Here is a 52886-nt window from a genome sequence, read left to right as displayed (position 1 = left end):
CCCTACGTCGCCTTCCTCGACCTCGTCTACAACATCGGCGAAGGGGCCTTCTGCAAGTCGACCGTGGTCAAGCGCTGGAACGCTGGTGACCGCCGCGGTGCCTGCAATGCGCTCCTCGCCTTCAACAAGTCGGACGGCGTCAAGCGGGACGGCCTCGTCGCCCGGCGGAAACGCGAGCAGGCCCTCTGCCTCAAGGGGATCTGAGCCGTGCTCGACCTGCTCCTCGCACTGGTCTGGACGCCCCTCGGGATCGGCGCGCTGGTCGCCGTCGCGGCTGCCGCCGCGGCGGCGGTCTACCTGCCTCGCCTGGCGATCCCGCTGGCGTGCGTGGCCGTGATCCTCGCCGGGGCCGCCTACGTCTCGGCGCTGCAGGCCGACCTCGGGACCGCCCGCCGCGAGCGGGACGAGGCCAAGGCCGCGGCCGCGACGGCGGCGAAGGGCACGAAGGCGGTCGAGGGCGTCGCCGCAAAGGCGGCGGCCCGATCGGCCTCGACCCGGGCGACCCGCGACCGCATCCTGATGGCGCCCGCCTCCGACGACGCCCCCGTCGCCCCGGTGCTGCGCGACGTCCTGGAGGGCGGCCGATGATCCGCCTCCTCGCCGCGGCCGCGCTGGCCGCCTGCCTTGCCGGGTGCGAGACCGCCGGCCAGCCGACCGTCCCCGCCAGCTTGCTCACCTGCTCCGACGCCCCCACGTGGCGGAAGGGCGGGATGCAGCGCGACGTCGCCGGCTACGTCGTCGACCTGCGCGACGCGCACGCCGACTGCCGCGACAAGCTCGGCGCCGTCCGCTCGATCGTCGAGCCCGCCCCGTGACACCGGCCGCCGCCCTCGTCGCGCTCGCCTGCTACGCCCCGCCGGTCGCGCCGATCGGCGTCCCGGTCCCGGATGCTGTCCACCGGGCCCTGCTCGGCGAGCCGGTCGCGGACGCGCCGGCGCCGGCCGAGGTTGCCGCCGCGATCGCCGCGGTGGCGCCCCTACGCAGGCGGCACCGGTGACCCTGTTCCTCGTCGGCGCCGCGCTGGCGCTCTGCCTCGTCGACCCGCCCCGCCGGAGACCCTACCCGTGACCGTGACCCTCGCCGCCTGGTGGATCCCGCTTCTGATCACCCTCGCGCTGTTCGCATGGGCGGTCCTGACGCCATCGCACGGGACCTTCGACCTCGGCCCGATCCTGCGCCTCGCCGGGGCGGCGATCGGCTCGCTGATCGCCTGGCTGGTCTGGGCGCTCTGGCGGTGACGCCCGAGCTGCAGGCCGTCCTTGCCGCCGCGGCCGCCCTCGTCGAAGGGCGGCGCCGGTTCCTCGGCCTGCCCGCGGACAGGCCGCTCCCCGGGTCGTGGGAAGCCGCTCTCGAACAGGCGCTCGCCGCGCTGCGGGTTGGCTCGTGACCGTGCCGGCCGACATCACGCCCGACGGCGTCTACCTTGCGGTGACGGCCGCCCTGCTGCGGGACGGCACGGATGCGGCGGTCATCCCGTCCTACGACGCGCAGGCCTGGTCGAGGGCGTTCGCCCGGGTCGTGAGCGGGCTGACTTTTCAGCCGGCCCGGATCCCCACCGATTCGCGCCGGGCTTAGGCCTCTGGATCCCTGGCGAACCGCACGCCCGGCCCTTCGCCCGTCATCGCCGGCGTGAACAGCACGCCCGCCTCGATCAGGGCCATCATCACCGCGTTCTCGGTCGCGTTCAGCGTCGGCCGCCCTCTCTCAAGGGACACCACCGTCCGCTTCGAGACGTGGGCCTGAGCAGCGACCTCCTCCTGGGAGAGGCCGAGGAGCGCCCGGGCGGCGCGGAACTGTGCGGGCGTGATCATCAGAGGATGATGCCGCGCGAATCCTCAAGGATCAAGGTTGCACTGAAAACGAATCGTGTAGAATGCGTTAACCGCCCGCCGGGTGGCGCCCCGTCCGACGCTGGAACGTCGGAACGAGGGCTAACTCCCTGTCATCGAGGACACGATGCCGGAAGCTGTCGACACCCATACCATGAACACCCTCTTGGCGCGCCCCCTCGACCTCCTGGGGCTGCAGAGCCTCCCGCAGGTCCAGGCCATCGCCATCCACGCCGCCAGCGTTTTCGGCGAGGCCGCCTGGCTGGAGGGCTGTCTCCTGCTCGCCGAGGACGCTCCCGTCGAGACGCACGAGGCCCTCAGGCAGCGGCCGCCGACGCATTTCCCGGAGATCCATTCCGTGGCGATGGAGCGGGCCTACCGCGCCATGCCGCGCGACGAGGCCCGGGACCTGCTCTGCGAGATCGAGCAGGAGGCAGTCGATGCGACCCTCATGCGCGACCGCTGCGACCAGTTCCGGCGCGCGCCGCACCTGTTCGTCCCCGGGGCCCGGCCGGCCGCGGCCGTGACGTTCCTTCACCGGTCCCATGACCTCGACGGCTGGATCCAGCTGTCAGACGGGGAGGTCCTGCCCTGGCTCTACGCCCCGGGCGGCGTCGGGCATTCCGCCGTCGCCGACGCGGCCCGGTACGTCGCCGGCGCGCTCGGCGTCGAGCGCGCGGTGATCGTCGGCACGCACGTCCAGGCCGGCGTCGTCCTGCCCCCCGAGCTGATCTTCGTCTGCGTCGTCGCCCCCATCGCCACCCACAACTCCACCGGCCCGGAGGCCGCCTGATCATGAACGCTTCTGTTCCCGCCGTCCTCGTCGGCTCCCCCATCCCGACCGACACCTCCGCTGCGGCGCTCGATTTCCGCTTCGGCCTCCACGCGCTCCGCGTCATCGTCATCAACGGGGCGCCCTGGTTCGTGGCGAAGCAGGTCTGCCAGGCCCTGCAGATCGCCAACGCGCGCGATGCGGTCCTGAAGCTCGACGAGGACGAGAAGGGGGTCGCTTTAACCGACACCCCGGGTGGCCCGCAGGAAGTCACCGTCATCAGCGAGAGCGGCCTCTACACGCTCGTCCTGCGCTGCCGGGGGGCGACCACGGTCGGCACTCTGCCGCACCGCTTCCGCCGGTTCGTGACCGCGGAGGTGCTGCCCGAGATCCGGCTCCGGGGATCCTTCGACGTGGACGACAACCAGGTGCTGAGGCGCATGCTCGTCAGCAAGCTCGACGAGGTCGACGCCCTTAGGGCCAAGGCCAAGGCCGAGCGCATCGCCCGCGAGGCGGCCGAGGAGGAGGCCGCGATGGCCAACCAGGACTTCCTCCAGACGTCGCGGGCGCTGACGATCGTCACGCACCGAGCCGAGGCAACGGCGGCCGAGCTCGCTCAGAACCGCGAGCGGGTCGAGGCGCTTCAGCCCAAGGCCCTCGTCTACGACCGGATCACCCGCGCGCGGGAATCCAAGACCGTCAGCGTCTACGCTGCCGACAGCAAGGTCCAGGCGAAGCGCGTGTTCGAGCTCCTCGACAGCTGGGGCTGGATCACCCGCAGGCAGTCGAGGGAGCTCGGCGGGAAGAAGGGCCGCTGGATGGCGTCGAGCGAGGGGCGCCGGCGGGGCTTCGTCGAGCACGAGATGGGCGCGGCCGAGGCCAACGGCGTCGACATCGAGACGCGCCAGCTCGTGATCACGCCCAAGGGGCAGGGCGTCATCGACGCACAACTGGCGCAGGGCCGCCTCGATTTCCGCCGCCGTCGCCGGGCCTGATCCGTCCCGGGGGCGGGTCGATCCCGCCCCCCGATTTCCAGCGTACGGAAATGATACCGAGATGACTTTCAGTGCCAATGACCGGCCCGCCGACGTCGCCGCCAGGCGTGCCGCCGAGCGGGATCGCCGCATCGCCAAGGGCCGCGCCGAGGCCGAGGGCGCGCCCCTCGCGATCGCACTGGCCGACACCGGCGGCAACGGGGGGCCGCCGTCGCTGTCGCCCCTGCAGGAATTCTCAGCGATCGCCGAGCTCCTCTACGGCGATCGGTGGACGACCGACGTCGCGCGCGACCTTGGGCACGGGGACGGCCGGACCGTCCGCAGGTGGAAATCCGGGCAGGCGCAGGTCGCCCCGGGGGACTTGGCGCATCTGCGCCGGATCGCCCGGAAGAGGGCGGCGGCCATCACGCGCCTGGTCGGCGATCGCCTCGACGAGCCGGCCAAGCCGAAGCGGGATTCCGACGAGATCAGGGCGCGCTTCGAGGCGACGATCGCCGCGTCCCGCGCCGCGCAGGGCTAGCCCGCCGGGCACGGGGCCGGCCCGCCCCGGCGCAGGAATCGCACGCCATCGTGTGTCAGGGCGCCAGACGGCGAGACGACCAGGTCGGTGTCGTAATCGACCGCGGCCGAGCCGTTCCCGACGCACGACTTCGCCCAGACGCGGCCGCCCTCCAGGCGCACGCCCTCGCAGGCGAGGCCATCGATGACGATGCCGCGGTCCGCAAGGATGCGGATCGGCATGACGTTCGCGCCGATCGGGCAGAACAGGGCCGGCTCGGGCAGCAGCCACGTGTAGTCATCGGCGCCGGCCGGCGCGGCGAGGACGGCCAGCGCCGCGGCGAGGATGAGGGCACGCATGGTCATAGCTCCAGGATCACGTTCGGATCGAACAGCGGGTTCTCGCGACCATCGACCTCGGTGCCGTCCCGGCGGCGGTGCGAGGTGTCGTGCCCGCGGGGATTGCTGATCACCCGCGTGCCGCCGACGACGTAGTCCCTGCTCACGTGGACGTGCCCGTGGAGCCAGAGCGCCGGTGCGCCGGGGCCTTCCATGAGGGCGGAGAGGTCTGACGCGTAGGCCGCACAGGTCGGCTCGACCGGTCCTTCCCATGGGAGGGACCGCGGGTGCGGGGCATGATGCGTGACGACGATCGTCGGCCCGTCGTGCGGCTCGGCGAGGACGCGCTCGATCCGGGCCCTGTGCTCGACATGGAGTTCCAGCGCGGCCAGCGTCCGGAACGGCGCCGGGGATCCAGCCCGGTCCCGGGTCTGGATCCGGCGGTGATCGCGCATCCCGCGGGAGCGGTCGCCGCTCTCGGCCATTGCCCACGCCCTCGACCAGCGTGGCTCGCCCACGCGGTAATCGGTCCAGAGGCTCGCACCGACGATGCGCAGCCGATCGACATGCGTGACTTGGCCGGCGTCGAGCAGCGTGATCCCGGCCTCGGCTGCAGCGTCCCGGGCCAGGGCGATCTCGTCGGGGTAGCGGCACCCGTAGAGATCATGATTCCCGGGGACGTAGATCACCTGGCGCGCCCGGGGGGCGATGTGCTCCGCCACCCAGGGGATCGAACGCCTGCAGAGGCCGTCGGCGACGTCGCCGGCGACGATCGCCACGTCGACGCGCGGGCCCGGCGGCGGCACCCAAGGCGCCGCGTCATGATGGATGTCGGACAGGATCCACACGCTCGTCATCGTTACCTCCCGCCCTCGACCCACGCTGTTCCATCTGCCTCAAACCAGGCTGCCGCCGCGGCGACGACGACCGCCTCTTCCGCCCTGAAACCCGGCTCGGCCAGCCGGTACCGGAGCCGGACCGCACCCGCCGGCCGGGGCACCTCGGTGACGGTGCCCGCCGCCCACGCATGGACGTCCCGGGCGCCGGTCCGCAGGCACCGGAGCCGGCTCGCCTCCGAGGCCCGGAAGACCACGTCGGCCAGCGCGATCGCCTCGACGTGCGCGACGACCCGGCCGCCCTCGCGCACGCTCCAGAGCCGGCGGCCCCGGTGCCAGTAGATGTCAGCCACCGACGCGCTTCGTGCGCTTGCGGCCTCGCGCCTCGTCGCAGGGATCGCATGCGATCACGTGCCAGCCCCCGGAGCGGTGCCGCCCCGGGGCGCCGCATGTCTCGCAGACGACAGTGGAAAGATGCTCCGCAGCGCTGATGATGACGTTAATCTGATCCCGAAAATCCCTGGGCTTGCTGTCGAAATACCATCTTAGGCTCGCGAACTTTTGCTTGATCTGGGATGAGACCACGCCGTCCAGCAGATCCTCTCTGCGCATGACTTCCGCAACGGCGCGGACAAGCTCCAGCCATGGCACGCCGATCTCTAGGCTCGCGATCGGGAACAGCCTGGGAAAGTCCGAGTGCAGGTCGTACTCGGCGTCGCTCTGATCCATCGGCTCAAGCCCAGCCCCCGGGCTGTAGCGCTCCGATCGGATCGCGACGAGGCGGGTCGCGAGCTGCTCGACGAGCGCCACGTAGCTGGGGGCGTGCCGGTCGACCGAGCTGTCCGAATACGTCAGGCCGTCGTCCGGATCCGGTCTGACGGCGGTCGTGCCCGAGACCGTCAGCGTCACTCGGATCGCGCCCTCGCGCGGAACCTCCCGGATCGAAAGGGATCCCTGGGGCCCGTAGAGGCGCTCCAGGTAACCGTGGAGCTCGCGGTGCGCGCGGCGGCTGCGGATAGTCACGACGGGCTCCATGTGCGGGCGCGGGCGGCGGGCAGGCGGGGGACGGCGCGCAGGAACCCGACCGCTGCGCGCCCCTCGCCGACGGCGAGCTCGGGGTCCCGGTCGCCGTCTTCGGCGAGCCGCAGCAGGGCGGAGACGTAGGCGTAGACGCCGGTGGCGAGGGACGGCTCGACGCGCTGGTCGAGGACCGCAGCCTCAACGCCGTCCCGCAGGGAACGGAGGGCATTCACAGACATGGCGACCTCCTCAGTTGGCGAAGCGGGTGTGGGAGCGCAGGCCGACGATGTGCTCGATCGCCCGCTTGACGGGTCGGAGCGAGCCGCCTCGAAACGCGCGGCGGAGGACCTCGTATTCCGTGCCGTCGAGGTCCTGGATCCAGCGCGGATCGGTATGCTCGGCCCGCATCCCTTCGAGGACGGACTGGACGATCACCGGAAGGTCCTGTCGGCGCGGGGCCCCGACCTCGATCGTCACGAAACGGTCGAGAAGCGGGCCACGAAGTGGTTCCGTGGAGTTGGCCGTCGCAACCAGGCTGATGCCCGTCAGGTCGACCTTGACCTCAAGCCCGACGTCGAAGAACCCCTTCCGCTGGCTGGGCTCCGCGATGCCCAGGAGCGCCGAAAGGACGGATCCATTGTGACCGCCTGGGCCTGCAGCCTTGTCGAGTTCATCAAGGATCAGGAGCCCGTTCGCGCACTCGTTCTCGATGACGATCTGCGTCCACAGCGCAGGACGGGCCGATGCCCATTGCTTACTCGTGCCGCCTACGCTGCCATCATGCGCGCCTGCACATGGATAGACGATCGACGGCACGCCGAGCCCGACCGCGAGATCCCGCGCGAGCTCGGACTTGCCGGTGCCCGGGGGGCCGACGAGGACAATGTTCGGCAGGCTCGCATGGGACCGCCCAAGGAGAAGTCCGACGATCCTTGCGATCGCAGGGGCCGCCCATGGCCGCCGCGCGGTCAGTTCCCGGCCTAGGGCCTCCAGATCCGGGAGGGGGCGCAGCGGCAGCCGGCGGCCGACCAGCGTGCCGGCCTGCCCGGGGATCTTCTTGCCACCCGGCGGCGCCGGGATCACGACAAGGCCGGGCGCGACCGCGCCGGCCAGCGCCGCGACGTCCGCTGGCTCGTCGACCCGCCCCGCCGGCACGGCCCGACCGGTCCCCACCGGCAGTTCCTCCGGCGCCGCCGCGACGGATGCGATCGTTGCCAGCAGCACCCGGGCGTTGCCGCGCACGACAGTCCACGAGGCGGCCAGCCCCGGGTCGGCCTGGTATGACGGCATGTCCCGCCGGCACAGGCCGGCGAACGCCAGAAGCGACACCATGACCTCGCGCAGGGGCACTGGATCGCCATTGGCGACGTGGAGGTACGAGCCGATTGCATCGTGCGCGATCGCGACGGCCCGGCCGGCGGCGTCCTGGCAGCCGAGCAGGGCGCCGTACACCGCGCAGCGATCGGCAATGTCCCCGTAGAGGTCCTCGATCGTGATGTCGGGCTCGAACCGCCGGATCGCCCCGAGCGCGTGGATCTCGGCGTCCTCGCACGCATTGGGCGACACGTCCGAGAGCAGTCGATCGAGGGCTGCCCGCACGTCATCGGCGAGACGGCCGCCCTCCGGGGATCCGAGCAGCTGCCCGGCCCATCGCGTCGCGTCGGTTGCCACGCTGCCCCCTGCCAGGGCTGCCCCGCTCAGCAGCTGCTCAAGCGTGGGGATTTCTCCCGGCGGGAGCGTGATCGCCGCCCGGTGGCGCTCCTCGCTCTCCTTGTACGTGGCAATGCGGGCGAGGCGCCGGGCGCGGCGCTGGAGGTCGTCGGACATCGGGGGGGCTCACTCTAGAAACGGGGACGCGCAGGCGGGCGCCGAGCAGGGCTCAGGCGGTGCGGGCAATCCGTTTCAACAGGCGAGCGATGGTCACGGCGGAGATCTCCGGGGACGAGTCCGCATAAAAGCCTGGACGGGACCCGCCGTCTACTGGGGCGATCCAAGCTTGGTTACGCAATCCCTGGCCGGATCGTAGACCCGATGACTCGTATATGAGGCATCACGGCCCGCGGGGGGCCGACTGACTTCTATATGCGTCATTCCGATCTTGGAGCCCCCGGCCAGTCGCGAATCGTTGCCAGTGATATGCTGTGGACAACGGCGGCGGCGGGGTGCGGGCGATGGCGAACGTGATCGAGGTTCAGCGGGATGGGCGGGCGCTCCATGCGATCCCGCGACCGGCGCGGCACCAGTTCCGACGGCGCGTCGCCGAAGCCAGGTTCGGATGCGACGAGACCCGCGCCGCATTTGCGGCGGTGGGGGTCGACGACGTCCTCCGGCACACCCTCGACCTGTTCGACCTCGTCGCCGCCGGGCTCGCCTCCCTCGACGAGGAGGACCGCGCCGCGGCCGAGCTCACCCTGTTCGGGCAGCCTCTCCCGATCGGGCCCGCCGCCCTGATCCAAGAGGTCCTAGCCCGCGGGCGCGCCGACAACCTCGACGACCGCCAAATGGCCGGCGGCATCCAGGTCGTCTTGGAGAGCCACGGGTACCTGCCGAGGGCGGCCTGACCGTGGGCGAGCTCACCGTCATCACCTGCTCGCTCGTCTCTGTCGTGATGGTTGCGATGGTCCTCGTGGTGGCGATCGTCTCCACGCTGGACCGCCCGGATCCGAGCGAGTGCGCCCGGCTCCGGGACGCGCTCTCCCCCCGCAGGAAGGCCTGACCATGGTGTTCGTCTACGACCTCGGCGACGTCGTTGCCGTCATCCTCCTAGCGTTCGCGCTGGTCTCCTTCGGCTACCTCCAGGCGGTCGGCTTTCTGCGCAAGCTCCGCGCCGCTCGGAAGGAAGCCCGCTCGTGACCCGCCCCGCCCCCTCGGCCGCCCTGCTCGATCAGCTCGCCCGCCGGTTCCGGGACGCCCCGAGGGCGGATGCTGGCGGGGTCGTATCCCGCGACGATGCACTCAGCGTCCGGGTGTTCGTCGGCGATTGTCTGCAGACGTCTGGCGACGCTGTCGGGAATGCACTCGGGCGTGGCGGTGATGAGAGGGCGGTCGGGCATGGCCACGATTCTCGGGCCGTCCCGGCGCCGGCACAAGCCCTCCCGCGGGGCGGACACACCGAGCTCGCCCTGGAGCGCCTGGTCGAGCAGGACGCTCGGATCCGGGGCGGCGGCGGGTTGCCGGCGTGCGGGTCGTTTTTCAGCTGAGGGAGGGGACGATGGCCAAGGGCACACTGACACCGAACGGGGACGGCACGTTCGCCGTCTCAACCGGCCGCATGCACCTCTGGCGAGTGGCCGTACCATCGCTTCCCGTGACGCTCAGACGCCAGGTCCTGCAGGGGACGGTCACCGGATACGAGGATGCAGCCGATGGATCTTGGTCCGTGACGTTGGACGACCTGAAGCCGGTCGGCGAGGCCGCCCCTGCGCCGAACCGACCCGACGAGCACTGGTGGATCCGCACGGACGAGGGCATGCCCCTGGAGCCGGCGTGCGTCACCTTCGAGGGCGACACGCCGGCGAAGGTACAGCTCATCGGCGACGATTCCTGGGGCGGGAAACCGGTCGAGGATTTCCAGTGGTCCCATACCGACGAGGACGGGACGACCACGGTGCACAGCAGCCTGGAACTGGTCGAGCGGATCCCGCCGCCCGGGCACGCCGCTGACATCGAGACCCTCTGGCAGGAGCTCCGCTCGGCCACGGACACGATCGCCCGCCAGGGCGAGATCCTGACTGAGGTGGTCAACGCCCTGAAGGGCCCGCCACCCGAGGGGACGCAGTGGTCCCATGACGACGCTGGCGAGCTGGCCCGGAAGGCGAAGCGCAAGCTGGAGCGCACCCTCCGGGACGTCGAGATCTCCTACGCCATGGAACAGGGCGACGACGACACGGTGGACCGCCTCACCCGTCAGGCGATCGAGGCATTAGAGGCCTGATCTGAGGGGCGGGACCCCTGGTAACGCGCTTCCTGAAATATGCCCGTTGCTATACCTGACCTTCATCGCACTGTGAAATCACAGGAATTCGGGAAGTATAGCCTAAGCTAATTGGCGGGCGCACACGGGCGCACGTCAGGCGCACGTGCGCCCGCGAGCCACCTCGGCGTGCGCTGCGCTCACGCGGCGAAGGACAGCCGGCCGCGCCGCGATCATGCCCGCCGAGGCGGCCGTGAACAGGAACTCGACCCGGGTGCTGTGATCCCCGAACACGTTGAGGATCCGGCCCCAATCCCGTCCCGACGTCTCCATCAGCTCGGCAAGGTCGATGCAGGTGAGCATCAGGTCGGCCTTCGTGACCCGGCGCACGCGCTGCGTCAGGCCCCGTGGAGCAACGTCTTGCTGCATCATGATGCAGAGCCAGTCGTCGCCCTGGTCGTCCTCGTCCTCGTAGGACAGCCGGGCGGTACGGATCCCGTCGGTGAGCTCGGCCAGCTCGGCGTCCGTGAGCGCCGCATAAACGGCGGCGCCGATCTCGATGGGTGTCAGGGGCATGGGGCAGTTCCTCGTGCGTTGCGATGCGCCCGAGGTTCGCCGCCGGCGTCGGGGAGTCCATGCCGAAGGGGGTCCGTGGTTAATGCGGGGGGCGTGCCCTGGAACGCGTGACAGCGTTCGCGGCACGTTCCCCGGCCACAGGTCGGCCACAGATTGGGGGTCGTGGGCCACGGATTGCGGACGACGACGGACGATGGCGGACCGCCGCGACGGACGTTGCTCCGCAGGGGAAACCGGCCTAACAGAGCGCGCGGCACCCGTGCGTTCCCCCGTTCGGGACGTGGGGGTCGCAGGTTCAAATCCTGCCACTCCGACCAAGCTCCTCTCGGGGCTGACGGTCTTCCCGCTTTCTTCCTTCAGCACTTGGCGGCCTGGGCCGCAAGGCGTGGGTTCGGGTTACGCACCTCGCCATGGCGATTGCTTATCCGCCGTCGCCTTGCTGATCCCGTCCACCGCACGGACCGCTAATTCCCGCGACGGCTCGGTCCGAAGCGAGTATGCGCCCTGCCTATGGCCTTGGAAACACCAGCCGGTCCAAACCCCGTCGCCGCGGCGGCGTCCGTGTGGGTGGACTATGCGCGACAATTCCTCATCGGCGCAGCGCTGGTTGGGATCTTCGTGGTTGTCGGCATCGCGATCCTCGACCCCTACGGATTACGGGCGGCACCCGGCCATCCGCCGGGTCCGATCATGGATACGAACCAGCGGCTGTCTTATCCGCAGATCGCCCGCGGCGGTGCCTTCGACGCCGCCGTGTTCGGCACCTCGACAGCGCGGCTGCTGGACCCGGGCGCCCTAGATTCCGCCTTCGCGGCGCGCTTTGCCAACCTGGCGGTCAACGCCGCGACACCGGATGAGCAAATTCGGCTGGCCGAGCTGTTCGTGGCCCACCGGCCGGTGAGGGCGATCCTGTTCGGCCTCGACACGACCTGGTGCGCCGCCGATCCGCCGGCCCGCAGCGCCAACGCCTTTCCGGACTGGCTCTACGAGGCCGGCACACCCTGGGGCGTGCTCCGGCAGGTCAGCCTCCGCTCGCTCACGATCGCTGCGCAGACCGGACTGGCGCGCCTCGGCCTCGTGCAGACGCGGCTGAGGTCCGACGGCTATGCGGTCTTCACGCCGCCCGAGGTGCTGTACGATCCCGAGCGCGCCCGCACTCATATCCGTGCCGGCGCGCGCGATCCTGCGACGCCCGCCGATCCACCGGATGCGCCGATGCCGGCATTGGCGCGGCTCGATGCCCTGCTCGCTCGACTGCCCGGGACCGCGACGAAGCTCGTCGCCTTCATGCCGGTTCACGCGGTCGCGCAGGGGGTGCCCGGCACGCCGGCCGGCCGCCGGGAGGCGGCCTGCAAGGCGCGGGTCGCGGAGATCGGTGCCCGGCACGGCGCCGTGGTGGTGGATTTCCGCCGTCCCTCGCCGATCACCACGCGGGACGACAATTACTGGGATGCGCTGCACTACCGCCTGCCGGTGGCGGCGCGGATCGTGGCGGACCTGAAAGACGCCGTCCGCCTCGGGACCGACGATCCGGACGGCACCTATCGCGTGCTGGCGCATCCGTGACGCGGATCCTCAGCCGGCAGAAGCGCGTTCGGCCCGCGCCCAGCCCTCGCGGGTGGCGGCGCAATACTCCGTGAACCGCCCCGCGCCGATTGCCGCCCGGGCGCCTGCCATCAGGTCCTGGTAGTAGGCGAGGTTGTTCCAGGTGAGCAGCATCATCCCCAGGATCTCGTTCGACCGGACGAGGTGGTGGAGATAGGCCCGGGAATAGTCGCGCGCCGCCGGGCAGGTCGAGGTCTCGTCCAGCGGCGCCGTATCCTCGGCGTGGCGGGCGTTGCGCAGGTTGACCCGGCCGTTGCGGGTATAGGCCAGACCATGCCGGCCTGCGCGGGTCGGCATCACGCAGTCGAACATGTCGATGCCCCGGGCCACCGCCCCGAGGATGTCGTCCGGCGTGCCCACTCCCATCAGATAGCGCGGCTTGGCCTGCGGCAGGTGCGGCTCAACGGTCTCGATCATGGCGAACATCACCGCCTGCGGCTCGCCCACCGCGAGCCCGCCCACCGCGTAGCCCTTCAGGTCGAGGTCGGTGAGCGCGCGTGCGCTCTCGACGCGGAGCGCCGGGATGTCGCCGCCCTGCACGATGCCGAACATCGCCTTGCCGGGTTGTTCGCCGAACGCCACCCGGCAGCGCTCGGCCCAGCGCAGCGAGAGGTGCATGGCCTTCTCGATCGCCGCATGCTCGGCTGGAAGCCGCACGCATTCGTCGAGCTGCATCTGGATGTCGGAGCCGAGCAGACCCTGGATCTCGATGGAGCGTTCCGGGCTCATGTGGTGCGCGGTGCCGTCGATATGCGAGCGGAAGGTCACGCCCTGCTCGTCGATCTTCCGCAGGGCCGAGAGCGACATCACTTGGAAGCCGCCGGAATCGGTCAGGATCGGCCGGTCCCAGTTCATGAATTTGTGCAGGCCGCCGAGCCGCGCCATCCGCTCCGGGCCCGGACGGAGCATCAGGTGATAGGTGTTACCCAGGACCACGTCGGCGCCCAGTTCCCGCACCTGCCCCGGATACATCGCCTTCACGGTCGCGGCGGTCCCCACCGGCATGAAGGCCGGCGTGCGAATCTCTCCGCGCGGCGTCGCGATGGCGCCGGTGCGGGCGGTGCCGTCCTGCCCGTGCAGGGTGAAGCCGAAGGGCAGGGTCTCGGTCATGGGATATCCGCGCGCGGGCCCGGAAACAGCAGGCTGGCGTCGCCGTAAGAGTAGAAGCGGTAGCCGCTCCGGATCGCGTGCGCGTAGACCGCCCGCATCGTGTCGAGGCCCGAGAACGCCGAGACCAGCATGAACAGGGTCGAGCGCGGTAGGTGGAAGTTCGTCACCAGGGCGTCGACCGCGCGGAAGCGGTAGCCGGGCGTGATGAAGATGTCGGTCGGCCCCGAGAAAGCCGAGAGCGTGCCGTCGGGGCTCGCGGCGCTCTCGAGGAGGCGTAGCGCCGTCGTGCCCACCGCGACGATCCGGCCGCCCGCGGCCCGGACGGCATTGAGGGTGGCGGCCGTATCGGCATCGAGGATGCCGATCTCGGCATGCATCCGGTGGGCGTCGGTGTCGTCCGCCTTGACCGGCAGGAACGTCCCGGCGCCGACATGCAGGGTGACGTAGTGACGCCGCAGGCCGGCCGCGTCGAGGTCCGTGAGCAGCGCGTCCGAGAAATGCAGCCCAGCCGTCGGTGCCGCCACGGCACCGGGATGCCGTGCGTAGACAGTCTGATAATCGGTTGCGTCGCGGGCGTCGGTGGGGCGCTTGCCGGCGATGTAGGGCGGCAGGGGCAGCGCGCCTTCCTGGGTGATCGCCGCGTCGAGTTCGGCGCCGCCGCGGTCGAAATCCAGCACGATCTCGCCGCCCTCCGCCTTATCGGCGACGATGGCCTGGAGCGCACCGAACTGGATCGCGTCCCCGGGGGTCAATCGCTTGGCCGGGCGGCCGAAGGCGCGCCAGCGCGCGGGCGCCTCCCGCAGGTGCAGCATCACCTCCGTGCGCTGGCCCGGCGCCCCCGGGCGCGTGCGCACGCCAATGAGCCGCGCCGGGATCACCCGCGTGTCGTTGAAGACCAGGGCATCGCCGGAGCGCAGCGCTGCCGGCAGGTCGCGCACCGTGCGGTCCGCCAAATCCTCGCCGGGGCGTACGACCAGGAGCCGCCCACCGTCGCGCGGCTCGGCCGGGCGCAGGGCGATGCAGCTCTCCGGCAGGTCGAAATCGAACAGGTCCACGCGCATCGCCGGGTGCCTGCACCGAACCGGACGCGGTTTCAACCTCGGAACCGGTTCGCCGCGCCGCCTGTTCACGCCACACCGAGGACGGAGACGCCCGAACGATGCCCTGGTACGCCGTGCGCCCCCGTGATGCCGCAGACCCGCGCTGGCCGCTGCCTGGCACCGAACAGATCGTGCTTAAGGCCGACGATCCAGATCAGGCACGGTCGAAGTTCGCGGAGGCCTATCCCAGCGAGCCCTTCGGAAGCCCGGCCGTACCGGTGCCGAACTCCGGGCTCGGGAGTTTCAACGGTGACGCGGACGCGCTGATCGTGGCCGAGACCGGCGAGCCGCCAGCGCCACGGGACTGAACGTCATGGTCAGGATCAGCCGTCCCGCCCGCATGACCCTCGACGGCCAGCTCGTCGGGTACTGGGACCGTGAAGCCGCGCGGCTCGACACGATGGCCACCGCCGCGCGCTTCGCGTGGCAGCGGCGTCGTCTGATGCGCAAGGCGACCGAGGCGCGGGCCAAGGCCGAGCGGAGCCGCCAGCGCGAGGCGGCCCGCAGTCCGGCTCCCGGTCCGACCGAAGCATAGCCGAAGCTAAGACTCTTTCGGCAGCGTCGAAGCTTTGCCGTGGCCTGAGGCAAGCTGCATCCCGTATGGGCACGTCGACTCGTGATCGGCGCATCCCATGGACCGGACCCAGAAAGCAGCCCTCTTCAGCGCCGGCATCGGCTTGGTGGTCACCGGGCTGAAGTTCTACGCGGCCTGGCTCACCAGCAGCCTGGCGCTGTATTCCGACGCGCTCGAGAGCATCATCAACGTGGTGGCGGCGATCGGCGCCTTCGTGGCCCTGCGTGTCGCCGCGCGTCCGGCCGACGCCGAGCATCCCTACGGCCACCACAAGGCGGAGTTCTTCTCCGCGGTGATCGAGGGCGCCCTCATCGTGGTGGCCGCCGTCCTGATCCTGCGGGAGGCGTATTTCGGCCTGCTCGCCCCAAAACCCTTGGACACGCCAGCGGTGGGTCTGGCGATCAATCTCGGGGCGGGCGTCACCAACGCCGCCTGGGCCTGGGCGCTGATGCGCTGGGGCCGCGCGTGGCGCTCGCCGGCCCTGATCGCAGATGCGCGCCACGTCTTCGCCGACGTCGTGACCTCCTGCGGCGTACTCTTGGGCGTCGCCGCGGTCTGGGTAACCGGCTACCCGGCCCTCGACCCGGCGGTGGCCGGGCTCGTGGCACTCAACATCCTGTGGTCGGGCTTCCGAATGGTGCGCGAATCCGTCGATGGCCTGATGGATCGGGCCGCGTCCCCCGACGTGGTCTGCCAGATCCGCTCGCTGATCTCGCAGCACGGGGAGGGCGCGCTCGAAGCCCACGACGTCCGCACCCGTTCAGCCGGCCAAGCCACGTTCATCGATTTCCACCTCGTGGTTCCGGGCAGCATGACGGTCGAGGCCTCGCACGCCATCTGCGACCGGCTGGAGAGCGCCCTGGAAACCACGATCCCAGGTGCGGTCGTGACCATTCACGTGGAGCCGGGCGAGGAAGCCAAAGCCCGGGGCCTGCCGGTTCTCTAGGAGCACGCGAGCCCTACGCCGGCGCATCAAACCCAGCCAGAAACGTCGCCCGCGGTATGATCCGGGGACGACGCTCCATCCGTGCCAGCAGCCCGGCCGCCGGGACCTGCGTCAGCTCCAGGCGTGGAACGGCGGCGCGACACCGTTCAGGGCGTGATTGCCGACGATGGCGACCTTCCAGCGCACCGGATCATGCAGGGTATGGGTCCGGGCATTGCGCCAGTGGCGGTCGAGGTTCTCCGCAGCCAGCGTCGAGCGGGTGCCGGAGAGCTCGAACAGCTTGTTGGAGGCGGCCAACGCGACCTCGGTCGTCAGCACCTTCGCCTCCGCGACGGCGAGCTGGGCTGCCGCGACACGCTCCGCATCCGGCTGTGCGACCGCCGCGTCGAGGGCGAGCCCGGCCCGGTCGAGCAGGGCTTCCGCTGCGTGCTGCCGAATGGTGAGGTCGCCGACCGCCTGGATCGTGTAGGGGTCGTCGGAGGCCCGCTCCTGACCGCTGTCGATCCACGGGCGCGCCTTCTCGCGCACGAACGCGATCGTGTCGTCCAGGGCCTCGCGGCCGATGCCGGCATCGACCGCCGCCTGGATGACCTGGAAGATGGCGCCGTCCGACCGGGGCGCCTCGTAGCCCTTCCAGGCCGGCACCAAGTGTGTCTTCTCGACCCGGACATTCTCGATCAGCACCGTGCCGCTCGCCGTGCCGCGCTGGCCGAAGCTGGACCAGTCGTCGATCACGGTGAGTCCTGGCGCGTTCCGCTCGGCGATGGCGTACCAGGCCCGTCCCTCCGCATCGAGGGCGACGATCGGCACCAGGTGAGCGAGCAATGCCCCGGTGGCGTAGAACTTCTGGCCGCGCACGATCACGTGGTCGCCGTGATCGGTGAACCGGGTGTCGAAATCCGCGGCCCGCTTGGTGCCGCGCTCGGAGAACGCGTTGCCGAACCGTGTGCCGCGCAGAACCGCCCCGAACAGCAGACGCTGCTGCGCCTCGTCCGAGACCGTCCGGATCGACGCCACGATACCGAGGTGGTTCTGCGAGATCTGACCGATCGCCGGATCGGCCGCCGAGATGATCGCGACGACCTGTGCGAGGGTCTTGTAGGACACCTCCGGGCCGCCGAACGCCTTCGGCACGTTGATCGACCACAACCCGCTCTGGGAGAAGGCGTCGAGCTCCGCCAGGGGCCGCGCGTGGTTCCGGTCGCGTTCCGAGGCGCCGCGTCGAAACTCCGCGGCGAGGTTCCGGGCGACCGCCAGCGCCTCCGTGTCGTCACGGATCACATGGGCGGGGGAGGGCGGGCTGGCTGGCCCCGGCACACCTTGGCGCGGCAGGGGGTCGAGCGCGCGCGCGTCTACGGCGATGTTCATGATGGCTCACTCCGAACGGGGCGGAAATCTTTCGGGCTGGCAGCCATCAGGCCGCCTCGGCGCGCGTCTCGCGGGCGGCTTCGAGTGCGCGGACCCGGGGGATCACATGTGCCCCGAAATACGCGACCTCCTCCTGGAAATGGAGGAAGGCCAGAAGCGCGAGGTCGGCCCCCGCATCCTTCAGCGCGAGGATCCGCTCGGCGATCTGGTCCGGTGTGCCGATCAGGTTGGTCTTGAAGCCGTCATTGTACTGGACGAGGTCGTTGAAATCCGACTTGGCCCAGTTGCCTTCTCCCTCGGGCGAGGCTTTCCCGGCATTCTTCACCTCGTGGCCGAACGCCTTCACGGCGTCCGGATCGGCGTGGTCGATGATTTCTTGGAGGACGGCGCGGGCCTCCTCTTCGGTATCGCGGGCGATCACGAAGGCATTCACGCCGATGCGCGGGTTGTTGCCGATTGCGGCGGCCTTCGCGCGGACATCGTCGACCTGCGCGCGGATGTTCTCCGGCGTGTTGCCGTTGGTGAAGTACCAGTCCGAGACGCGCGCTGCCATGTCGCGCGCCGCCCGGGACGAGCCGCCCTGGAAGATCTCCGGCAGCGGGTCGGCCGGCTTCGGCTTCAGGGTATAGTCCGTGTAGCGATAGAAATCGCCCCGGAAGGTGAAGTTGTCCTGGGTCCAGATCCCCCGGAGGCTGCGGATGAACTCTTCCGAGCGCCGGTACCGCTCGTCGTGGTCGAGCCAGGGCTCGCCGATCGCGCGGAACTCGCCCGAGAACCAGCCCGACACGATGTTGACGGCGATCCGGCCGCCGCTCAGCTGCGAGATCGTTGCGATCTGCTTGGCCGCCAGTGTGGGATGCCAGGGGCCTGGCAGCAGCGCGGCAATCACCTTGATCTTGGAGGTGGCGGCCAGCAGCGCGTGGCTGAACGCCACCGATTCGTGCTGATATTCGGCGCCGTAGCCAGCCGTGAAGCGGATCTGGGTCAGGGCGTAGTCGAAGCCGGATTCCTCCGCGATCTGTGCCAGGCGCCGGTTGTAGTCGGCATCCCAGCTCGTGCGCTGCGGGATCTTGCTGATCACGAGGCCGCCCGAGACGTTGGGCACCCAGTAGGCAAAGCGGATCGGATCAGGCGGCGTGTCTTTGAAACGGTCGGTCATGGCGCGCTACCTCTGTCGCGCGGGGACGTTGCCCCGCGGCGTCTTCGAAGGATCGCGACAAACTGAATACAAGATGCAGGCTTGCGCGACCGCTAATGAACACGCAAAGTATTCCGCGTTGACGATGCCGGGTCAAAGGAACGCGATGCCGTTTTAGACGCCCGTCCTGTTGCATTCTTCTGCGCCGAACTCACTCAGCGGCGGGTTTATTCTCACACTGTGCCGACGCCATCCGAATCGTTCAGGCGTCGATAGGCGAACATGCCGAACACGCCGATCAGGCAAAGCGCCAGCGAGAACCACGTGAAGGCGTATTGCAGGTGGTTGTTCGGCAGATCGACCTTCAGCTGACCGCCCCGTGGCCACGTGGTCTGATCCGGCACCGCGTCGGCCTCGATCAGGTAGGGTGCTGCGTCGGCGACCCCGCGCGCCGCAGCGATGCTGGCGACGTCGCGGGTGAACCATTCGCCCCGTGCCGGATCCGCCTCCGGCACGAACATCCCCCGCGCCTCGCTGGCCCGGAGAATCCCGGTGACCGTGGTCGGGCCCTCGATGAGGCCATCCCGGCGGTCGGCCTGGGCCTTCAACTCCGTGGGCACGAAGCCGCGGTTGATCAGGACGACACCGCCATCCGCGCGCTGAAACGGCGTGATCACGTAATAGCCTTGGAGCGCCCGGCCCGGCGTCTCCCCGGCCGCAAGTCCGTGGACCAGCGCCTCGCGATCGTTGTCGAACCGGCCGGAGACCCGCACATGGCGGAACTCGTCCCGGCCGGGATCCCAGGTGCCGGGTTCAGGGGGCGCCACAGGCTCCGCCTTCGTCTGCCGGACGATGCGGGCGATCAGCTCTTCCTTCCAGGTCTTGCGCTCGATCTGCCACGTCCCGAGACCCAGCAGGATCGCCAGCGCGATCAGGGATGCGAGCCCGGGTGCGACGAGGTCACGCCAGGCGGCCGCACGCGGCGATGTGCGACTCACTGCTCGAAGCGTCCCTGCTCGGCCTTGTTGCTGTACTGGAGGGCGATCAGCATGCCCTTGAGCGGCCGGACCAGGATCAGGCTCAGACCGATCGAAAGACTGCCGGCCACCAGCGCGTGGACCCAGATCGGCGGCTCGTAGGTGATCTCCAGCCACAGGGCCAGACCCACCACCAGAAGGCCGACGATCGACATCACGAAGAAAGCCGGCCCGTCCGCCGAGTCGAAACCCGAATAGTCGAGCCCGCAGGATTCGCAGGACGGCCGCAGGGTCAGGTAGCCCTTGAACAGATGGCCTTCGCCGCAGCGGGGGCACCGGCCGCGGAGGCCGGTGGGGACGGGCGGCAGCTGCGGATAGGTTCGTTGGTCCACGTGAGCACTCCAGACTGGCCCAGGCGAGCGCATGCGCGCCGCCTCACAGCCATTCCCTCGATATGGGGATCACGCCGAGTCGCACACGAAAAAGGGCGGCCTGAGCCGCCCTTTCACACCCCCGCCATGCGGTGACGAGATAGCAGCGCTCAGTGCGCGGCGCCGTGGAAGACGCCCGAGCCCCAGACGTAGATCGCGGCGAACAGGAACAGCCACACGACGTCGACGAAGTGCCAGTACCAGGCGGCGAACTCGAATCCGAGGTGCTGGCGTGGGGTGAACTGGCCCGCGTAGGTCCGGTACAGGCATACGGCCAGGAAGATCGTGCCGATGATGACGTGGAAGCCGTGGAAGCCCGTCGCCATGTAGAAGGTCGACGAGTAGATGCTGCCCGCGAAGCCGAATTCGGCGTGGCTGTACTCGTAGGCCTGGCAGGCCGTGAACAGCACGCCCAGCACGATGGTCAGCCACAGGCCGTACTTGAGACCCTTGCGGTCCCCATGCAGCAAGGCATGGTGGGCCCAGGTGACGGTCGTGCCGGAGGTCAGCAGGATCAGGGTGTTCAGCAGCGGCAAGTGCCACGGATCGAACGCCTCGATGCCCTTGGGCGGCCAGACGCCGCCCGTGAACTCGACCCGGGAGGCCTGGATCGGGTCGGCGGTGTAGAGGGCCGCCTCGAAGTAGGCCCAGAACCAAGCGACGAAGAACATCACCTCGGAGGCGATGAACATCATCATGCCATACCGGTGATGGAGTTGGACCACGCGGGTGTGATCGCCGGAATTGGCCTCGTGCACCACGTCCTTCCACCAAGCGAACATGGTGTAGAGCACGCCGAAAACGCCAGCCCCGAAGATGTAGGGACCCGGGGTCAGGGTACCGATCTGGAGGCTCTTCATCCAGAACACGGCGCCGAACGCCATCAGGAAGCCCGAGAAGGCGCCCATCAGCGGCCACGGACTCGGGCTTAGAATATGAAAATCGTGATTCTTGGCGTGCGCCTCGGCCATCGTCCCGTCGCTCCTCACCCTGACGCCCCGCGCCGTTCCCGGCATCCGGCCTATCGCTCTTTGGCTGGGCGCCACATACGGGACCCCCAAGCTTGTCCGCACACTTAGTCGGTGCCGACCTGTGTTGTCACGCGTTCGCAATCAGAAATCGCGCTTCGTGCCCGAAGCCCCCGTGGTCGCGACCGCCGCCGTCACCGGCTGGCCGTTCTTGGAGGCGAAATACGTGTAGGACAGCGTCATTTCGGAAAGATGCGCGGTGTTCGAATCCTCCCGCACCGCCGGGTCGACGTAGAAGACCACCGGCACGTCCAGCGTCTCGCCGGGCTGCAACGTCTGCTCGTTGAAGCAGAAACAGGCGATCTTGACGAAGTAGCTGCCCATCAGGCCGGGCTGGACGTTGAAGGTCGCGACGCCGGTCGATGGCTTGGCGCCGGTGTTCTGCACCCGGAAGAACACCGTCTTGGTTTCGCCGAGCTTCGCCTCGACGGTGTTGGCTTCGGGGGCGAACTTCCAGCTCAGGCCCGGCGCGACGTTGGTATCGAAGTGCACCACCATGCTGTCGTCGGTGCGCGCCGCCGACGCGAGGGCCGGGCCCTGGCGCGGCGTGCCGTCGTAGCCCGTTGCCTTGCAGAACGCGTCGTAGAGCGGCACCGACGCGAAGGCGAGGCCGACCATGCCGACCGCCAGGCCGGCACACGCGATCGCTGTGCGCTTGGCGCCGCGAAGCGGATCGGGATGAGGTTTTGTCATCGTGCCCCTCAGAGCGGACGGCTGAGGATCTGCGGGCCGAGTTTGACGATCGTCAGCACGAAGAACAGCAGGACCCACGCACCCAGGGCCAACGCGATGGCCACCGAGCGCTTACGCCGGCGCGCCTCCTCGACGGGCGTGAGCTGGCGATAGGGGACTTCCGGATCCGGCATGGCGATTAGACCAGGACCGGCAGGAAGAGGCCGAAGCTCTGCTCGGCAAGCAGCGCCGAGAACAGCGCGAACAGGTACAGGATCGAGAAGCCGAACATGCCCATCGCAGCCCGCTTCTCGGCATCGCCGGTGCGATTCCTCAGGACGCGGACGCTGAAGGCCAGCATTCCGAGCCCGCCGATCACGGCGATCACCGCGTAGAGCAGGCCGCCGAACCCAAGCGCCACGGGCGCAAGCCCGAGGGGAAACAGGAACACCGAGTACCAAACGATCTGCCGGCGGGTCGAAGCCGGCCCGGCGACGTTGGGCATCATCGGGATGCCGGCGCGGGCGTATTCTTCGGCCTTGATCAGTGCCAGCGCCCAGAAATGCGGCGGCGTCCAGATGAAGATGATCGCGAAGAGTACGAGGGACTCGATCCCGACCGAGCCGGAGACGACGGCTTGGCCGATCACCGGCGGCAGGGCACCGGCGGCGCCACCGATGACGATGTTCTGCGCGGTCGCCCGCTTCAGCCACATCGAATAGATCACCGCGTAGAACACGATGGTGAAGGCCAACAGACCGGCGGCGAGCCAATTCGCCGCGAGGCCCAGCACAAGAACCGATGCCACCGACAGGAACAGCCCGAAGCCGAGCGCCTCCTCGGGCGAGATCCGCCCGGCCGGGATCGGCCGCTGCGCGGTGCGGGTCATGACCGCGTCGATGTCGGCATCCCACCACATGTTGAGGCAGCCCGACGCCCCGGCGCCGACCGCAATGGCCAAGAGCGAGATCACGCCGATGGCCGGCGGAACGTGGCCCTGGGAGACGACCATGCCGACCAGCGCGGTGAAGATCACGAGGACCATCACCCGCGGCTTGAGCAGCGCGAAATAGTCCGGCACGTCGCCGCCGACCGCCGTAAAGGCCGGGGCCGGTGCGTCCGGTCTGATCGTGTTCGTCAGGCTCGTCATCGCGTCTGCCGCTGTTGTGTCGGCGCCCGGCCACGCGCGTCACGGCCGAGTCGTGTTTCGAAATCGATTCGTTTCAAGGGTCAGCGCGAGCGGGACACTCGGCTTGTGCGGATCACCCGTCTTGGTCGCCCTTGCCGGGAAGTCGCCGTGGCGGCTTCCGGGGAAGGGCGAGGGCCGCGGATGCGGCCCTCGCGGAGACTGGTCAGTGCGCGCCCGGCTCGTCGACGATGCGGGGCAGCGTCTCGAACTGGTGGAACGGCGGCGGGGAGGGGAGCGTCCACTCGAGGGTGGTGGCACCTTCGCCCCACGGGTTGTCGGCGGCCCGCTCCTTCGAGCGGAAGGCCAGCACGACGCCGATCACGAAGACGAACATGCTGAGGCCGAAGATGTGGCCGCCGTAGGTGGAGACCTTGTGCCAGCCCGCGAAGGCGTCCGGGTAGTCGGCGTAACGACGCGGCATGCCGGCCAGGCCGAGGAAGTGCATCGGGAAGAACAGGACGTTCGCGCCGATGAAGGCCAGCCAGAAGTGCAGCTTGCCAGCCCATTCCGGGATGATGTGGCCGGTCATCTTCGGGAACCAGTAGTAGACACCGGCGAAGATGATGAACACAGCGCCGAGTGACAGCACGTAGTGGAAGTGCGCCACGACGTAGTAGGTGTCGTGCAGGTACTTATCGACCGCCGAGTTAGCGAGCACCACGCCGGTGACGCCGCCGACGGTGAACAGGAAGATGAAGCCCACGGCCCAGTGCATGGCGGCGGTGAAGCGGATGGATCCACCCCACATGGTGGCGATCCAGGAGAAGATCTTCACGCCCGTGGGCACCGCGATCACCATCGTGGCGAACACGAAGTAGGACTGCGTCTGAAGCGACAGGCCGACGGTGTACATGTGGTGCGCCCACACGACGAAGCCGACGACGCCGATCGCGACCATGGCGTAGGCCATCGCAAGGTAGCCGAAGACCGGCTTGCGCGAGAACGTGGCGATGATGTGCGAGACGATGCCGAAGGCCGGCAGGATCATGATGTAGACTTCGGGGTGACCGAAGAACCAGAACAGATGCTGGTACAGGATCGGGTCGCCGCCGCCGGCCGGGTCGAAGAAGGTCGTGCCGAAGTTACGGTCGGTCAGCAGCATCGTGATGGCGCCCGCGAGCACCGGCAGCGAGAGCAGCAGCAGGAAGGCGGTGACCAGCTCGGCCCAGGCGAAGAGCGGCATCTTGTGCAGCGTCATGCCCGGGGCGCGCATGTTCAGGATGGTGGTGATGAAGTTGATCGCCCCCAGGATCGAGCCGGTGCCGGACAGGTGCAGGGCAAAGATTGCGAAGTCGACGGCCGGACCGGGATGGCCGGCAGTGGAGAGCGGCGGATAGACGGTCCAGCCGGTGCCGGCGCCGGATGCGCCGGGGGCGCCCTCGACGAACAGCGAGCACAGCAGGGAGCAGAAGCCCGCCACCGTCAGCCAGAACGAGATGTTGTTCATGCGCGGGAACGCCATGTCGGGCGCGCCGATCATGAGGGGCACGAACCAGTTGCCGAAGCCGCCGATCAGTGCCGGCATCACCATGAAGAACACCATGATGAGGCCGTGTCCGGTGACGAACACGTTGTACGTCGCCGGATTGGAGAAGAACTGCAGCCCCGGCTGTTCCATCTCCATCCGGATACCGAAGGAGAGGAACGCGCCGATCATGCCGGCGCAGAAGGCGAAGAGCAGGTAGAGCGTGCCGATGTCCTTGTGGTTCGTCGACAGGAACCAGCGGGCGAAGAACGACGGTTTATGGTCGTGGACCTCGTGGGCCTCGGCATGGGCTGCGGCTGTAGCCATGGATTCGGGTGCCTTGTGGATCTGACGGGTTCTATTCGGTCAACCGGACTTCAGCGGGCTTCGGCGAAGCTCGTTCCGTTGTCGATGCGCGCGTACTTCGTCTTCGCTTCATTCAGCCAGTCGGCATAGGCCTGCTCGCTGACGACGCGGACGACGATCGGCATGTAGGCGTGACGCTGTCCGCACAGCTCCGAGCACTGACCGTGGAAGGTGCCTTCCTTGTCGGCCCGGAACCACATCTGGTTCAGGCGGCCCGGTACGGCGTCGATCTTGAAGCCGAAGGCCGGCATCGCCCAGGAATGCAGCACGTCCGCCGCAGTGACCTGGATCTTCACGATTTTGCCAAGCGGCACGACCATCTCATTGTCGGTCTGGAGCAGGCGGGGCTGCTTGTCCTCGTCGATGTTGGCATCGAACGTGAAACCGCCGCCGGCCTCGGTCTGCGGGTACTCGTAGGACCAGTACCAGGCATGGCCGATGACCTTGACGATCATGTCGGCCTTCGGATCCGCCAGCTGCGTGCGCAGCAGGCGGAAGGACGGGATCGCCACGGCGACGAGGATCAGCACCGGCACGATCGTCCAGGCGATCTCGATCGCGGTGTTGTGGGTGGTGCGCGACGGGGTCGGGTTGGTCTTCTCGTTGAAGCGGAAGACGCACCAGAGGATCAGCCCCAGCACGAAGACCGAGATCACGAGCGAGAGCCAGTGCAGGCCGATCTCGAAGCTGAGGATGTCGCGCGCGTTCTCGGTAACCGGGATCTGCCGGCTCATCTCCCACGGCACCGGCTGACCGAATCCGGCGGCGAGCGCCCCGGATGTCGAGGCGAGCAGGGCGCCGAGGGCGGCGAGGCTCAAGGGTGATCGGGTGATCGTCCGCACCGTCCGCATCTGCCTCTCGTTGCTCCCCTGCAATTTGATTTCCCGTCGGACTTTCCCGTCTTGAATGAGCGCGGGATGGTGCCGACGTGACGGACTGCCGGTTGTGTCATCCGGCATGTATCCGATCGCGGCTTCAGATCACAAGGACGTGCCAGGTGCAACCGCACAAGCGTCGCAGAGGGTGGTTTCCGGCTGATTCGGGTGGCCTCTTAGACGCCTTGCACCGGTCTTTCGCTGCGTTCGATTCGCTAGCGTGGCTTCGTATCCGATGCGATCGCAGCACCGGACGGGCCTTTCGGAGCCGTGGATGTTGACGACACCCCAGGATTTTCCGGCCGAGCTGCCGGCTAGCGCGGTCCCGGCTCCGATGCAGGTCGTGGCCTACGCCGATGCCGCGCCCCGGGCGGGGACGCGGGTGCTCGCCGTCGAGGCGCCGGTCAACCTGGTCTACGGCAGCGTGCCGCATGCCGTCATGATGGCGTCGCCGGCCGACCTGGAGGATTTCGCCTACGGCTTCAGCCTGACGGAAGGGATCATCGAATCCGCCGACGAGATTCGCAGCACGCGCGTGGAGGTTGGCCCGGACGGGCTGCGCCTCCATGTCGAGCTGGCCCCCGGACGTCTGCGCGAGCACCTCGCGCGCAAGCGCGCCATCAGCGGGCGGACGGGCTGCGGTGTCTGCGGCATCGAGGATCTGGCGGAATTGCCACGCGCGGACATGCGGGGCACCCCCGACATCCAGGTCTCGCTCCCGGCGATCGCCCGGGCTCTCGCCGGGCTCGACGCGGCGCAGGTGCTGGGCGCCGAGACCCGCGCCGTGCACGCCGCCGCCTGGGCTCGGCTCGACGGCACCCTGGCGTCCGTCCGCGAGGATGTCGGCCGCCACAACGCTCTGGACAAGCTGATCGGCGCCGCCATGCGGGCCGGCACCGATCCAGCAGACGGTTTCCTAGTGATCACCAGCCGGTGCTCGTTCGAGATGGTCGAGAAGGCCGCGCGCCTCGGTGCAGCCGTGATCGTGGCGATCTCGGCGCCGACCTCGCTGGCGTTGGAGCGTGCCCAAGCGCACGGGATCACACTTTGCGCCATTGCCCGCGCGGATACGCTGACCGTCTTTACCGGCTCGGAGCGTCTGAGCCCCACCGACTAGAAGAGTCCCAGATCACGTCGCGATCGAGGTCGTCTCTCAGTCCTCGCGTCGACGCGCTCGCTTGCGTCGCACCGGTATCGATCTTGGGCGGCGAGCGTTCGGGCCAGCGCTACTGGGCTCCGGCGGGCTCTTTCTCTGAGGCGCCGGGGACGATCGTCGCACCGCCGATGATTCGCACCGGCTTCTTGTCCGGCGGCGGATCCTTCCAATCGGCAGCTGGGGGCTTGGCCGCCTCGGCAACCGTGCCCGCTGCGGGCTTGGCCGGTCCCGCCTGGGCCGGACCGGCCGGAGGCGCCTTTTCGATGGCTGCGGATTTCGGCTCAGGCACAGGATCCACCCTGGATGCCTCCACGGGGGCGACCTTCGGAGCTGGCGCCTCCGGAACGTTGCTAAGTGCCGGCTTCAGCTCCGGCGCGCGCCCAGGCGCCGGGGCCCGGGCGACCTTGTGGGGCGCCTCAGGCCGCGCACGGCCATCCGGATTCAGGCCATCGGGATTGAACTCGGGACGCAGTGCCTCCGGGCTCTGGCGGCGTGCCGGACGCGCGGCCCGAGCCGGGACGCCGTCGGGCATCGCCGGCCGCAGGAGACGCTGCGGCGCCGCATCCTCCTCGGTCCATCCAAAGCCGGCGCGCGGCTGCTCCAACCGGGCGTAGCTCTCGGGCGTACCGATGCGCTGGCGTCCCACGATCGCGCCGGCGGCCGGATCGACGAACAGACGGACCGGGGCGCCCGTCGGGCTCACGGCGTCGACGACGTAGACGCGCCCGTCGAACCGCGGACGGCTGACACCGCTGAAGCCGTGATCAGCCAGGCGCCATGCGATCACCCGTGGCGGCAGGATCTCGTCCTCGAAGGCGAATTGCGCGCGGGCGCCCTGGGAGAGGCCCAGCATCAATCCGCCCGACAGAAGGGCTGCACTGAGAACCCGCTGCGCTGCGCGGCGAGACGTTCCGTTCTCGATCATCACTCTGATGCGTTCCCGTTCTGGAGACCCGGCAGAGTATCCGGTTCCGGCATGGTCCGGGCCGGTTTGCCCAGACCTCGACCATGCCGGCGAGGTCGTTGCCCCGCATGCCGCTTGTGCTCGGCACAGGTCGTAGACCGCGTGATTCGGGCGAGATTGCGGAAGCGATTGATGAACGGCGGTTTAAGTGCAGTCGCGGATGCCGCGCCCGCATGCCCGCGCGATCCCTTGCTGAAACGGTTTCAATCTGCCAATTTCGCGACTTAGGACAGCAGAACTGTCCCATTGGCCGCGCATGCCGGCCGTCGCCGTCCCGCGCGCCAGCGGGAAGTCCGGCTGGCGGTCTCGAGCGCGCCAGCACGCCGCTCCTGGAGCGGTCCGGGTTTTCGATGAACGAAGGTCGACGGGCACGTCCTCGCGGGGACCGACCGGATCGCCTGCGGCATCGGGTCGGGACGCCGCACGGTTGCGACTCACGGGCATGAAACATGCTCGCGGGCCGAGGTGCGGCGAAGGGGATCGAGGGAAGGACGAGACGAAGCATGGCACAGCGCGGACCCGCCGAAGAGTTTGCTGCTTCCGAGTTCCAGGCTTCCGCCCCGCGCGGCGGCGCGATGCCGATCACGGTGCGCGATCCCGCTCTGCCCAAAGCCCAGGGCGCCTACGATCCGGCCAACGAGCGTGATGCCTGCGGCGTCGGCTTCATCGCCGACATGCACGATCGCCGGACCCATGCCATCGTTCAGCAAGGCCTGAAGATCCTCGAGAATCTGGACCACCGCGGTGCGGTGGGTGCCGACCCCAAGATGGGCGACGGCTGCGGTATCCTCACGCAGATCCCGCACGGCTTCTTCGCGGACGAGTGCTCGCGCCTCGGCTTCGAGCTACCGCCCGCCGGGCAGTACGCCATCGGCCAGTTCTTCCTGCCCAAGGCCGAGGAGCCCCGGGCGATCATCCAGGGAATCATCGAGGCGGCCCTGGCCGACGAGGGCCTGCCGCTCCTCGGCTGGCGCGATGTCCCGGTCGACCCCGAGGATCTGGGCGTCGCCGTGAAGGCCACCGAGCCGCATCACCGGCAGGTGTTCATCGGCCGACCGGGCTCCGTCTCCGACCAGGACACGTTCGAGCGGCGCGTCTTCGTCGCCCGCAAGGTGATCTCCAACAAGGTCTACGCCCTGGACGACCCGCGGGTGAAAGAGTTCTACCCGGTCTCCGTCTCGACCCGGACCATCGTGTACAAGGGCATGGTTCTGGTCACCCAGATCGGCGACTACTTCCTCGACCTGAAGGACGAGCGTTTCGTCTCGGCGATCGCCCTGGTCCACCAGCGCTTCGCAACCAACACCTTCCCGACCTGGCGCCTGTCGCACCCCTACCGGATGGTCGCCCATAACGGTGAGATCAACACGCTGCGCGGCAACGTCAACTGGATGGCGGCCCGGCAGGCGAGCGTCGATTCGGACCTGTTTGGCAACGACATCTCGAAGCTCTGGCCGATCTCCTACGAGGGCCAGTCCGACACCGCGTGCTTCGACAACGCCCTCGAGTTCCTGGTGCAGGGCGGCTACCCGCTCGCCCACGCCATGATGATGCTGATCCCGGAGGCCTGGGCCGGCAACCCGCTGATGAGCGAGGAGCGGCGCGCCTTCTACGAGTACCACGCCGCCCTGATGGAGCCCTGGGACGGCCCCGCGGCCGTGGCCTTCACGGATGGCCGCCAGATCGGCGCCACCCTCGACCGCAACGGCCTGCGCCCGGCCCGCTACATCGTCACCGATGACGGGCTGGTCGTGCTCGCTTCGGAGATGGGCACGCTGCCGATCCCCGACGAGAAGATCGTTCAGTCCTGGCGCCTGCAGCCGGGCCGGATGCTTCTGATCGACCTGCAGAAGGGCCGAATCGTCTCCGACGAGGAGATCAAGGGCGAGCTCGCCGCCGCGCATCCCTACGCCGACTGGGTCAAGAACACCCAGATCGTGCTGGAAGATCTCAAGCCCGTCGTGGCGCGGGAGACGCGCTCCGACGTGGGCCTGCTCGATCGCCAGCAGGCCTTCGGCTACACCCAGGAAGACCTCAAGCTGCTGATGCAGCCCATGGCCGTCACCGGCCAGGAGGCGGTCGGCTCGATGGGGACGGACACGCCGCTCTCGGCGCTCTCCGAGAAGTCCAAGCTGCTCTATACCTACTTCAAGCAAAACTTCGCGCAGGTCACCAACCCGCCGATCGACCCGATCCGCGAAGAGGCGGTGATGAGCCTTGTCTCATTCATCGGGCCGCGGCCGAACCTGCTCGACATGGAGGGCGCGTCCCGGCGCAAGCGCCTGGAAGTCCGCCAGCCGATCCTGACCAACGGCGACCTGGAGAAGATCCGCTCGATCGGCCATTTCGAGGACCGGTTCGACACCAAGACCCTGGACATGACCTACCCGGCCGAGATGGGCGCGCAGGCCATGGACGGGGCGCTCGACCGCCTCTGCGACCGGGCCGAGGCGGCAGTGCGCGGCGGCTACAACATCATCGTGCTGACCGACCGCGCGGTCGGTCCGGATCGGGTGCCGATCCCGGCCCTCCTGGCGACCGCGTCGGTGCACAACTACCTGATCCGCAAGGGTCTGCGCACCTCGGTCGGCCTCGTGGTCGAATCGGGCGAGCCGCGCGAGGTGCACCACTTCGCCTGCTTGGCCGGCTACGGCGCGGAGGCCATCAATCCCTATCTCGCCTTCGAGACGCTGCTGGCGATGAAGGACGAGTTCCCGCCGGATCTCACCGACGACGAGATCATCTACCGCTACATCAAGGCGATCGATAAGGGCCTGCTCAAGGTCATGTCGAAGATGGGCATCTCGACCTACCAGTCGTATTGCGGCGCCCAGATCTTCGACGCGGTCGGGCTCAACTCGACCTTCGTCGGCCGCGACTTCTTCGGCACGGCCACGACCATCGAGGGCGTCGGCATGGCCGAGGTCGCGGAGGAGACCGTCAGCCGTCACCGCGACGCTTTCGGCGACGCCCCGATCTACCGCAACGCCCTCGATGTCGGTGGCGAGTACGCCTACCGGCTGCGCGGCGAGGCTCACACCTGGACGCCCGACACGATCGCGACGCTCCAGCACGCGGTGCGCCTCAACGTGCCTGAGCGCTACCGTGAATACGCCGCGCTGGTGAACCGGCAGGAGAACCAGCTCAAGACCCTGCGCGGCCTGTTCCGCCTCAGGAGCGCAACCGAACTCGGCCGCCATCCGGTGCCGCTGGATTCGGTCGAGCCGGCCTCCGAGATCGTCAAGCGCTTCGCCACCGGGGCGATGTCGTACGGGTCCATCTCGAAGGAAGCGCACGAGACGCTCGCCATCGCGCTGAACTCCTTCGGCGGTCGCTCGAACTCGGGCGAGGGCGGCGAGGAGGTCGAGCGGTTCAAGCCGCTGCCGGACGGGCGTTCGCGCCGGTCCGCGATCAAGCAGGTCGCCTCGGGCAGATTCGGCGTTACGACGGAATATCTCGTCAACGCCGACATGATGCAGATCAAGGTCGCGCAGGGCGCCAAGCCCGGCGAGGGCGGCCAGCTGCCCGGCCACAAGGTCGACGCCAAGATCGCAAAGGTCCGCTACGCCACCCCGGGCGTCGGCCTGATTTCGCCGCCGCCGCACCACGACATCTACTCGATCGAGGATCTGGCCCAGCTGATCTTCGACCTGAAGAACGTGAATCCGTCCGCGGACGTGTCGGTGAAGCTCGTCTCCGAGGTCGGCGTCGGTACCGTGGCGGCCGGCGTCGCCAAGGCGCGGGCGGACCACATCACCATCTCGGGCTACGACGGCGGCACTGGCGCCGCGCCGCTGACCTCGCTCAAGCATGCGGGCGGACCGTGGGAGACCGGTCTCGCCGAGACCCAGCAGACGCTGGTGCTCAACGGCCTGCGCGGCCGCGTCGCCCTCCAGGCCGACGGCGGCATCCGCACCGGTCGCGACGTGGTCATCGCGGCCCTGCTCGGCGCCGACCAGATGGGCTTCTCGACCGCTCCCCTGATCGCGGCCGGCTGCATCATGATGCGCAAGTGCCACCTCAACACCTGCCCGGTGGGCGTCGCCACGCAGGATCCGGTGCTGCGCAAGCGCTTCAAGGGCACGCCCGAGCACGTGGTGAACTACTTCTTCTTCGTGGCCGAGGAGGTGCGCGAGATCCTGGCCTCCCTCGGCTTCACCAAGCTGGAAGAGCTCGTCGGGCGTTCGGACGTGCTCGACAAGGTCGAGGCCATCGCCCATTGGAAGGCGCGCGGGCTCGATTTCACCAAGCTGTTCCATCGCCCCAAGGTGGCGGACGGCATCGCCATCCGGCACGTCGAGAAGCAGCACCACCCGATCGACACGGTCCTGGACCGGCGCCTGATCGAGGGGGCCCGGAACGCCATCGAGACCGGCGAGCCGGTGGTCGTCACCGACGTGATCCGCAACTCGGACCGGGCCGCCGGTGCGATGCTGTCCGGCATGGTCGCCAAGGCGCACGGTCACGAGGGCTTGCCGGACGACACTATCGTGGTGAAGCTGTCGGGCACCGCCGGCCAGAGCTTCGGCGCCTGGGTCGCGGCCGGCGTCACCATCGAGCTGACCGGCCACGGCAACGACTACGTCGGCAAGGGCCTTTCGGGCGGCAAGCTGATCATCCGCCCGAGCGATGCGCTGCGGTCGCCACCCGACCGGACCATCATGGTCGGCAACACCGTGCTGTACGGGGCGATCGCCGGAGAGTGTTACATCCGCGGCTCCGCGGGCGAGCGCTTCGCGGTCCGCAATTCCGGCGCGATCACGGTGGTCGAAGGCATGGGTGACCATGGCTGCGAGTACATGACGGGCGGGGTCGTGGTGTCGATCGGCGAGACCGGACGCAACTTCGCGGCCGGCATGTCGGGCGGCATCGCGTACGTCCTTGACGAGGACGGCTCGTTCTCGGCCCGCTGCAACCTGTCGATGGTCGATCTCGAGCCCGTCGAGGAGGAAGACGACCTGATGCGCCGCTTCCACCAGGACGGCGATCTCGAGACCAAGGGGCGCGTCGACATCCTGGCCGACATGTCCGGCCACGACGAGGAGCGCCTCAGCCAGCTCATCACCAACCATCTCAAGTATACGGGCAGCCCGCGGGCGAAGCAGATCCTCGACGACTGGGCGAGCTTCCGCACCAAGTTCGTCAAGGTGATGCCGGTGGAATACCGCCGCGCGCTGCGCGAGATGGAGATGGCGCGGATGCCGGTGGCAGCGGAGTAAGGCTATCAGTATCGGCGCCCGTGCGACGCGGGCGCCGATCGCGGAATGACGGTTTAATAGGCTGCAGCATCGGTCGATCTGCGGGCCTCAAGGGTTGATCGATGGGCAAGATCACGGGTTTCCTCGAGTTCGACCGGCAGGAGCAGAAGTACCAGCTCGCAGCCGATCGCGTGCGGCACTTCCGCGAGTTCACGCTGCCGCTCGACGAGCACGACCTGACCAAACAGGCCGCGCGCTGCATGGATTGCGGCATCCCGTTCTGCCACGGCCCGACCGGGTGCCCGGTCCACAACCAGATCCCGGACTGGAACGACCTCGTGTTCCAGTCCGACTGGGAGGAGGCGTCGCGCAACCTCCACTCGACCAACAACTTCCCGGAATTCACCGGTCGCGTCTGCCCGGCGCCCTGCGAGGAGGCGTGTACGCTCAACCTCGAGAATCAGCCGGTGGCGATCAAGACGATCGAGCAGGCGATCGCCGACCGCGCGTGGAACATGGGCTGGATCAAGCCCGAGCCGGCGTCGATGCGCACCGGCAAGCGCGTGGCCGTCGTCGGCTCCGGCCCGGCGGGTCTCGCGGCGGCCCAACAGCTGGCCCGGGTCGGCCACGACGTGCACGTGTTCGAGCGCGAGCCGAAGGCCGGTGGCCTGCTCCGCTACGGCATCCCCGACTTCAAGATGGAGAAGCGCCACATCGATCGCCGCGTCCGGCAGATGGAGGGCGAGGGCGTTGTCTTCCACTACAACCAGAACGTCGGCGTGACCAAGCCGGTCGACGAGCTGAAGGCCGAGTTCGATGCGGTGATGTTCTGCGGCGGTGCGGAGGATCCCCGCAACCCGCAGCTGCCCGGGCAGGAACTCGAGGGCGTCCACTACGCCATGCCTTACCTGATCCAGTCGAACCGCCGCGTGGCCGCGGAGCCGATGCGCGGCAACGGCGAAGCCCCGATCCTGGCGTCGGGCAAGAACGTCGTCGTGATCGGCGGCGGTGACACCGCCTCCGATTGCGTCGGCACCGCGTTCCGCCAGGGCGCGCTGTCGGTGACGCAGCTCGACATCCGGCCCCGGCCGCCCGAGCGCGAGGACAAGCTGACGGTGTGGCCGTACTGGCCGACCAAGATGCGGACCTCGTCCAGCCAGGCGGAAGGTGCGGAGCGCGAGTTCCAGGCGGCGACGCTGCGGCTCGACGGCAACAAGAAGGGCCGGCTGACCGGCGTGGTCTGCGCCCGGGTCGACGCCAAGCGGCAGCCGATGCCCGGGACCGAATTCATCCTGCCGGCCGATCTCGTCTTCATGGCGATCGGTTTCGCCGGATCGGTGCAGAAGGGCTTGCTCGACCAGTCCGGCATCAGCGTCAGCAAGCGCGGGAACGTCGAGGCGAACGAGGAGGATTACCGCACCTCGGATCCGAAGATCTGGAGCGCCGGCGACATGCGCCGGGGTCAGTCCCTGGTTGTCTGGGCGATCCGCGAGGGCCGTCAGGCGGCCCGCGCCATCGACGAGGCCCTGATGGGTGCGAGCGTCCTGCCGAGGTGAGGTAGGTTCAGTCCCGGCGCTCGGTGCGAGCCCAGCGCCGGGATCACCACTCAGCCGGGGGGCCAGCGGAAATCGTCGGCGCGGCCGGGCTGGGGCATCGGCGCATTGCCGCGGACCAGCGTCCGCTCCACGGTGCCGAGGTTGTCCGAATCGCGCGGACGGCCGGTCAGCAGCGTCCCGCCGGGGGAGACCTCGGTGCGCCCGAGGGGCACGACCGGCCCGGCCGCGGGCTTGACCGGCAGCGCTGGGACGCCCGGAGGTTCGGGCAGGCTCGGCAGCATCGCGGTGATCTGCCGATCGATCGCCGCGGTGTCGGTGGGCTGGCCGGAACCGTCGAGGCTCGGACCGGGCGTCGCGCTCGGCGCCCCCGGCGCGATGGTCGCGGTGGGCGGCGGATCGGTCAGCGCCGGCGTGGCCGTTCCCATCAGGCGCTTCAGCTCGACATCGGCGAAATGCGCCAGCTTGCGGTCGCCCGCCTTGGTGAAGTGCACGCCGTCGGCGGTCCGCAGCTTGGCGATCTGACCTTCCGGATCCGGGCCCGAGGCCGCGTAGCGGTCGCGGTCGTCGACGAAGCCGGGCCAGATGTCGACATAGGTCGCGCCGGCCTTCGTCACGGTGTCCCGGACGATGTCGTTGAGGCTCGCGAGATCCCGGCTCAAGCTCTCGCTCTGCACCGGCGGAAGCCCGACCCAGACCAGCGGCACCTTGTGGTCGGCAAACACCTTCACGAGGGCCTCGACCCGGGCGCGGTACAGGGCCTTCCAGCGATCGGTGAGCGGATCGACGGTCTCGTCACCTTCACGGATCGGCTGGCGGTCGTTGGCGCCCAGCATGACCAACGCGTAGCGGACCTTAGGATTGGTGCGCAGGTAGTCTTCGGCGCTCTTGGGCCAATCGACCACGTCCCTGCGCACGAGTCCGCTGTCGCCCTTCGCCCGATCGACGACCGCGATGTCGGCGTTGTCCTCGAAGACGTCGTCCAGACCGTGGGCAAGGTGGTCGGCCAGCGAATCGCCGAACACCGCGATCTGGACGTTCGGCGCGGTCTTGGCGATGGCGGGCTTCGGCGCCACCGGCGCCCGTGCGGGCCGCTCCCGGCGCTTGACGGACGGCGAGGGCCGCTGCGCGTCCGCGTTTCCGATCGTGCTGCGCGGACGCGGCGCCCGGTAGGTGCGCTCCGGCGGTGGAGCGACCGGCTGGGGCCGGTCCTCCCACGGCCAGTAGAACTGCCGCGGCGCTTCCTGGGGCGGTGCGTAGCGGGGCTGGCGGGCGCTGGAGCCGTCGTCGCGATAATAGGCATCGCGCGGGCGCCGCCGCGGCGGGGCCTCGTAATAGGCGCCGCCCTCGGGCCGCTGATAGCTGTCGCCCCATTGTGCCTGAGCGGGTGTGCCGCCGACCAGGGACAGGCCCGCTTGGCTCAACAGGACGGCGAATCCGAGGATGGCCGGACGCGCCGTACGACGCCAGACTGCGACTCCCATGCAGATCCCGCACCTTGAAGGCGACCGAAAAACACCGGTCGGTAGGCGGCACTATACGGGAGACCGACTTGCGCGTCTAAACCCGCCCTCGGGGGCCGATTACCGCGCCGGATCGTGCCGGCCCTGGACGTGGGCGAGCAACGCCGGCGAGGCATACCCATCCGCCGGCAGGCCGGCCGCGATCTGGTAGCGCCGCACGGCGTCGCGCAGCTTCGGCCCGGCGCGGCCATCGGTCGGGCCCTCGTAGAAGCTGGCGGTCGCCAGACCTGTTTGCAGCGCGCGCAGTCCCGCACCGTCGAGGCGTGGTCCCGTAGGCCAGGGCGCCGCGAGCGCGGGGGCGCCGTCCAGGCGGTCGGCGAGGTGGCCGACGGCCAGCGCGTAGGAATCCGAGGTGTTGTACTGGCGGATCACCTCGAAGTTGCCGGTGATCAGGAAAGCCGGCGCCCCGAAACCGCCGGGCAGGAACAGCGCGGCGTCTCCACGCCCGGGCAACGGCTTTCCGTCCGTCCGCCCGACACCCCGCGCGGCGAAGCCGGAGATCGGCCCGGCATAGGCGGTCAGGTCGAAACCTTCGGGCAGACGCACCTCATAGCCCCAGGACAGCGTCGGATCCCAGCCCAGGTCCTTGAGATAGGCCGCGATCGATCCGAGCGAATCCGCTTCGCTGGTCCAGATGTCCCTGCGGCCGTCGCCGTCGAAATCGACCGCGTGGGCTAGGTAGGTGGACGGCAGGAACTGCACCTGCCCCATGGCCCCCGCCCAGCTTCCGCTCATGCGCTCGGGCGCGATATCGCCGCGCTGGAGGATCGCCAGGGCGGCCAGCAACTCGTCGCGGAACAGCGTGCCGCGATGCCGTGCCTCCGCCAGGGTGGCCAGCGCCCGGATCGTGGAAAGGTTGCCGGCGCTCGCGCCGAAATCGGATTCGACGCCCCAGAACGCCAGCACGATTGGCGCCGGGACGCCGTAGCGCGCCTCGATCGCCTTCAGCGCGCGCGCGAGGGTGCCCGCTCGTGCGCGTCCGTGGGCGATGCGGCCTGCCGAGACCGCGCCGACCAGGTAATCCCAGACCGGCCGCACGAACTCGCCCTGCTGGCGCGTCCGCGCCAGGACGCCTGGATCGGGTGCCGTGATGCCCCGGAACGCGGCCGCGAAGGTCTCGGCCGAGACGCCGCGGGCTTCGGCCTCCGGACGCAGGGACGCGATGAACGCCTGGAAGGCGCCGTTCGGTGCCGACGGCTTCGCGGCCCGGGCTACCGCGGGGCAGAGGGAGAGGGCGGCAGCGAGCAGGGCGCGGCGCGATGGCATCGCCTCAAGCCCCGGTTCGCGGACTGGATTTGCCCGTTCGGGCCAGCGACTGGTCGAGCCCGGTGGCCCGGTCGTCGCGCGGCACGATTCCCGTGCGGCCGGTATCCAGCAGGTCCCAAACCATGCGGCCGCCGATGGATCCGGCCCCGCCTGTCACCAGACCCGTCATGTCGTCCGCTCCGAAGCCGCTCCGAGGGAAGCTGCCGGGAGCCTTGCCCGAACCGGGCACGGGCAGGCAAGGCGCCCACCCCGCTTCATCGCGCGTTCAAACGCCCGGTGAGATATCATCTGGTAACGGCCACTTTAGGTGGTCGCAGACGGGATATTTACGGTGCTTTGCCTCATACTATCGACGTAGAGGCCTTGCGAAGCATCGTGTTAGGCTATCTCACTGCCTGAACCATTGACCGTGTCATCCCATTCTGTTTCCGAGGTTGCCGCTTGATGAAACCGATCCGCAAGGCTGTCCTGCCCGTCGCGGGGCTGGGCACGCGATTCCTGCCCGCCACGAAGGCGGTCCCGAAGGAAATGCTCACGGTCGTGGACCGGCCGGTCGTCCAGCATGTCGTCGATGAAGCGCGCGAAGCCGGCATCGAGCACTTCATCTTCGTCACGGGACGCGGCAAGGCGGTGATCGAGGACCATTTCGATATTGCCTTCGAGCTCGAGCACACCCTTCAGGAACGCGGGAAGACCGCTGCCTACGAAGAGCTGAAACGCGATCTGCCCAAGGCCGGCCAAACAAGCTTCACCCGCCAGCAGGCCCCCCTCGGCCTCGGTCATGCGGTCTGGTGCGCCCGGGAGATCGTCGGCGACGAGCCCTTCGCGGTGCTGCTGCCGGATATGCTGAGCCGCGGCTGCATGCAGCAGATGCTCGCAACCTATGAGCGCCATGGCGGCAACGTCATCGCGGTCGAGGAGGTGGCGCCCGAAGAGACGCACCAATACGGTATCGTCAGCGTCGGCGAGACCTACGGTCAGTCGTTCGAGATCACCGGCATGGTCGAGAAGCCGAAACAGGGCACCGCACCATCGAATTTCATCATCTCCGGCCGCTACATCCTCCAGCCCGAGATCTTCGGGATCCTGGAGCACGGGAAGAAGGGCGCCGGCGGCGAGATCCAGCTCACCGACGCCATGATCGACCTGATGGGCACGCAGGACTTCTTCGGCATGCACTACGAGGGCCGGACCTACGACACCGGCTCGAAGATCGGGTTCCTGACTGCGAACCTGGCTTACGCGCTGGAGCGGCCGGATCTCGCCGGCCCGCTGCGCGCCGAGATGGAAAAACTCCTGAAGCAGAGCTGAGGCCTTTGCGATTTGCGCGCTTGAGCCATGCATTCGACGCGCGGGCGGAGACGATTTTGCCCTTGCGTCTTGTGCGCCGCACTGTCATTTGTGCATTGCGAGATCGCGATGGCGTCGCGGTCCCGTAGCCCTTCTTGGGCGTTTCCTCCCTAGACTTCGGGCCGCTCCTTCGGGAGTGGCCTTTTTTCTTGTCTCGACCTCCTCGTTGCGTGCTCCGTCGATTGATCGACGGGCCCGTGGTCTCGCCGCGGCGGACCTTCCCAAGGCTATGGGTGAGGAAGGCCGTTTCGAACGCCGATTTTCGTGGCGGCGCCGGACGTGGACTGAGTGCAGCCTACTCGGCGGCGATCCGGCTGGGCGTAAGGTCACCGAGATCGGCCGCCACGCCGGCCACAACCGACCGCAGTGCCTTCACGAGGCTCGGGAAATCAGGCGTCGTCGTGAGGCTCGCCTCGTCCATGTACAACGCCCGGTTGACCTCTATCTGCAGAGCATGCCGCCCGAGGTTGGGCTCGCCGTAATGCTCGGTGATGAAGCCGCCCGCGTAGGGTTTGTTGCGGACCACCCGGAAACCCTTGGCGCGGAACGCGGCCTCGAACGCCTCGATCAGGCCCAGCGCGCACGCGGTGCCGTAGCGGTCGCCCAGGACCATGTCGGCCTTGATCTCGGTATCGCGTCCGAGACTTGAGGACGGCATCGAGTGGCAATCGATCAGGATGCAATGGCCGTGCGTCCGCGCCGTGCGCTGGATCAGGCCGCGCAGGACTCGGTGGTAGGGTTTGTACAGGGCCTCGATGCGGGCGATCGCATCGCCGACCGGCAGGCGCCGGGCGTAGATCTCCTGGCCGTCCGCCACGACCCGCGGAACGGTGCCAAGCCCGCCCGCGACCCGCATCGACCGGGTGTTGGCGAAGGGCGGCAAACGGCCGTCGAACATGCGTGGGTCGAGCTCGTAGGGCTCGCGGTTCACGTCCAGGAAAGCCCGCGGGAAATTCGCCCGGAGCAGTGGTGCGCCGAGTTCGACCACAGAGGCGAACAGGCGATCGACATGGGCATCCTCGGAGCGGCGCAGAGTGAGCGCGTCCAGGCGCGAGGCGGCGACGAAATCGGGGGGGTAGACGGCGCCGGAATGGCCGGTATTGAAGACGAAGGGCAGGATGTGCGTCGCCGGTTCTTCGACCGCGAAAGCCGGGGCGAAACCGAGGGCGTCGGGCTGTACCGTTTCGGGCGCGGTCATGGGTTGCGTGCACACCCCGGCGTCTGGAAAAGCGCGGCGGATACGCAGTGTGGTATGCGGATGATCGCCTGTCCACCCTGATGCCGACGGCCCACAGGGCCGTTTTCGAGACACGCGGCGCCGGCTGCGGGCTCCAATCCTAACACCTTGTTTACCATCGCGTCCCTTTATGGGATCAACATTTCGACTCGAGGGCTCGGAAACGGCCGATGAAAATCCTGCTGGCGGAAGACGACAACGACATGCGCCGGTTCCTGGCCAAGGCGCTGCAGAACGCGGGCTACGATGTCCTGTCCTTCGACAACGGCCTCTCGGCCTACAACCGGCTGCGCGAGGAGCCGTTCGAGCTGCTGCTGACCGATATCGTGATGCCCGAGATGGACGGGATCGAGCTGGCGCGGCGCGCCACCGAGCTCGACCCGGACATCAAGGTGATGTTCATCACCGGCTTCGCCGCGGTGGCGCTCAACCCGGATTCGAAGGCTCCGAAGGATGCCAAGGTCCTGTCGAAGCCGTTCCACCTGCGCGATCTCGTCAACGAGGTCGAGAAGCTGATGGCCGCCTGACCGGCCGATCGGCTCTGGATTCACCAGGGGCCGCTGCGGTTGCGGCTCGGTTCGGCTGTGACCACACGGGCATAGGTAAATCGACGGGCGTACTCCTATATGACGGGAGTTCCCGCGCGAGATGACGCCCGCCATGCAGCCGGTCACGATCTACACCACGGCCTGGTGCCCTTACTGTTCGGCGGCCAAGAGCCTGCTGAAGGAGAAGGGCGTCGCCTTCCAGGAAATCGACGTCGAGCGCGCCCAGGGTGGCCGGGCCGTGATGGTCGAGCGCGCCGGTGGCCGCACCAGCGTACCGCAGATCTTCATCGGATCGACCCATGTCGGCGGCTGCGACGATCTCTACGCCTTGGATCGTGCCGGCAAGCTCGATCCGCTGCTGACGGACAAGGCCGATGCCTGAGAGGCGCTTCACCGCCGCCTGCGTGCAGATGCGCTCGGGCCGCGACCCGGGCGCCAATCGCGACGCGGCTGTTGCCGGGGTGCGCGAGGCTGCCGACCGCGGCGCGCATTACGTCCAGACTCCCGAGATGACGTCGCTGGTCGAGCGCAGCCGCGAGCGCCTGTTCGCGCACGTCACCGAGGCCGAGCAGGATCCGACCCTGGCCGGCCTGCGGCAGACCGCCCGGGACACCGGGGTGATGGTGCATATCGGCTCGCTGGCGGTGCGGTCGGGCGACAAGATTGCCAACCGGGCCTTCCTGATCGGCGCGGACGGGGAGATCCTGGGGTCCTACGACAAGCTGCACCTGTTCGATGTCGACCTGCCGAGCGGCGAGCGCTGGCGTGAATCGGCCACCTATACCGGCGGCGCCTGCGCGGTGGTGGCGGCGACCCCTTGGGCGACGCTCGGCCTGACGATCTGCTACGATATCCGCTTCCCGGCCTTGTACCGCGCCCTCGCAGAGGCTGGGGCCGAGGTGCTCACCGCACCGGCCTGCTTCACCCGCCAGACCGGTGAGGCGCATTGGCACATCCTCCAGCGGGCGCGGGCGATCGAGACCGGCGCCTTCATGATCTCGGCGGCCCAGGGTGGAATCCACGAGGACGGCCGCGAGACCTTCGGCCATTCCATGATCGTCGATCCCTGGGGGCGGGTGCTCGCCGATGCCGGCGGGTCCGAGCCGGGCGTAATCCTGGCCGAGATCGACCTCGCCCAGGTCGCTGACGCCCGGGCGCGGATTCCCGCCCTGCAACACACGCGCGCGTTCACAATCGAGCGCATCGGGCCTCAGGTTCAGGCCGTACAGTAAGCAAACCCATGATCCGGTACAGTCTCGTTTGCGAATCCGCGCACGGCTTCGACAGCTGGTTCCCGTCCTCCGAATCCTACGATGCGCAGGCGGAGCGTGGGCTGGTGACTTGCCCGATCTGCGAGAGCGCGAATGTCACGAAGGCGCTGATGGCGCCCAACGTGGCCCGCAGCGATCGCAATGAGCGTCCGGCGCCGGCAGCGCCCCAGGCCGAAGCTCCGATGGCGATGATCGCGGAGCCCGAGCGGCAGGTACGGGCGATGCTGCGGGCGCTGCGCGAGCAGGTCGTGGCCAATTCCGAGCATGTCGGGACGCGCTTCCCAGAGGAGGCGCGCAAGATTCACTACGGTGAGGCCGAGGGCCGCTCGATCTACGGCGAGGCCAGCCCGGCCGAAGCGCGCGCCCTCATCGATGAGGGGATCGACGTCGCGCCGATCCCGATCATGCCCGACGACCGCAACTGAGGCGCACCGTACCGCGGGAGCTCAGGACCGCAGGGCTGCGGTGCCGGCGAACGAGGCCAGGACGAAGGCGACGACGGCGTTCGATCCGGCCAGGGAGATCCCGAGGATGCGCAAGGCCGCCACCGAGCAATCCACGACCTTCGTGTTCTGAAGCGCATTCAGGAATTCGCCGACCTGTCCCGGGTTCGCACCCGTGCCGCCGCCGCAATCGCTCGGGCCCGGCCAGAATCCCCATTCCGCGCCACCATGGTAGACGCCGAGCCCGGCGCCATACAGGAGCCCCAGGGCGGCGAGCCCGAGCGCCAGGCGAGCCGAGCGCTCGGGCGCGAACAGCGCGGCGAGCCCAAGGGGCAGGGCGGCGTAGAAGGGCAGGCGCTCGGTCAGGCAGAGCTTACACGGCGCATAGCCGTAGCCGTACTGCAGCACCAGAACGGCGGCCAGGACCAATGCCGAGCCGAGAGCCAGCCCAAGACCCGCCTTCTTGAGGCGCAGTGCCGACGCGAAGTTCATGGCTACAGGATCACCTTGAACAGCAGGAAGCCGAGGACGATCACGGCAACCGAGATCGCCACGACCACGTTGAGATGCCGATCGAGCACGCCGCGGATCTGAACGCCGTAGCGGCCCAGCAGTCCGGCCAGGATGAAGAACCGGGCCCCACGGGTGACGATCGACAGCACGGTGAACCAGAACAGGCTGTAATGGGCGAAGCCCGACGTGATCGTGACGAGCTTGTACGGAATCGGCGTGAGCCCCTTCAACAGGATCACCCAATGGCCGTAGCGGGCGTAGGAATCCTGGAAGGTCGCGGCCGAATTCTGCAGCCCATACAGCCGGATCAGCCACTCGCCGAGGGAATCGAACAGCAGCGCCCCGATCGCGTAGCCGACCAGCCCGCCGAGCACCGAGGCCACCGTGGCGATCGTCGCGTAGAGCCAGACCCGATCCGGACGGCTGACCGCCATCGGGACCAGCATCGCGTCCGGCGGGACCGGGAAGAACGAGCTTTCGGCGAAGGCGACGGCCCCGAGCACGTAGGGCGCGGAGGGCCTGCCGCTGAGCGCGAGGATCCACGCGTAGAGCCGGCGGAGCATTCAGGGTCCGGGTCGTGAGGAAGCGGCCGTCCTTTGAGCACAGGCGCCGCGCCTTGGCCAGATCGGCAGTGGCGGCAAAAAACCCGGCGGCGCACCCTTGGCGTGGAGGCCACACTTATGCGAAGAGCCCGACGCGCGCGGGTATGGCGGAATTGGTAGACGCGGGCGACTCAAAATCGCCAGCCGCAAGGCGTGGGGGTTCGATTCCCTCTACCCGCACCATCGTCTCGGCTTCCGAGCGATCGAGCAGCGCGCATCGGACCGGGCCTTTCGCTGCGTCGCCCATGAGAGTCTCCGGTTGTGGCCGCATCGTTGCTCACGCGCGAGCGCTTGCGTCGCGGCCCGTTCGCTCTGACGCCCGACGGATCATCCCCTATCTCTGCCGTCTACGCGGATGCAGGGTCCGCGTTGCGCCGGGGGCGGTATCGTGAGCCACAACAGACGCGTCGCGATCCTGGGCGCTGGAATGGCCGGCGCCACGGCGGCGCGTCATCTCGCCGAGGCCGGCCTGCCCGTGCAGGTGTTCGACAAGGGACGCGGCGTCGGCGGCCGCATGGCGACCCGCCTTTCGGGCACGATGCAGTTCGACCATGGCGCGCAATTCCTACGTGCGCACGGCGATGCCTTCGCCGCGCGGGTTGCCGACTGGGACATGCGCGGGATCACGGCGCCCTGGGGCGGGGCGATGCGCCGCGTCGGCGTGCCGGGCATGACCGCGCCGGTCCGGGACCTTCTGGCCGAACTTCCCGTGTCCAGCGGTACGACGATCACGCGTATCGTCCGCGACGAGGCGTCCTGGCGACTGACCGACAGCGCGGGCGGGCATCACGGCCCGTTCGCGGCGCTGGCGATCACCTTCCCGGCGCCACAGACCGTTACGCTGTTGGCGGCCTCCGGTTTCGCGATGCCCGAGATCCAGCATGTCTCCTACGCACCGTGCTGGTCGCTGATGCTCGCGGTCGATGAGGCGCCCACGGCAGCCCTGATCGAGCCGAAGGACGGTCCGCTCGGGCTCATCGCGACGGACTCGTCGAAACCCGGCCGTCCCGCCGGCATCCGCCTGACCGTACACGCGAAGCCCGATTGGTCGCGCGCGCATCTGGAACTGTCGCGGGATGCGGTCGTGTCCGAGTTGACGCGGGCTGCGGCGGCGTGTCTGGCCGCGCCGCTTCGGCCGAGCTACGCGGAGGCGCATCGCTGGCGCTTCGCCCAGGTCGAGACCGCCTTGGGTTGCCCCTGCCAGTACGATCCCGCGCTCCGACTGGGAGCAGCCGGCGACTGGTGTCTCGGGCCTCGGATCGAAGCGGCCCATGACAGCGGCCTGGCGCTTGCGCAGGCGATCCTCGGCGATCTCGGCCCGGCCGCGTGATCCCGCCCATCGCCTTCCACCCGGCCTACGAATCGAGCCTTCCGGCGGGCCATCGCTTCCCGATGCGCAAATATGGCCTGTTGGCCGAGACGCTGGTGGCCAAGGGGCTGGCGCCGCTCGGCTTCGTCACCCCGGAGCTCGCCGGGGCCGAGATCCTGGTCCAGGCGCACGACCCCGCCTACGTGGCTTCCGTCCTCGCCGTCGCGGTCCCGCCGGAGATCGAGCGCGCCATCGGCCTACCCGTGGATGCTGCCCTGGTCCGCCGCTCGCGCGCCTCCGTGGGCGGGACGCTCCTGGCCGCCCGCCTGGCCCTGGCCGAGGGGCTGGCCGGAAGCGCGGCCGGTGGAAGCCATCACGCACGGCGGCTCCAGGGTGCAGGCTTCTGCGTGCTGAACGACGTGGCCGTCGCCGCCCGCACGCTGCAGGCGGAGGGCGCGGTGAGGCGTGTCCTGGTGGCCGATCTGGATGTCCACCAAGGCGATGGCACCGCGGATTGCCTGGCGCTCTGCCCGGAGCTGTTCACGCTCTCGATCCACTGCGAGAACAACTATCCCGCGCACAAGATCGCCGGGGACCTCGATATCGGCCTGCCGGACCGTCTCGATGACGGCGGCTACCTCGACGTGCTGCGCGCCCGGCTGCCGCCGCTCCTCGACGCGCTGGCGCCCGACCTGGTGTTCTACAATGCCGGAGTCGATCCGCACCGCGACGACCGCCTCGGGCGGCTCTGCCTGACGGATGCGGGCCTGCTCGCCCGGGATCGGTTCGTCATCGCGCAGGCCCGCACCCGCGCGATCCCGGTCGTTGCGGTGATCGGCGGCGGCTACACCTACGATGTCGAGGCGCTGGCGCTGCGGCATTCACTGGTCTTCGAGGCGATGGCCGCGGAGGCTACGGCGGACTCCGCCTCCAGGTGAGGCCCGGATGCATCAGGTCCCGGCGGATGAGTGTGGACCGGCGGCCCGGAAAGGTTTTGGGAAGGGTCGCCGCCGAAGATCCGGAAGTCACGGATCGATGAGACGACGCCGGGCGGGCGTGTTGAACAGCTTCGCCCCAGGCAGACATGCTGAAGATCCAGTGACGCCATTGGGACTCAGCCATGCTTACGCGAATCTGGGAGGTCTTGAAGGCGACGATAGCGGCGGTGGCCCTGATCACCGCGGCTCTCGTCTCGGCGGACAAGCTCGATCGGCAGAAGGCGCCGGTGAATGCCGCCGCGTCACAGATCGAGCCTGTGGCGACCGGGGCGATCACGCCGGTCGCAAGACCCTGACCGTACGAGACGCGCTGCAGGATATCCGGCTGAGGTGCCGCATGGCGGTGACGATCCGCGGCGCTGCGGCAGAATAGGTCGGTCGCGCGATGGATATTTCGGTGTGTCGCGGCGTTCACGCCGCACTTCGAGGCTTGGCCGTTAAAGCCCATCCATCATCCGCCTGAGGATTCCCGTCGATGAAGTCCGCCACGTTCGCTCTGCTCGCCCTGATCGCCGGCGCAGCGCCCGCGCTGGCGCAATCCCGTGCCGACCGCGCGGCCTGCACCCCGGACGTGATGCGTCTCTGCGCAGCCCAGATCCCCAACGTGGCAGCGATCACGGTCTGTCTGCGCCAGCAGCGACCGAATCTGAGCGCCGGTTGCCGCACGGTGATGGACCAGTCGGACCGTCCGGTGCGGACTGTCTCGAACGGGCGGTAAGACCCGACATTACCAGCCGTTGATGCGCGGCCAGACTGCCCCGGTCAGCCCGCCGTCGGCGACGACATGGTAGCGGTCGTGCTGGGCGCCGGTGGCGCAAGCATGGTTGGGCAGGATCCGAAGCCGTGCCCCGATCGGCAGGTCGGGGAGGGGCGCTGACGAGCCCGGCCGGAGGGCCAGGATCCCGTGTTCCTGGTTCGCGTCCCGTACGATCAGGTCCGGGTAGGGCTGTCCCGTCCCGTCGCAGGCGATGCCGTAGCCCTGATCGATGGCCTGACGCGCCGTACCGCGGTCGCGGGACAGCGCCATCCAGCCGGCATCCGTGATGATCCAGCCCTTCTCCCGCTGGTGGCCGATCACAGTGGTCAAAACGGTCAGGGCGATCTCGTCGACCCGGCAGGAGCCGACGCCTGCTTGGAACAGGTCCCCGATCATGAATACGCCGGCCCGGACCTCGGTGATGCCGTCGAGGTTGTCGGCGTAGCGCGCGGTCGGCGTCGAGCCGACGCTGACAACCGGGCAGGGCAGGCCGGCGCCGCGCAGGATCGCGGCCGCCGCCACGGCGGCGGCGCGTTCGGCTTCGGCTGCCGCCTTCAGCGCGGCGGGATCGGTGAGGCCGTAGCTGTCGCCCGCGTGCAGCAGCACGCCGCGCAGGGAGGCACCGTCGGAGAGCACCCGGCCGATCGCCACCAGCGTATCCGCATCGCGCGGATCGACGCCGGAACGATGACCGTCGGCATCGACCTCGATCAGCACCGGCAGCGGGTCGTCGTTACGGCGGCTCCACGACGCCACGGCGTCGGCTTGCTCGGCCGAATCGAGCACGATGGCGAGGTCCGCATCCCAGCGCCGCCGGATCGCTCCAACACGGTCGAGCTTCTGCGGCGCGATCCCGACGGCGTAGATCAGGTCGCGCACGCCGCCCTCGGCGAAGTGCTCGGCCTCCCGGATGGTCGAGACCGTCGCGGGTCCGGACGGACTCGCCATGGCGATGCGGGCGACGGCGAGCGATTTCGCGGTCTTCAGGTGCGGCCGCAGCGTTACGCCCAGCCGGTCGAGCCCCGCCCGCATGGTCGCGACGTTGGCAGCCAGCCTGTCCGCGTCGAGGAGCAGGCAGGGCGTCTCGAGTCCGTCGAAGCCGTCCGCCCGTCCGATCCGCCCGTCGGCCATCCGCCTGCTCCCGCCTGCTCCACGCGGGCGCGTTTCTAGACTGCAGCGCCATCTCTGTCGCGCTCCGGTTACGAGGATTGACGATACTCGACGGACAGCCCCGGTTCGGTGGGGCTACGCGCAATCAGGCAGGTCCGCTGATCGCCGCGATGAAGGCTGAAGCGTCCCGGGCGACCTCATCCGCAGGCTTGCCGGGGCGATAGAGGCTCGAACCGAGCCCGAAGCCCACCGCGCCGGCCTGCCGCCAAATGGATACGCTATCGGGCGTGACGCCGCCGACGGCGAGCACGCGGGTGCTGGCCGGGAACACGGCCCGATGCGCCTTGAGCGCTGCCGGGGTCGCGATGTCCGCGGGGAAGAGTTTCAGGGCGGTCGCGCCGGCTGCGAGGGCGGCGAATGCCTCGCTCGGCGTCTGATAGCCGGGCAGTGAGACGAGGCCCGCGGCTACGGACGCGCCGATCACCGCCGGGTCGGTGTTGGGCGAGACGATCAGGGTCCCGCCCGCCGCCGCGACGTCGCCGACCTGACCGGGCGTCAGAACCGTGCCGGCCCCCACCAGGGCACGCCCGGCGAAGCGTTCGGCCAGCAGCCCGATGCTTCGGAGCGGATCGGGCGAGTTCAGCGGCACCTCGATCAGGGTGAACCCGGCCTCGACCAGCGCGTCGCCGATCGCGGGTGCCTCGTCCGGGGTGAGTCCGCGCAGGATCGCCACCAGGGGGCAGGCCGCGAAAGCGACTTCGAAACGGTCGAGGATCGTCATGCCCGCGCTTTCGAGATGGCCTGCCAGATGGCGTGGATGCCGGCCGTCGTGGCGCCGTCCGGCACGGCAACGGCATGGCCGCCAGCTTCCGTGATCGCAACAGTGTAGAGCGCGGCTAGCGCGCCGCCGCCGAGCAGGTGCACCGGACGCTCGGCCAGATCGGTGCGCGTGCCGACATCCGCGCCGATCATGAGGCCGCTGGCGTAGGCGGCGGCATCGTCAGGCGCCAGCCGGGCGAGCAGCACCCCAGCGCGGACCTCGAACAGGGCGGCGGCGAGGTTGCGCGCCTCGCGCCCGCGGCGGAGCCCGTCCCGGAAGGCGGGACCGTCCGCGACCGCACCGTCCAGCATGCCGGCCAGGATGCCGTGGGTGCGGACCAGGGCGAAGAGTTCGCCGGTCATCACGGTGGCGAAATCGGTGATCGCGCCGTCCACCGTGGCGATCCATTTGTTGTGCGTGCCGGGCTGGCAGAACAACGCCGTCGGCGGCGCGGCGCCGCTGCTGATCGCGCCCAGCACCTGGACCTCCTCGCCCCGCATCACGTCCGGCCGCGGGCCGCTCCGGAGCGCGACACCCGGGATGATCCGCACGTCGTGGGCGACCGCGAGGCTCGCCGCGGCGAGGTCCCGCAACGCTGCAGGCGCATCGATATAGGGAGCTTCGCGCCAGCCGCGCGTCGAGCCGACCATGCCGGCTGCGACCACGACCTGCGCGCCGAAGCGCTCCCGCAGCCGCGCGATGGCGCCGGGATAATCGTCGGGCGATAGCGCGAGGACGCCGCGATCGTCCTGCTGGGTGTCGATCACGACGCCCTCCGCCGACATCGCGTAGGCGCGCCGGTTGGTGGTGCCCCAGTCGACGGCAATGTAGGCCGCTTGGCCGACCATGCGCGCCCTCCCTGCCCGTGATTTGTATGAGTTACAGGCTCGGCCGAAGTCGGGTCAAGCGGCTTGCCGACACCCGGTCGGCCCGGATCGACCGGCCGTCAGATGCCCTCCGCGCCGGTATCATCATCCCGACGGGATGTTCGCCCGACCCCGGAAAGCATCAGCATATCATGAGCCGGGGATTGTCCCGCCGCGCCGAGCGTTTGCGATGGACTGTTCAGGGCCAGATCGGCGATATGGCAGGCAATAAATCATACGCGGGAGGGACGCGCTTGGCACGGGACGTGATCCTGGCGACCGATGGCTTGACGATGGAATTCAAGGGATTCCGGGCCGTCAACGGCGTTAAGTTGGAAGTCGAGCGCGGGACGATCCATGCGCTGATCGGCCCGAACGGTGCCGGCAAGACCACCTGTTTCAACCTGCTCACGAAGTTCCTGATCCCGACCGCGGGCACGATCCGGTACAAGGATCGGGACATCACCGGGCTGCGCGCCGCCGACGTGGCTCGGCTCGGCCTCGTGCGTTCCTTCCAGATCTCGGCGGTATTTCCGCACCTGACGGTCACCGAAAACGTCCGCATCGCGCTCCAGCGCCGGCGCAGGGGGGATTCGTTCGACTTCTGGCGCCCCGAGAAAGTGCTGCGGGCGCTCAACGGCGAGGCGTTGGCGCTCGTCGAGGCCGTGGGCCTGTCAGAGTTCGCCGACTCGCTCGCGGTGGAACTGTCCTACGGCCGCAAGCGCGCCCTCGAGATCGCCACGACCCTGGCGCTCGATCCCGAGATGCTGCTGCTCGACGAGCCGATGGCCGGCATGGGCCACGAGGACGTCGACCGGACGGCGCAGCTGATCCGGCGGGTCTCGAAGGATCGGACGATCCTGATGGTCGAGCACAATCTCTCGGTGGTCGCGTCGCTGTCCGACCGCATCACTGTTCTCGCGCGCGGACAGGTCCTGGCCGAGGGCGATTACGCCACCGTCTCAAAGGATCCGCGCGTGGTCGAGGCTTATATCGGGTCGGGACATGCTTGAGGCCGCCGTGAAGAGACCCGCGCCGGCCGCGGCGACCGATGCCCTCCTCACCGTCCGCGGCCTGGAGGGCTGGTACGGCGAGAGCCACGTGCTGCACGGCATCGACCTCGATGTCCGGGCCGGCGAGGTGATCACGCTGCTCGGCCGGAACGGCGCCGGCAAGACCACGACGCTCCGGGCGATCATCGGCATCCTGGGTAAGCGCTCCGGATCGATCGTCTATGACGGTGTCGAAACGATCCGAATGGCTTCGCGCAACATCGCCCGGCTCGGCCTCGGCTACGTCCCGGAGGAGCGCGGCATCTTCGCGAGCCTCACGGTCCACGAGAACCTGATGCTGCCGCCGCGGGTGAAGCCCGGCGGCATGACGGTGGCCGAGATCCACACCCTGTTCCCGAACCTGAAGGAGCGTGCGGGCAGCCAGGGCACCAAGCTCTCGGGCGGCGAGCAGCAGATGCTCGCCATCGGCCGGATCCTGCGGACCGGCGCCAAGCTGATCCTGCTGGACGAGCCTACCGAAGGTCTCGCGCCGGTGATCGTGCAGCAGATCGGCCGGACGATCCAACAGTTGAAGTCACAGGGCTACACCATCGTGCTGGTGGAGCAGAATTTTCGCTTCGCGCAGACCTTGGCCGACCGGCACTTCGTCATCGAGCAGGGCAGGGTGGTCGACATGATCCCGAATGCCGAGCTTGACGCAAATATCGACAAGCTTCACGCCTATCTCGGCGTCTGAGGCGGACGACCAATACCTGATCAGCGCCGGAGAACGGCGTCGGACGCTCGGCAAGCGGTCATCCGCTGCGCCGCTGGAGGATAGGAAGACCATGATGTTCGGACGTCTCATCGGGTCCGTGTCCCTCGCCCTCGCGGGTGCCCTGATGATGGGCGGCGCGAGCGCGCAGACGAACGTAAAGATCGGCATCCTGGGCGACCGCTCGGGCGCCTATTCCGACATCAGCGGCGAAGGCTCGGTCGTCGCCGCAAAGCTGGCGGTGGAGGATTTCAAGCCGGCAGAGCACGGGCTGAAGGTCGAGATCGTCTCCGCCGACCACCAGAACAAGCCCGATGTCGGGGCCGGCATCGCCCGGCAATGGTATGACCGCGACGGCGTCGACATGATCACCGACGGCGTGACCTCGTCGGTCGCCTTGGCGATCAGCCAAGTAACCAAAGAGAAGAACAAGGTCTTCATCGATACCGGCGCCGGGACCGCCGACCTCACCGGCCCGCAATGCACGCCGAACACGATCCACTGGGTCTACGACACGGTGGCGCTCGCCAACGGCACCGGCGGCGCCATGGTCAAGCGCGGCGGCAACACCTGGTTCTTCCTCACCGCCGACTACGTCTTCGGCCAGACCCTGCAGCGCGACACCAGCGCGGTAATCACCAAGAACGGCGGCAAGGTCATCGGCTCGGTCAAGACCCCGTTCCCGACCTCGGACTTCTCGTCGTTCCTGCTGCAGGCGCAGGGGTCCGGCGCCAAGGTGATCGGGCTCGCCAACGCGGGCACCGACACGATCAACGCGATCAAGCAGGCCGGCGAGTTCGGCATCACCGAGGGCGGCCAGGCTTTGGCCGGGCTCCTCGTGTTCTCCTCGGACGTGCATTCGCTCGGGACCAAGGTCGCGCAGGGCCTCGTTCTCACCGAGCCGTTCTACTGGGACCTGAACGACCAGACCCGCGCCTTCTCGGACCGGTTCGCCAAGCAGATGAAGGGCAACTCGAAGCCGACCGCCAACCACGCGGGCGTCTACTCCGACGTGCTTCATTACCTGAAGGCGATGGCCGAGCTGAAATCCGGAGCCGACGGTGCCGCTGTGGTCGCCAAGATGAAGTCCATGCCCACCGACGACCCGCTGTTCGGAAAGGGCACCATCCGCGCGGACGGCCGCAAGATCCACGACATGTACCTGTTCGAGGTGAAGAAGCCCTCGGAGTCGAAGGGTGAGTGGGACCTCTACAACAAGCTCGAGACGATCCCGGGCGATCAGGTCTTCCGGCCGCTCAACGACGGCAATTGCCCGCTGGTGAAGGGCTGACGGTGCGGGTCCGGCACGGAGGACGGCTATGACCACGATCTTCGGCGTGCCGACCCAGGCGCTGTTCGGACAGTTGCTGCTCGGCCTGATCAACGGCTCGTTCTACGCGATTCTGTCGCTCGGTCTCGCGATCATCTTCGGGCTCCTCAACATCATTAACTTCGCCCACGGCGCGCTCTACATGATGGGCGCGTTCGTGGCCTGGATGCTGCTGACTTATGTCGGGCTCGGCTACTGGTGGGCGCTCGGGCTGGCGCCGCTGGTGGTGGGGGCCTTCGGCATTCTGCTGGAACGGGTGCTGATCGCGCGCCTCTACAAGCTCGATCACCTCTACGGCCTGCTCCTGACCTTCGGGCTGGCGCTGATCATCCAGGGCCTGTTCCGCAACCAGTACGGCGTGTCGGGGCTGCCCTACGCGATCCCGGCCGAGCTGTCGGGCGGCCAGCGCCTGCCGTTCATGTTCCTGCCGAACTACCGGGCCTGGGTGGTGGTGGCCTCGCTCACCGTCTGCATCGCGACGTGGTTGGTGATCGAGAAGACCAAGCTCGGCGCCTACCTCCGGGCCGCGACCGAGAACCCGACCCTGGTCCAGGCCTTCGGGGTGAACGTGCCGCTGTTCCTGACCCTGACCTACGGGTTCGGCGTGGCGCTCGCGGGTTTCGCCGGGGTCCTCGCCGCCCCGATCTACTCGGTGAACCCGAACATGGGCGCCGACATCATCA

The 52886-nt window shown here is 68.9% G+C and carries 65 protein-coding genes and 1 tRNA gene (1 of these 66 running past the window's edge); 36 read left to right on the top strand and 30 right to left on the bottom strand.

Going from position 1 to position 52886, the window contains the following annotated elements:
* The 7 genes from FV242_RS05805 to FV242_RS05785 form a co-directional block, all read left to right on the top strand.
* On the top strand, nucleotides 1-204 hold the end of the coding sequence (locus FV242_RS05805) for a lysozyme (RefSeq protein WP_147938252.1). It extends 345 nt beyond the left edge of the window; only the last 204 of its 549 coding nucleotides appear in the window; the start codon falls outside the window, past its left edge; the stop codon is at nucleotides 202-204.
* A gap of 3 nt (nucleotides 205-207) precedes the next feature.
* Entirely contained in the window at nucleotides 208-588 is a 381-nt protein-coding gene (locus FV242_RS05800; RefSeq protein WP_147938251.1) for a hypothetical protein, read from the top strand.
* Nucleotides 585-815 (top strand): hypothetical protein, encoded by a 231-nt coding sequence (locus FV242_RS05795; protein ID WP_147938250.1) that lies wholly within the window; start codon nucleotides 585-587, stop codon nucleotides 813-815. Before FV242_RS05800 ends, FV242_RS05795 begins: the two co-directional genes overlap by 4 nt.
* Nucleotides 812-997 carry a hypothetical protein gene (locus FV242_RS05790; RefSeq protein WP_147938249.1) on the top strand — a complete coding sequence of 62 codons (186 nt, stop codon included), beginning with the start codon at nucleotides 812-814 and terminating at the stop codon, nucleotides 995-997. Before FV242_RS05795 ends, FV242_RS05790 begins: the two co-directional genes overlap by 4 nt.
* A gap of 67 nt (nucleotides 998-1064) precedes the next feature.
* Nucleotides 1065-1238: a hypothetical protein gene (locus FV242_RS34375; RefSeq protein ID WP_187278341.1), complete on the top strand. Its 174-nt coding sequence runs from the start codon at nucleotides 1065-1067 to the stop codon at nucleotides 1236-1238.
* Nucleotides 1235-1387, top strand: coding sequence for a hypothetical protein (locus FV242_RS34370; RefSeq protein WP_187278340.1), 153 nt, complete (start codon nucleotides 1235-1237; stop codon nucleotides 1385-1387). The genes FV242_RS34375 and FV242_RS34370 overlap by 4 nt, the downstream gene beginning before the upstream one ends.
* Nucleotides 1384-1575 carry a hypothetical protein gene (locus FV242_RS05785; protein ID WP_147938248.1) on the top strand — a complete coding sequence of 64 codons (192 nt, stop codon included), beginning with the start codon at nucleotides 1384-1386 and terminating at the stop codon, nucleotides 1573-1575. The genes FV242_RS34370 and FV242_RS05785 overlap by 4 nt, the downstream gene beginning before the upstream one ends.
* On the opposite strand, the gene FV242_RS05780 is transcribed toward FV242_RS05785, so the two are convergent.
* Complete coding sequence (locus FV242_RS05780) at nucleotides 1572-1811, bottom strand: helix-turn-helix transcriptional regulator (RefSeq protein ID WP_187278339.1); 240 nt, start codon at nucleotides 1809-1811, stop codon at nucleotides 1572-1574. The two genes, FV242_RS05785 and FV242_RS05780, sit on opposite strands and share 4 nt — an antisense overlap.
* 145 nt (nucleotides 1812-1956) lie before the next feature.
* Between FV242_RS05780 and FV242_RS05775 the strand changes: the two genes are divergently transcribed.
* From FV242_RS05775 to FV242_RS05765, 3 genes are all read left to right on the top strand, one after another.
* On the top strand, nucleotides 1957-2622 hold the full coding sequence (locus tag FV242_RS05775; protein ID WP_147938246.1) for a hypothetical protein: 666 nt from the start codon (nucleotides 1957-1959) through the stop codon (nucleotides 2620-2622).
* A gap of 2 nt (nucleotides 2623-2624) precedes the next feature.
* On the top strand, nucleotides 2625-3596 hold the full coding sequence (locus FV242_RS05770) for a BRO family protein (RefSeq protein ID WP_147938245.1): 972 nt from the start codon (nucleotides 2625-2627) through the stop codon (nucleotides 3594-3596).
* Nucleotides 3597-3657: 61 nt separating this feature from the next.
* A complete protein-coding gene (locus FV242_RS05765) occupies nucleotides 3658-4116 on the top strand; it encodes a hypothetical protein (RefSeq protein WP_187278338.1) in 459 nt (152 codons plus the stop codon).
* Here FV242_RS05765 and FV242_RS05760 read toward each other — a convergent pair.
* The 6 genes from FV242_RS05760 to FV242_RS05735 are packed head-to-tail and all read right to left on the bottom strand — an operon-like array spanning nucleotide 4113 to nucleotide 8116.
* Nucleotides 4113-4454 (bottom strand): hypothetical protein, encoded by a 342-nt coding sequence (locus tag FV242_RS05760; RefSeq protein ID WP_246692612.1) that lies wholly within the window; start codon nucleotides 4452-4454, stop codon nucleotides 4113-4115. The genes FV242_RS05765 and FV242_RS05760 overlap by 4 nt on opposite strands.
* A 2-nt stretch (nucleotides 4455-4456) precedes the next feature.
* Nucleotides 4457-5290: a metallophosphoesterase gene (locus FV242_RS05755; protein WP_147938244.1), complete on the bottom strand. Its 834-nt coding sequence runs from the start codon at nucleotides 5288-5290 to the stop codon at nucleotides 4457-4459.
* 2 nt (nucleotides 5291-5292) lie between these two features.
* The gene (locus FV242_RS05750; protein ID WP_147938243.1) at nucleotides 5293-5622 is read right to left on the bottom strand and encodes a hypothetical protein; all 330 of its coding nucleotides are present in this window, start codon (nucleotides 5620-5622) and stop codon (nucleotides 5293-5295) included.
* Nucleotides 5615-6304, bottom strand: coding sequence for a hypothetical protein (locus FV242_RS05745; RefSeq protein ID WP_147938242.1), 690 nt, complete (start codon nucleotides 6302-6304; stop codon nucleotides 5615-5617). The genes FV242_RS05750 and FV242_RS05745 overlap by 8 nt, the downstream gene beginning before the upstream one ends.
* Nucleotides 6289-6528, bottom strand: a complete 240-nt coding sequence (locus tag FV242_RS05740) for a hypothetical protein (protein WP_147938241.1) — start codon at nucleotides 6526-6528, stop codon at nucleotides 6289-6291. The genes FV242_RS05745 and FV242_RS05740 overlap by 16 nt, the downstream gene beginning before the upstream one ends.
* Nucleotides 6529-6538: 10 nt before the next feature.
* Complete coding sequence (locus tag FV242_RS05735) at nucleotides 6539-8116, bottom strand: AAA family ATPase (RefSeq protein ID WP_147938240.1); 1578 nt, start codon at nucleotides 8114-8116, stop codon at nucleotides 6539-6541.
* A gap of 344 nt (nucleotides 8117-8460) precedes the next feature.
* Here FV242_RS05735 and FV242_RS05730 point away from each other — a divergent pair, with 344 nt between their 5' ends.
* The 5 genes from FV242_RS05730 to FV242_RS05720 all read left to right on the top strand — a co-directional run bounded on the left by FV242_RS05730 (nucleotide 8461) and on the right by FV242_RS05720 (nucleotide 10223).
* Nucleotides 8461-8850: a hypothetical protein gene (locus FV242_RS05730; RefSeq protein WP_147938239.1), complete on the top strand. Its 390-nt coding sequence runs from the start codon at nucleotides 8461-8463 to the stop codon at nucleotides 8848-8850.
* Between the two features lie 2 nt (nucleotides 8851-8852).
* Complete coding sequence (locus FV242_RS34365) at nucleotides 8853-9005, top strand: hypothetical protein (RefSeq protein ID WP_187278337.1); 153 nt, start codon at nucleotides 8853-8855, stop codon at nucleotides 9003-9005.
* Between the two features lie 2 nt (nucleotides 9006-9007).
* Nucleotides 9008-9142 (top strand): hypothetical protein, encoded by a 135-nt coding sequence (locus FV242_RS36030; protein ID WP_281407041.1) that lies wholly within the window; start codon nucleotides 9008-9010, stop codon nucleotides 9140-9142.
* On the top strand, nucleotides 9139-9489 hold the full coding sequence (locus FV242_RS05725; RefSeq protein ID WP_147938238.1) for a hypothetical protein: 351 nt from the start codon (nucleotides 9139-9141) through the stop codon (nucleotides 9487-9489). The genes FV242_RS36030 and FV242_RS05725 overlap by 4 nt, the downstream gene beginning before the upstream one ends.
* A 179-nt stretch (nucleotides 9490-9668) precedes the next feature.
* Nucleotides 9669-10223 carry a hypothetical protein gene (locus FV242_RS05720; protein ID WP_147938237.1) on the top strand — a complete coding sequence of 185 codons (555 nt, stop codon included), beginning with the start codon at nucleotides 9669-9671 and terminating at the stop codon, nucleotides 10221-10223.
* A 135-nt stretch (nucleotides 10224-10358) separates the two neighbouring features.
* Here FV242_RS05720 and FV242_RS05715 read toward each other — a convergent pair whose 3' ends face one another.
* Nucleotides 10359-10778: a hypothetical protein gene (locus FV242_RS05715; protein ID WP_147938236.1), complete on the bottom strand. Its 420-nt coding sequence runs from the start codon at nucleotides 10776-10778 to the stop codon at nucleotides 10359-10361.
* Nucleotides 10779-11288: 510 nt separating this feature from the next.
* Here FV242_RS05715 and FV242_RS05710 point away from each other — a divergent pair.
* Nucleotides 11289-12344: a hypothetical protein gene (locus FV242_RS05710; RefSeq protein ID WP_246692611.1), complete on the top strand. Its 1056-nt coding sequence runs from the start codon at nucleotides 11289-11291 to the stop codon at nucleotides 12342-12344.
* A 9-nt stretch (nucleotides 12345-12353) separates the two neighbouring features.
* On the opposite strand, the gene tgt is transcribed toward FV242_RS05710, so the two are convergent.
* The gene (tgt, locus tag FV242_RS05705; protein WP_147938234.1) at nucleotides 12354-13493 is read right to left on the bottom strand and encodes a tRNA guanosine(34) transglycosylase Tgt; all 1140 of its coding nucleotides are present in this window, start codon (nucleotides 13491-13493) and stop codon (nucleotides 12354-12356) included.
* A complete protein-coding gene (gene queA / locus FV242_RS05700) occupies nucleotides 13490-14554 on the bottom strand; it encodes a tRNA preQ1(34) S-adenosylmethionine ribosyltransferase-isomerase QueA (RefSeq protein ID WP_147938233.1) in 1065 nt (354 codons plus the stop codon). Before queA ends, tgt begins: the two co-directional genes overlap by 4 nt.
* A gap of 98 nt (nucleotides 14555-14652) precedes the next feature.
* Here queA and FV242_RS05695 point away from each other — a divergent pair, with 98 nt between their 5' ends.
* The 3 genes from FV242_RS05695 (at nucleotide 14653) to FV242_RS05685 (ending at nucleotide 16113) form a co-directional block, all read left to right on the top strand.
* Nucleotides 14653-14901: a hypothetical protein gene (locus FV242_RS05695; RefSeq protein WP_147910704.1), complete on the top strand. Its 249-nt coding sequence runs from the start codon at nucleotides 14653-14655 to the stop codon at nucleotides 14899-14901.
* 5 nt (nucleotides 14902-14906) lie between these two features.
* Nucleotides 14907-15128, top strand: a complete 222-nt coding sequence (locus FV242_RS05690; RefSeq protein ID WP_147938232.1) for a hypothetical protein — start codon at nucleotides 14907-14909, stop codon at nucleotides 15126-15128.
* A gap of 97 nt (nucleotides 15129-15225) precedes the next feature.
* Nucleotides 15226-16113 (top strand): cation diffusion facilitator family transporter, encoded by an 888-nt coding sequence (locus FV242_RS05685; protein ID WP_147938231.1) that lies wholly within the window; start codon nucleotides 15226-15228, stop codon nucleotides 16111-16113.
* A 111-nt stretch (nucleotides 16114-16224) separates the two neighbouring features.
* Here FV242_RS05685 and FV242_RS05680 read toward each other — a convergent pair whose 3' ends face one another.
* From FV242_RS05680 to coxB, 10 genes are all read right to left on the bottom strand, one after another.
* The gene (locus FV242_RS05680; protein WP_147938230.1) at nucleotides 16225-17481 is read right to left on the bottom strand and encodes an SfnB family sulfur acquisition oxidoreductase; all 1257 of its coding nucleotides are present in this window, start codon (nucleotides 17479-17481) and stop codon (nucleotides 16225-16227) included.
* Between the two features lie 46 nt (nucleotides 17482-17527).
* Nucleotides 17528-18640: a dimethylsulfone monooxygenase SfnG gene (sfnG, locus tag FV242_RS05675; RefSeq protein WP_147938229.1), complete on the bottom strand. Its 1113-nt coding sequence runs from the start codon at nucleotides 18638-18640 to the stop codon at nucleotides 17528-17530.
* A gap of 212 nt (nucleotides 18641-18852) precedes the next feature.
* On the bottom strand, nucleotides 18853-19617 hold the full coding sequence (locus FV242_RS05670; protein WP_147938228.1) for an SURF1 family protein: 765 nt from the start codon (nucleotides 19615-19617) through the stop codon (nucleotides 18853-18855).
* Complete coding sequence (locus tag FV242_RS05665; protein ID WP_246692610.1) at nucleotides 19614-20021, bottom strand: DUF983 domain-containing protein; 408 nt, start codon at nucleotides 20019-20021, stop codon at nucleotides 19614-19616. The genes FV242_RS05670 and FV242_RS05665 overlap by 4 nt, the downstream gene beginning before the upstream one ends.
* A 116-nt stretch (nucleotides 20022-20137) precedes the next feature.
* The gene (locus tag FV242_RS05660) at nucleotides 20138-20998 is read right to left on the bottom strand and encodes a cytochrome c oxidase subunit 3 (RefSeq protein ID WP_147908516.1); all 861 of its coding nucleotides are present in this window, start codon (nucleotides 20996-20998) and stop codon (nucleotides 20138-20140) included.
* Nucleotides 20999-21139: 141 nt separating this feature from the next.
* On the bottom strand, nucleotides 21140-21748 hold the full coding sequence (locus tag FV242_RS05655; protein WP_147908515.1) for a cytochrome c oxidase assembly protein: 609 nt from the start codon (nucleotides 21746-21748) through the stop codon (nucleotides 21140-21142).
* A gap of 8 nt (nucleotides 21749-21756) precedes the next feature.
* The gene (locus FV242_RS34360) at nucleotides 21757-21921 is read right to left on the bottom strand and encodes a hypothetical protein (protein WP_187193554.1); all 165 of its coding nucleotides are present in this window, start codon (nucleotides 21919-21921) and stop codon (nucleotides 21757-21759) included.
* A gap of 5 nt (nucleotides 21922-21926) precedes the next feature.
* Nucleotides 21927-22877: a heme o synthase gene (locus FV242_RS05650; RefSeq protein WP_147908514.1), complete on the bottom strand. Its 951-nt coding sequence runs from the start codon at nucleotides 22875-22877 to the stop codon at nucleotides 21927-21929.
* Between the two features lie 202 nt (nucleotides 22878-23079).
* Nucleotides 23080-24708: a cytochrome c oxidase subunit I gene (gene ctaD, locus FV242_RS05645; RefSeq protein ID WP_147908513.1), complete on the bottom strand. Its 1629-nt coding sequence runs from the start codon at nucleotides 24706-24708 to the stop codon at nucleotides 23080-23082.
* 50 nt (nucleotides 24709-24758) lie between these two features.
* Nucleotides 24759-25598 carry a cytochrome c oxidase subunit II gene (coxB, locus tag FV242_RS05640; RefSeq protein ID WP_147908512.1) on the bottom strand — a complete coding sequence of 280 codons (840 nt, stop codon included), beginning with the start codon at nucleotides 25596-25598 and terminating at the stop codon, nucleotides 24759-24761.
* A 298-nt stretch (nucleotides 25599-25896) separates the two neighbouring features.
* On the opposite strand from coxB, the gene fdhD reads away from it, so the two are divergent.
* Nucleotides 25897-26739 (top strand): formate dehydrogenase accessory sulfurtransferase FdhD, encoded by an 843-nt coding sequence (fdhD, locus tag FV242_RS05635; protein ID WP_147938227.1) that lies wholly within the window; start codon nucleotides 25897-25899, stop codon nucleotides 26737-26739.
* Nucleotides 26740-26848: 109 nt separating this feature from the next.
* Here the strand turns inward: fdhD and FV242_RS05630 are convergent, their stop codons facing one another.
* A complete protein-coding gene (locus FV242_RS05630; protein WP_147938226.1) occupies nucleotides 26849-27703 on the bottom strand; it encodes a hypothetical protein in 855 nt (284 codons plus the stop codon).
* Nucleotides 27704-28245: 542 nt separating this feature from the next.
* Between FV242_RS05630 and gltB the strand changes: the two genes are divergently transcribed.
* Entirely contained in the window at nucleotides 28246-32961 is a 4716-nt protein-coding gene (gltB, locus tag FV242_RS05625; protein WP_147938225.1) for a glutamate synthase large subunit, read from the top strand.
* 101 nt (nucleotides 32962-33062) lie between these two features.
* Nucleotides 33063-34496: a glutamate synthase subunit beta gene (locus tag FV242_RS05620; RefSeq protein WP_147938224.1), complete on the top strand. Its 1434-nt coding sequence runs from the start codon at nucleotides 33063-33065 to the stop codon at nucleotides 34494-34496.
* Nucleotides 34497-34546: 50 nt separating this feature from the next.
* On the opposite strand, the gene FV242_RS05615 is transcribed toward FV242_RS05620, so the two are convergent.
* From FV242_RS05615 to FV242_RS34355, 3 genes are all read right to left on the bottom strand, one after another.
* Nucleotides 34547-35977 carry an SGNH family hydrolase gene (locus FV242_RS05615; protein ID WP_147908507.1) on the bottom strand — a complete coding sequence of 477 codons (1431 nt, stop codon included), beginning with the start codon at nucleotides 35975-35977 and terminating at the stop codon, nucleotides 34547-34549.
* A 99-nt stretch (nucleotides 35978-36076) separates the two neighbouring features.
* Nucleotides 36077-37282 carry a lytic murein transglycosylase gene (locus FV242_RS05610; RefSeq protein WP_147938223.1) on the bottom strand — a complete coding sequence of 402 codons (1206 nt, stop codon included), beginning with the start codon at nucleotides 37280-37282 and terminating at the stop codon, nucleotides 36077-36079.
* 4 nt (nucleotides 37283-37286) lie between these two features.
* A complete protein-coding gene (locus FV242_RS34355; RefSeq protein WP_187278336.1) occupies nucleotides 37287-37451 on the bottom strand; it encodes a hypothetical protein in 165 nt (54 codons plus the stop codon).
* A gap of 275 nt (nucleotides 37452-37726) precedes the next feature.
* On the opposite strand from FV242_RS34355, the gene galU reads away from it, so the two are divergent.
* Entirely contained in the window at nucleotides 37727-38593 is an 867-nt protein-coding gene (gene galU / locus FV242_RS05605) for a UTP--glucose-1-phosphate uridylyltransferase GalU (protein ID WP_147908523.1), read from the top strand.
* A gap of 334 nt (nucleotides 38594-38927) precedes the next feature.
* On the opposite strand, the gene FV242_RS05600 is transcribed toward galU, so the two are convergent.
* On the bottom strand, nucleotides 38928-39830 hold the full coding sequence (locus tag FV242_RS05600) for an N-formylglutamate amidohydrolase (RefSeq protein WP_147938222.1): 903 nt from the start codon (nucleotides 39828-39830) through the stop codon (nucleotides 38928-38930).
* Nucleotides 39831-40039: 209 nt separating this feature from the next.
* Here FV242_RS05600 and cpdR point away from each other — a divergent pair, with 209 nt between their 5' ends.
* From cpdR to FV242_RS05580, 4 genes are all read left to right on the top strand, one after another.
* Nucleotides 40040-40396, top strand: a complete 357-nt coding sequence (gene cpdR / locus FV242_RS05595; RefSeq protein ID WP_007558883.1) for a cell cycle two-component system response regulator CpdR — start codon at nucleotides 40040-40042, stop codon at nucleotides 40394-40396.
* Between the two features lie 133 nt (nucleotides 40397-40529).
* Entirely contained in the window at nucleotides 40530-40799 is a 270-nt protein-coding gene (grxC, locus tag FV242_RS05590; RefSeq protein ID WP_147908522.1) for a glutaredoxin 3, read from the top strand.
* A complete protein-coding gene (locus FV242_RS05585; RefSeq protein ID WP_147938221.1) occupies nucleotides 40792-41649 on the top strand; it encodes a carbon-nitrogen hydrolase family protein in 858 nt (285 codons plus the stop codon). The genes grxC and FV242_RS05585 overlap by 8 nt, the downstream gene beginning before the upstream one ends.
* Before the next feature lie 8 nt (nucleotides 41650-41657).
* On the top strand, nucleotides 41658-42113 hold the full coding sequence (locus FV242_RS05580) for a DUF1178 family protein (RefSeq protein WP_147908503.1): 456 nt from the start codon (nucleotides 41658-41660) through the stop codon (nucleotides 42111-42113).
* Nucleotides 42114-42134: 21 nt separating this feature from the next.
* Here FV242_RS05580 and FV242_RS05575 read toward each other — a convergent pair whose 3' ends face one another.
* Both FV242_RS05575 and FV242_RS05570 read right to left on the bottom strand, forming a co-directional pair.
* On the bottom strand, nucleotides 42135-42623 hold the full coding sequence (locus tag FV242_RS05575) for a disulfide bond formation protein B (protein WP_147938220.1): 489 nt from the start codon (nucleotides 42621-42623) through the stop codon (nucleotides 42135-42137).
* A gap of 2 nt (nucleotides 42624-42625) precedes the next feature.
* A complete protein-coding gene (locus FV242_RS05570) occupies nucleotides 42626-43207 on the bottom strand; it encodes a YqaA family protein (RefSeq protein WP_147853841.1) in 582 nt (193 codons plus the stop codon).
* A gap of 137 nt (nucleotides 43208-43344) precedes the next feature.
* On the opposite strand from FV242_RS05570, the gene FV242_RS05565 reads away from it, so the two are divergent.
* The 5 genes from FV242_RS05565 (at nucleotide 43345) to FV242_RS05550 (ending at nucleotide 46271) form a co-directional block, all read left to right on the top strand.
* Nucleotides 43345-43429 (top strand) — tRNA-Leu (locus tag FV242_RS05565).
* Between the two features lie 205 nt (nucleotides 43430-43634).
* A complete protein-coding gene (locus FV242_RS05560; protein ID WP_246692609.1) occupies nucleotides 43635-44576 on the top strand; it encodes an NAD(P)/FAD-dependent oxidoreductase in 942 nt (313 codons plus the stop codon).
* On the top strand, nucleotides 44576-45493 hold the full coding sequence (locus FV242_RS05555) for a histone deacetylase (RefSeq protein ID WP_147938318.1): 918 nt from the start codon (nucleotides 44576-44578) through the stop codon (nucleotides 45491-45493). The genes FV242_RS05560 and FV242_RS05555 overlap by 1 nt, the downstream gene beginning before the upstream one ends.
* Nucleotides 45494-45699: 206 nt before the next feature.
* Nucleotides 45700-45849, top strand: a complete 150-nt coding sequence (locus tag FV242_RS34350) for a hypothetical protein (protein ID WP_187278348.1) — start codon at nucleotides 45700-45702, stop codon at nucleotides 45847-45849.
* Nucleotides 45850-46028: 179 nt separating this feature from the next.
* On the top strand, nucleotides 46029-46271 hold the full coding sequence (locus tag FV242_RS05550; protein ID WP_147908500.1) for a hypothetical protein: 243 nt from the start codon (nucleotides 46029-46031) through the stop codon (nucleotides 46269-46271).
* 9 nt (nucleotides 46272-46280) lie between these two features.
* Here FV242_RS05550 and FV242_RS05545 read toward each other — a convergent pair whose 3' ends face one another.
* The 3 genes from FV242_RS05545 to FV242_RS05535 all read right to left on the bottom strand — a co-directional run bounded on the left by FV242_RS05545 (nucleotide 46281) and on the right by FV242_RS05535 (nucleotide 49088).
* Entirely contained in the window at nucleotides 46281-47441 is a 1161-nt protein-coding gene (locus FV242_RS05545) for an alanine racemase (RefSeq protein ID WP_147938218.1), read from the bottom strand.
* Nucleotides 47442-47565: 124 nt separating this feature from the next.
* Complete coding sequence (locus FV242_RS05540) at nucleotides 47566-48201, bottom strand: 2-dehydro-3-deoxy-6-phosphogalactonate aldolase (RefSeq protein WP_147938217.1); 636 nt, start codon at nucleotides 48199-48201, stop codon at nucleotides 47566-47568.
* Nucleotides 48198-49088, bottom strand: coding sequence for a 2-dehydro-3-deoxygalactonokinase (locus tag FV242_RS05535; RefSeq protein ID WP_147938216.1), 891 nt, complete (start codon nucleotides 49086-49088; stop codon nucleotides 48198-48200). Before FV242_RS05535 ends, FV242_RS05540 begins: the two co-directional genes overlap by 4 nt.
* A 272-nt stretch (nucleotides 49089-49360) precedes the next feature.
* Here FV242_RS05535 and FV242_RS05530 point away from each other — a divergent pair, with 272 nt between their 5' ends.
* The 4 genes from FV242_RS05530 to FV242_RS05515 form a co-directional block, all read left to right on the top strand.
* The gene (locus FV242_RS05530) at nucleotides 49361-50119 is read left to right on the top strand and encodes an ABC transporter ATP-binding protein (RefSeq protein WP_147908496.1); all 759 of its coding nucleotides are present in this window, start codon (nucleotides 49361-49363) and stop codon (nucleotides 50117-50119) included.
* Entirely contained in the window at nucleotides 50112-50855 is a 744-nt protein-coding gene (locus FV242_RS05525; RefSeq protein WP_147938215.1) for an ABC transporter ATP-binding protein, read from the top strand. Before FV242_RS05530 ends, FV242_RS05525 begins: the two co-directional genes overlap by 8 nt.
* A gap of 94 nt (nucleotides 50856-50949) precedes the next feature.
* A complete protein-coding gene (locus tag FV242_RS05520; RefSeq protein WP_147938214.1) occupies nucleotides 50950-52164 on the top strand; it encodes an ABC transporter substrate-binding protein in 1215 nt (404 codons plus the stop codon).
* Nucleotides 52165-52192: 28 nt separating this feature from the next.
* On the top strand, nucleotides 52193-52886 hold a 694-nt coding region (locus FV242_RS05515; protein ID WP_147938213.1), incomplete at its 3' end, for a branched-chain amino acid ABC transporter permease.

The sequence above is a fragment of the Methylobacterium sp. WL64 genome (assembly GCF_008039945.1).
Taxonomy (GTDB): domain Bacteria; phylum Pseudomonadota; class Alphaproteobacteria; order Rhizobiales; family Beijerinckiaceae; genus Methylobacterium.
Note: the sequence above shows the minus strand (reverse complement) of the source record. Positions and strands in the feature narration are given on the sequence as shown.

Excerpts from the sequence above, each read along its gene's own strand:
- FV242_RS05585 (WP_147938221.1), top strand. The coding sequence starts at position 40,792 with ATGCCTGAGAGGCGCTTCACCGCCGCCTGCGTGCAGATGCGCTCGGGC.
- FV242_RS05680 (WP_147938230.1), bottom strand. The coding sequence starts at position 17,481 with ATGAACATCGCCGTAGACGCGCGCGCGCTCGACCCCCTGCCGCGCCAA.
- FV242_RS05610 (WP_147938223.1), bottom strand. The coding sequence starts at position 37,282 with ATGCCATCGCGCCGCGCCCTGCTCGCTGCCGCCCTCTCCCTCTGCCCC.
- FV242_RS05795 (WP_147938250.1), top strand. The coding sequence starts at position 585 with ATGATCCGCCTCCTCGCCGCGGCCGCGCTGGCCGCCTGCCTTGCCGGG.
- FV242_RS05715 (WP_147938236.1), bottom strand. The coding sequence starts at position 10,778 with ATGCCCCTGACACCCATCGAGATCGGCGCCGCCGTTTATGCGGCGCTC.
- fdhD (WP_147938227.1), top strand. The coding sequence starts at position 25,897 with ATGTTGACGACACCCCAGGATTTTCCGGCCGAGCTGCCGGCTAGCGCG.
- FV242_RS05665 (WP_246692610.1), bottom strand. The coding sequence starts at position 20,021 with ATGCGCTCGCCTGGGCCAGTCTGGAGTGCTCACGTGGACCAACGAACC.
- FV242_RS05760 (WP_246692612.1), bottom strand. The coding sequence starts at position 4,454 with ATGCGTGCCCTCATCCTCGCCGCGGCGCTGGCCGTCCTCGCCGCGCCG.
- sfnG (WP_147938229.1), bottom strand. The coding sequence starts at position 18,640 with ATGACCGACCGTTTCAAAGACACGCCGCCTGATCCGATCCGCTTTGCC.
- galU (WP_147908523.1), top strand. The coding sequence starts at position 37,727 with ATGAAACCGATCCGCAAGGCTGTCCTGCCCGTCGCGGGGCTGGGCACG.
- FV242_RS05655 (WP_147908515.1), bottom strand. The coding sequence starts at position 21,748 with ATGACAAAACCTCATCCCGATCCGCTTCGCGGCGCCAAGCGCACAGCG.
- FV242_RS05520 (WP_147938214.1), top strand. The coding sequence starts at position 50,950 with ATGTTCGGACGTCTCATCGGGTCCGTGTCCCTCGCCCTCGCGGGTGCC.
- FV242_RS05755 (WP_147938244.1), bottom strand. The coding sequence starts at position 5,290 with ATGACGAGCGTGTGGATCCTGTCCGACATCCATCATGACGCGGCGCCT.
- FV242_RS05730 (WP_147938239.1), top strand. The coding sequence starts at position 8,461 with ATGGCGAACGTGATCGAGGTTCAGCGGGATGGGCGGGCGCTCCATGCG.
- FV242_RS05650 (WP_147908514.1), bottom strand. The coding sequence starts at position 22,877 with ATGACGAGCCTGACGAACACGATCAGACCGGACGCACCGGCCCCGGCC.
- FV242_RS05735 (WP_147938240.1), bottom strand. The coding sequence starts at position 8,116 with ATGTCCGACGACCTCCAGCGCCGCGCCCGGCGCCTCGCCCGCATTGCC.
- FV242_RS05775 (WP_147938246.1), top strand. The coding sequence starts at position 1,957 with ATGCCGGAAGCTGTCGACACCCATACCATGAACACCCTCTTGGCGCGC.
- FV242_RS36030 (WP_281407041.1), top strand. The coding sequence starts at position 9,008 with ATGGTGTTCGTCTACGACCTCGGCGACGTCGTTGCCGTCATCCTCCTA.
- FV242_RS05600 (WP_147938222.1), bottom strand. The coding sequence starts at position 39,830 with ATGACCGCGCCCGAAACGGTACAGCCCGACGCCCTCGGTTTCGCCCCG.
- FV242_RS34355 (WP_187278336.1), bottom strand. The coding sequence starts at position 37,451 with ATGACGGGTCTGGTGACAGGCGGGGCCGGATCCATCGGCGGCCGCATG.
- FV242_RS05685 (WP_147938231.1), top strand. The coding sequence starts at position 15,226 with ATGGACCGGACCCAGAAAGCAGCCCTCTTCAGCGCCGGCATCGGCTTG.
- FV242_RS05525 (WP_147938215.1), top strand. The coding sequence starts at position 50,112 with ATGCTTGAGGCCGCCGTGAAGAGACCCGCGCCGGCCGCGGCGACCGAT.
- FV242_RS05570 (WP_147853841.1), bottom strand. The coding sequence starts at position 43,207 with ATGCTCCGCCGGCTCTACGCGTGGATCCTCGCGCTCAGCGGCAGGCCC.
- FV242_RS05540 (WP_147938217.1), bottom strand. The coding sequence starts at position 48,201 with ATGACGATCCTCGACCGTTTCGAAGTCGCTTTCGCGGCCTGCCCCCTG.
- FV242_RS05770 (WP_147938245.1), top strand. The coding sequence starts at position 2,625 with ATGAACGCTTCTGTTCCCGCCGTCCTCGTCGGCTCCCCCATCCCGACC.
- FV242_RS05580 (WP_147908503.1), top strand. The coding sequence starts at position 41,658 with ATGATCCGGTACAGTCTCGTTTGCGAATCCGCGCACGGCTTCGACAGC.
- FV242_RS05695 (WP_147910704.1), top strand. The coding sequence starts at position 14,653 with ATGCCCTGGTACGCCGTGCGCCCCCGTGATGCCGCAGACCCGCGCTGG.
- ctaD (WP_147908513.1), bottom strand. The coding sequence starts at position 24,708 with ATGGCTACAGCCGCAGCCCATGCCGAGGCCCACGAGGTCCACGACCAT.
- FV242_RS05550 (WP_147908500.1), top strand. The coding sequence starts at position 46,029 with ATGAAGTCCGCCACGTTCGCTCTGCTCGCCCTGATCGCCGGCGCAGCG.
- FV242_RS05660 (WP_147908516.1), bottom strand. The coding sequence starts at position 20,998 with ATGGCCGAGGCGCACGCCAAGAATCACGATTTTCATATTCTAAGCCCG.
- FV242_RS05615 (WP_147908507.1), bottom strand. The coding sequence starts at position 35,977 with ATGGGAGTCGCAGTCTGGCGTCGTACGGCGCGTCCGGCCATCCTCGGA.
- FV242_RS34360 (WP_187193554.1), bottom strand. The coding sequence starts at position 21,921 with ATGCCGGATCCGGAAGTCCCCTATCGCCAGCTCACGCCCGTCGAGGAG.
- FV242_RS05545 (WP_147938218.1), bottom strand. The coding sequence starts at position 47,441 with ATGGCCGACGGGCGGATCGGACGGGCGGACGGCTTCGACGGACTCGAG.
- queA (WP_147938233.1), bottom strand. The coding sequence starts at position 14,554 with ATGCGCGTGGACCTGTTCGATTTCGACCTGCCGGAGAGCTGCATCGCC.
- grxC (WP_147908522.1), top strand. The coding sequence starts at position 40,530 with ATGCAGCCGGTCACGATCTACACCACGGCCTGGTGCCCTTACTGTTCG.
- FV242_RS05765 (WP_187278338.1), top strand. The coding sequence starts at position 3,658 with ATGACTTTCAGTGCCAATGACCGGCCCGCCGACGTCGCCGCCAGGCGT.
- FV242_RS05710 (WP_246692611.1), top strand. The coding sequence starts at position 11,289 with ATGGCCTTGGAAACACCAGCCGGTCCAAACCCCGTCGCCGCGGCGGCG.
- FV242_RS05630 (WP_147938226.1), bottom strand. The coding sequence starts at position 27,703 with ATGATCGAGAACGGAACGTCTCGCCGCGCAGCGCAGCGGGTTCTCAGT.
- tgt (WP_147938234.1), bottom strand. The coding sequence starts at position 13,493 with ATGACCGAGACCCTGCCCTTCGGCTTCACCCTGCACGGGCAGGACGGC.
- FV242_RS05745 (WP_147938242.1), bottom strand. The coding sequence starts at position 6,304 with ATGGAGCCCGTCGTGACTATCCGCAGCCGCCGCGCGCACCGCGAGCTC.
- FV242_RS05535 (WP_147938216.1), bottom strand. The coding sequence starts at position 49,088 with ATGGTCGGCCAAGCGGCCTACATTGCCGTCGACTGGGGCACCACCAAC.
- gltB (WP_147938225.1), top strand. The coding sequence starts at position 28,246 with ATGGCACAGCGCGGACCCGCCGAAGAGTTTGCTGCTTCCGAGTTCCAG.
- FV242_RS05690 (WP_147938232.1), top strand. The coding sequence starts at position 14,907 with ATGGTCAGGATCAGCCGTCCCGCCCGCATGACCCTCGACGGCCAGCTC.
- cpdR (WP_007558883.1), top strand. The coding sequence starts at position 40,040 with ATGAAAATCCTGCTGGCGGAAGACGACAACGACATGCGCCGGTTCCTG.
- FV242_RS05740 (WP_147938241.1), bottom strand. The coding sequence starts at position 6,528 with ATGTCTGTGAATGCCCTCCGTTCCCTGCGGGACGGCGTTGAGGCTGCG.
- FV242_RS05620 (WP_147938224.1), top strand. The coding sequence starts at position 33,063 with ATGGGCAAGATCACGGGTTTCCTCGAGTTCGACCGGCAGGAGCAGAAG.
- coxB (WP_147908512.1), bottom strand. The coding sequence starts at position 25,598 with ATGCGGACGGTGCGGACGATCACCCGATCACCCTTGAGCCTCGCCGCC.
- FV242_RS05575 (WP_147938220.1), bottom strand. The coding sequence starts at position 42,623 with ATGAACTTCGCGTCGGCACTGCGCCTCAAGAAGGCGGGTCTTGGGCTG.
- FV242_RS05780 (WP_187278339.1), bottom strand. The coding sequence starts at position 1,811 with ATGATCACGCCCGCACAGTTCCGCGCCGCCCGGGCGCTCCTCGGCCTC.